At 64.7% G+C, this 56337-nt stretch carries 49 protein-coding genes and 1 tRNA gene (1 of these 50 only partly in view); 16 read left to right on the forward strand and 34 right to left on the reverse strand.

Annotation, left to right across the window (positions count from 1 at the left end; all coding sequences use genetic code 11):
• Positions 1 to 52: 52 nt before the first annotated feature.
• The 7 genes from DESPIG_RS09655 to DESPIG_RS09685 all read right to left on the reverse strand — a co-directional run bounded on the left by DESPIG_RS09655 (position 53) and on the right by DESPIG_RS09685 (position 8824).
• Positions 53 to 850: an NADH-quinone oxidoreductase subunit B family protein gene (locus tag DESPIG_RS09655; RefSeq protein WP_006008030.1), complete on the reverse strand. Its 798-nt coding sequence runs from the start codon at positions 848 to 850 to the stop codon at positions 53 to 55.
• A 14-nt stretch (positions 851 to 864) separates the two neighbouring features.
• Positions 865 to 2427, reverse strand: a complete 1563-nt coding sequence (locus DESPIG_RS09660; protein WP_006008032.1) for a hydrogenase large subunit — start codon at positions 2425 to 2427, stop codon at positions 865 to 867.
• Positions 2428 to 2430: 3 nt separating this feature from the next.
• Positions 2431 to 3966 (reverse strand): proton-conducting transporter transmembrane domain-containing protein, encoded by a 1536-nt coding sequence (locus DESPIG_RS09665; protein WP_006008034.1) that lies wholly within the window; start codon positions 3964 to 3966, stop codon positions 2431 to 2433.
• A gap of 9 nt (positions 3967 to 3975) precedes the next feature.
• A complete protein-coding gene (locus tag DESPIG_RS09670; RefSeq protein ID WP_006008036.1) occupies positions 3976 to 4596 on the reverse strand; it encodes a hypothetical protein in 621 nt (206 codons plus the stop codon).
• Between the two features lie 3 nt (positions 4597 to 4599).
• A complete protein-coding gene (locus DESPIG_RS09675) occupies positions 4600 to 5532 on the reverse strand; it encodes a respiratory chain complex I subunit 1 family protein (protein ID WP_006008038.1) in 933 nt (310 codons plus the stop codon).
• The gene (locus tag DESPIG_RS09680) at positions 5529 to 7541 is read right to left on the reverse strand and encodes a proton-conducting transporter transmembrane domain-containing protein (RefSeq protein ID WP_006008041.1); all 2013 of its coding nucleotides are present in this window, start codon (positions 7539 to 7541) and stop codon (positions 5529 to 5531) included. Before DESPIG_RS09680 ends, DESPIG_RS09675 begins: the two co-directional genes overlap by 4 nt.
• 326 nt (positions 7542 to 7867) lie before the next feature.
• Positions 7868 to 8824 carry a UDP-glucuronic acid decarboxylase family protein gene (locus DESPIG_RS09685; RefSeq protein WP_006008043.1) on the reverse strand — a complete coding sequence of 319 codons (957 nt, stop codon included), beginning with the start codon at positions 8822 to 8824 and terminating at the stop codon, positions 7868 to 7870.
• Between the two features lie 218 nt (positions 8825 to 9042).
• Here DESPIG_RS09685 and DESPIG_RS09690 point away from each other — a divergent pair, with 218 nt between their 5' ends.
• A complete protein-coding gene (locus DESPIG_RS09690) occupies positions 9043 to 9864 on the forward strand; it encodes a TatD family hydrolase (protein WP_006008045.1) in 822 nt (273 codons plus the stop codon).
• Positions 9865 to 10399: 535 nt separating this feature from the next.
• On the opposite strand, the gene DESPIG_RS09695 is transcribed toward DESPIG_RS09690, so the two are convergent.
• The 3 genes from DESPIG_RS09695 to rfbF all read right to left on the reverse strand — a co-directional run bounded on the left by DESPIG_RS09695 (position 10400) and on the right by rfbF (position 12935).
• On the reverse strand, positions 10400 to 10900 hold the full coding sequence (locus DESPIG_RS09695) for a dTDP-4-dehydrorhamnose 3,5-epimerase family protein (RefSeq protein WP_246118347.1): 501 nt from the start codon (positions 10898 to 10900) through the stop codon (positions 10400 to 10402).
• A 52-nt stretch (positions 10901 to 10952) separates the two neighbouring features.
• Positions 10953 to 12062: a CDP-glucose 4,6-dehydratase gene (gene rfbG, locus DESPIG_RS09700; RefSeq protein ID WP_006008051.1), complete on the reverse strand. Its 1110-nt coding sequence runs from the start codon at positions 12060 to 12062 to the stop codon at positions 10953 to 10955.
• A gap of 108 nt (positions 12063 to 12170) precedes the next feature.
• Complete coding sequence (gene rfbF / locus DESPIG_RS09705) at positions 12171 to 12935, reverse strand: glucose-1-phosphate cytidylyltransferase (RefSeq protein WP_006008053.1); 765 nt, start codon at positions 12933 to 12935, stop codon at positions 12171 to 12173.
• 226 nt (positions 12936 to 13161) lie between these two features.
• Here rfbF and DESPIG_RS09710 point away from each other — a divergent pair, with 226 nt between their 5' ends.
• Positions 13162 to 13824, forward strand: coding sequence for a hypothetical protein (locus DESPIG_RS09710; RefSeq protein WP_147589014.1), 663 nt, complete (start codon positions 13162 to 13164; stop codon positions 13822 to 13824).
• A gap of 258 nt (positions 13825 to 14082) precedes the next feature.
• Here DESPIG_RS09710 and hflX read toward each other — a convergent pair whose 3' ends face one another.
• Positions 14083 to 15717 (reverse strand): GTPase HflX, encoded by a 1635-nt coding sequence (gene hflX / locus DESPIG_RS09715; protein ID WP_006008058.1) that lies wholly within the window; start codon positions 15715 to 15717, stop codon positions 14083 to 14085.
• A gap of 47 nt (positions 15718 to 15764) precedes the next feature.
• Positions 15765 to 16361, reverse strand: coding sequence for an IMP cyclohydrolase (locus DESPIG_RS09720; RefSeq protein WP_006008060.1), 597 nt, complete (start codon positions 16359 to 16361; stop codon positions 15765 to 15767).
• A gap of 123 nt (positions 16362 to 16484) precedes the next feature.
• Here DESPIG_RS09720 and DESPIG_RS09725 point away from each other — a divergent pair, with 123 nt between their 5' ends.
• The 4 genes from DESPIG_RS09725 (at position 16485) to DESPIG_RS13845 (ending at position 20065) form a co-directional block, all read left to right on the forward strand.
• On the forward strand, positions 16485 to 17294 hold the full coding sequence (locus DESPIG_RS09725) for an exodeoxyribonuclease III (protein ID WP_006008062.1): 810 nt from the start codon (positions 16485 to 16487) through the stop codon (positions 17292 to 17294).
• 152 nt (positions 17295 to 17446) lie between these two features.
• A complete protein-coding gene (locus tag DESPIG_RS09730) occupies positions 17447 to 18175 on the forward strand; it encodes an aspartate/glutamate racemase family protein (RefSeq protein WP_006008064.1) in 729 nt (242 codons plus the stop codon).
• A 14-nt stretch (positions 18176 to 18189) separates the two neighbouring features.
• Positions 18190 to 19221 carry a hypothetical protein gene (locus tag DESPIG_RS14115; RefSeq protein WP_169304823.1) on the forward strand — a complete coding sequence of 344 codons (1032 nt, stop codon included), beginning with the start codon at positions 18190 to 18192 and terminating at the stop codon, positions 19219 to 19221.
• A gap of 1 nt (position 19222) precedes the next feature.
• Positions 19223 to 20065 carry a hypothetical protein gene (locus DESPIG_RS13845; protein ID WP_006008066.1) on the forward strand — a complete coding sequence of 281 codons (843 nt, stop codon included), beginning with the start codon at positions 19223 to 19225 and terminating at the stop codon, positions 20063 to 20065.
• Between the two features lie 60 nt (positions 20066 to 20125).
• Here DESPIG_RS13845 and DESPIG_RS09735 read toward each other — a convergent pair whose 3' ends face one another.
• The 4 genes from DESPIG_RS09735 to DESPIG_RS09750 form a co-directional block, all read right to left on the reverse strand.
• Positions 20126 to 20626, reverse strand: a complete 501-nt coding sequence (locus tag DESPIG_RS09735) for a metal-dependent hydrolase (RefSeq protein WP_006008068.1) — start codon at positions 20624 to 20626, stop codon at positions 20126 to 20128.
• A 257-nt stretch (positions 20627 to 20883) separates the two neighbouring features.
• Positions 20884 to 23142, reverse strand: coding sequence for a vitamin B12-dependent ribonucleotide reductase (locus DESPIG_RS09740; protein WP_187119495.1), 2259 nt, complete (start codon positions 23140 to 23142; stop codon positions 20884 to 20886).
• Positions 23143 to 23753: 611 nt separating this feature from the next.
• Positions 23754 to 25781 carry a small ribosomal subunit Rsm22 family protein gene (locus DESPIG_RS09745; protein ID WP_006008076.1) on the reverse strand — a complete coding sequence of 676 codons (2028 nt, stop codon included), beginning with the start codon at positions 25779 to 25781 and terminating at the stop codon, positions 23754 to 23756.
• Complete coding sequence (locus tag DESPIG_RS09750; RefSeq protein WP_081446866.1) at positions 25782 to 27452, reverse strand: ASKHA domain-containing protein; 1671 nt, start codon at positions 27450 to 27452, stop codon at positions 25782 to 25784.
• 104 nt (positions 27453 to 27556) lie between these two features.
• Here DESPIG_RS09750 and DESPIG_RS09755 point away from each other — a divergent pair, with 104 nt between their 5' ends.
• Positions 27557 to 28261 carry a hypothetical protein gene (locus DESPIG_RS09755; protein ID WP_006008080.1) on the forward strand — a complete coding sequence of 235 codons (705 nt, stop codon included), beginning with the start codon at positions 27557 to 27559 and terminating at the stop codon, positions 28259 to 28261.
• A 20-nt stretch (positions 28262 to 28281) separates the two neighbouring features.
• Here the strand turns inward: DESPIG_RS09755 and DESPIG_RS09760 are convergent, their stop codons facing one another.
• The 14 genes from DESPIG_RS09760 to trmFO form a co-directional block, all read right to left on the reverse strand.
• Entirely contained in the window at positions 28282 to 29055 is a 774-nt protein-coding gene (locus DESPIG_RS09760; protein ID WP_040369798.1) for a class I SAM-dependent methyltransferase, read from the reverse strand.
• A 367-nt stretch (positions 29056 to 29422) separates the two neighbouring features.
• Complete coding sequence (locus tag DESPIG_RS09765) at positions 29423 to 30595, reverse strand: phosphoglycerate kinase (protein WP_006008084.1); 1173 nt, start codon at positions 30593 to 30595, stop codon at positions 29423 to 29425.
• Between the two features lie 477 nt (positions 30596 to 31072).
• Positions 31073 to 33067: a transketolase gene (tkt, locus tag DESPIG_RS09770; RefSeq protein ID WP_006008087.1), complete on the reverse strand. Its 1995-nt coding sequence runs from the start codon at positions 33065 to 33067 to the stop codon at positions 31073 to 31075.
• A 19-nt stretch (positions 33068 to 33086) separates the two neighbouring features.
• Positions 33087 to 33818, reverse strand: coding sequence for a ribulose-phosphate 3-epimerase (gene rpe / locus DESPIG_RS09775; protein ID WP_006008088.1), 732 nt, complete (start codon positions 33816 to 33818; stop codon positions 33087 to 33089).
• A 71-nt stretch (positions 33819 to 33889) separates the two neighbouring features.
• The gene (locus DESPIG_RS09780; RefSeq protein WP_006008090.1) at positions 33890 to 34231 is read right to left on the reverse strand and encodes a MerR family transcriptional regulator; all 342 of its coding nucleotides are present in this window, start codon (positions 34229 to 34231) and stop codon (positions 33890 to 33892) included.
• A gap of 156 nt (positions 34232 to 34387) precedes the next feature.
• Positions 34388 to 36790 (reverse strand): phenylalanine--tRNA ligase subunit beta, encoded by a 2403-nt coding sequence (pheT, locus tag DESPIG_RS09785; protein ID WP_006008093.1) that lies wholly within the window; start codon positions 36788 to 36790, stop codon positions 34388 to 34390.
• 41 nt (positions 36791 to 36831) lie between these two features.
• Positions 36832 to 37215 carry a translation initiation factor IF-2 gene (locus tag DESPIG_RS09790; RefSeq protein ID WP_187119496.1) on the reverse strand — a complete coding sequence of 128 codons (384 nt, stop codon included), beginning with the start codon at positions 37213 to 37215 and terminating at the stop codon, positions 36832 to 36834.
• Between the two features lie 10 nt (positions 37216 to 37225).
• Positions 37226 to 38269, reverse strand: a complete 1044-nt coding sequence (gene pheS, locus DESPIG_RS09795; RefSeq protein WP_006008097.1) for a phenylalanine--tRNA ligase subunit alpha — start codon at positions 38267 to 38269, stop codon at positions 37226 to 37228.
• Positions 38270 to 38531: 262 nt separating this feature from the next.
• Positions 38532 to 38882, reverse strand: coding sequence for a 50S ribosomal protein L20 (gene rplT, locus DESPIG_RS09800; protein ID WP_006008100.1), 351 nt, complete (start codon positions 38880 to 38882; stop codon positions 38532 to 38534).
• Positions 38883 to 39155: 273 nt separating this feature from the next.
• On the reverse strand, positions 39156 to 39353 hold the full coding sequence (gene rpmI / locus DESPIG_RS09805; RefSeq protein ID WP_006008104.1) for a 50S ribosomal protein L35: 198 nt from the start codon (positions 39351 to 39353) through the stop codon (positions 39156 to 39158).
• 160 nt (positions 39354 to 39513) lie between these two features.
• Complete coding sequence (gene infC, locus DESPIG_RS09810) at positions 39514 to 40044, reverse strand: translation initiation factor IF-3 (RefSeq protein WP_006008106.1); 531 nt, start codon at positions 40042 to 40044, stop codon at positions 39514 to 39516.
• A gap of 1 nt (position 40045) precedes the next feature.
• Positions 40046 to 41992, reverse strand: coding sequence for a threonine--tRNA ligase (gene thrS / locus DESPIG_RS09815; RefSeq protein WP_006008108.1), 1947 nt, complete (start codon positions 41990 to 41992; stop codon positions 40046 to 40048).
• Between the two features lie 159 nt (positions 41993 to 42151).
• A tRNA-Val gene (locus tag DESPIG_RS09820) sits at positions 42152 to 42228 on the reverse strand.
• A gap of 238 nt (positions 42229 to 42466) precedes the next feature.
• Positions 42467 to 43828, reverse strand: a complete 1362-nt coding sequence (trmFO, locus tag DESPIG_RS09825; protein WP_006008110.1) for a methylenetetrahydrofolate--tRNA-(uracil(54)-C(5))-methyltransferase (FADH(2)-oxidizing) TrmFO — start codon at positions 43826 to 43828, stop codon at positions 42467 to 42469.
• 817 nt (positions 43829 to 44645) lie between these two features.
• Between trmFO and dut the strand changes: the two genes are divergently transcribed.
• The 3 genes from dut to DESPIG_RS09845 all read left to right on the forward strand — a co-directional run bounded on the left by dut (position 44646) and on the right by DESPIG_RS09845 (position 47009).
• Positions 44646 to 45146, forward strand: a complete 501-nt coding sequence (dut, locus tag DESPIG_RS09835) for a dUTP diphosphatase (protein ID WP_246118348.1) — start codon at positions 44646 to 44648, stop codon at positions 45144 to 45146.
• A gap of 198 nt (positions 45147 to 45344) precedes the next feature.
• Positions 45345 to 46547 carry an aspartate aminotransferase family protein gene (locus DESPIG_RS09840; RefSeq protein WP_040369801.1) on the forward strand — a complete coding sequence of 401 codons (1203 nt, stop codon included), beginning with the start codon at positions 45345 to 45347 and terminating at the stop codon, positions 46545 to 46547.
• Between the two features lie 243 nt (positions 46548 to 46790).
• A complete protein-coding gene (locus DESPIG_RS09845) occupies positions 46791 to 47009 on the forward strand; it encodes a TraR/DksA family transcriptional regulator (RefSeq protein ID WP_040369802.1) in 219 nt (72 codons plus the stop codon).
• A gap of 438 nt (positions 47010 to 47447) precedes the next feature.
• On the opposite strand, the gene DESPIG_RS09850 is transcribed toward DESPIG_RS09845, so the two are convergent.
• The 4 genes from DESPIG_RS09850 to DESPIG_RS09865 all read right to left on the reverse strand — a co-directional run bounded on the left by DESPIG_RS09850 (position 47448) and on the right by DESPIG_RS09865 (position 50692).
• On the reverse strand, positions 47448 to 48653 hold the full coding sequence (locus DESPIG_RS09850; protein WP_006008121.1) for an FprA family A-type flavoprotein: 1206 nt from the start codon (positions 48651 to 48653) through the stop codon (positions 47448 to 47450).
• Between the two features lie 113 nt (positions 48654 to 48766).
• Positions 48767 to 48901, reverse strand: coding sequence for a rubredoxin (locus DESPIG_RS09855; protein ID WP_006008124.1), 135 nt, complete (start codon positions 48899 to 48901; stop codon positions 48767 to 48769).
• Positions 48902 to 48920: 19 nt separating this feature from the next.
• Positions 48921 to 49301: a desulfoferrodoxin gene (locus DESPIG_RS09860; protein WP_006008126.1), complete on the reverse strand. Its 381-nt coding sequence runs from the start codon at positions 49299 to 49301 to the stop codon at positions 48921 to 48923.
• Positions 49302 to 49528: 227 nt separating this feature from the next.
• Positions 49529 to 50692, reverse strand: a complete 1164-nt coding sequence (locus DESPIG_RS09865; RefSeq protein WP_081446867.1) for a phosphodiester glycosidase family protein — start codon at positions 50690 to 50692, stop codon at positions 49529 to 49531.
• Between the two features lie 152 nt (positions 50693 to 50844).
• Between DESPIG_RS09865 and DESPIG_RS09870 the strand changes: the two genes are divergently transcribed.
• From DESPIG_RS09870 to DESPIG_RS09895, 6 genes are all read left to right on the forward strand, one after another.
• Positions 50845 to 51717, forward strand: a complete 873-nt coding sequence (locus tag DESPIG_RS09870; RefSeq protein ID WP_006008132.1) for a methylenetetrahydrofolate reductase — start codon at positions 50845 to 50847, stop codon at positions 51715 to 51717.
• 310 nt (positions 51718 to 52027) lie between these two features.
• Positions 52028 to 53416, forward strand: coding sequence for an MFS transporter (locus tag DESPIG_RS09875; protein WP_006008135.1), 1389 nt, complete (start codon positions 52028 to 52030; stop codon positions 53414 to 53416).
• A 17-nt stretch (positions 53417 to 53433) separates the two neighbouring features.
• Positions 53434 to 54096 carry a flavodoxin family protein gene (locus DESPIG_RS09880; protein ID WP_006008136.1) on the forward strand — a complete coding sequence of 221 codons (663 nt, stop codon included), beginning with the start codon at positions 53434 to 53436 and terminating at the stop codon, positions 54094 to 54096.
• 80 nt (positions 54097 to 54176) lie between these two features.
• Positions 54177 to 54572: a hypothetical protein gene (locus DESPIG_RS09885; protein WP_147589015.1), complete on the forward strand. Its 396-nt coding sequence runs from the start codon at positions 54177 to 54179 to the stop codon at positions 54570 to 54572.
• A 398-nt stretch (positions 54573 to 54970) separates the two neighbouring features.
• A complete protein-coding gene (locus DESPIG_RS09890) occupies positions 54971 to 55306 on the forward strand; it encodes an ArsR/SmtB family transcription factor (protein ID WP_040369939.1) in 336 nt (111 codons plus the stop codon).
• Between the two features lie 68 nt (positions 55307 to 55374).
• Positions 55375 to 56337, forward strand: the start of a protein-coding gene (locus DESPIG_RS09895) for an MFS transporter (RefSeq protein WP_006008144.1). The gene runs 3084 nt beyond the window's last position; only the first 963 of its 4047 coding nucleotides appear in the window; it begins with the start codon at positions 55375 to 55377; the stop codon falls past the right edge of the window.

The following is a 56337-nucleotide window of genomic DNA, read 5'->3' on the forward strand; positions in this document are numbered from 1 at the left end:
GAAACCCCTCCTCGCGTCAGCAGAGGGGTTCCCCCTCCCCTCAATATCATTCTTACAGCACGTCTTTTTCCGACTTCAGGCGCAGCAGGCCGTCGAGGATGCTCCAGGGGCTGGGCGGGCAGCCGGGCACGAAGAGCTGCACGTCGCACAGGGGCGGCAGACCGCCGCAGCATTCGTCGCTGTCGGCGAAAAGGCCGCCGGAGATGGCACAGGAGCCCACGGCGATGGCGATGCGCGGCTCGGGCACGGCTGCCCAGGTGGCCAGCACGGCTTCGCGCATGTTGCGGCTCACGGGGCCGGTGACCAGGATGCCGTCGGCATGGCGGGGCGAGGCCACGAAGTTGATGCCGAACTTGCCCAGGTCATAGACCAGGGTCCCCAGCACGTTGGTATCGGCCTCACAGGCGTTGCAGCCGGCGGCGCTGATCTCGCGCAGCTTGAGCGAGCGGGAGAACAGGCCGTTGCAGGCCTTGGGCTTGTGCAGGGGCCGGGGCCGGGCCGTGACGATGAGGTCCTCACGGGCAAAGGCGGCCACGCGGTAGTCCCTGGTGAAACGGATCAGGCCCTCACCGCGTGCCGCGGTACAGGCACGGGCGCAGGCTCCGCAGAACAGGCAGCGTCCCATGTCCAGGGCGATGCCGTCGGTCTCGCCGGCGGGGCCGGGCTCGGCGGGCGAGAGCTTGCGCAGGGCCCCGGTGGGGCAGACGTCGAGGCAGGCGCGGCAGGAGCCGCAGTCCCCGGCCGCGATCTCGGGGCGTCCCATGTAGCGGGGCGAAAGGCCCGGCGCCTTGTGGGGGAAATCCAGCGTCCTGTATTTCTGGTGCAGGCGTTCCTTGAAGATGTCCAGCATGTCAGTCCTCCTGCCTACAGGTCGTGGCCGCAATAGGAAAGGTTGAAGCTCTTGTTGCAGAGCGGGAAGTCGGAGATCTGTTCGCCGCGCAGGGCCATTTCCAGACCGCTCCAGTTGTGCCACGAAGGATCATAGATCTTGTAGACGCCGAAGCGGCCTTCCGCATCCGTGACGGCCACATGACACAGCTCGCCGCGCCAGCCTTCCACCTGGGCCACGGCCAGCATGCCGCCGGGCAGGGCCTCGGGCATGGGCGCACGCCAGAGGGCGGCATCGCTCTCGCCTTCGCGGAGCTTCTCCTCTTCGCCCAGACGGGCCAGATGCTGGAGGTCGGCTTCCACCAGGCGCACGGAGTCGGCCACTTCCAGGCGGCGCACCGTGGCGCGGCCCAGCACGTCGCCGCCCTGGGCGGTGCGGATGTCGGTATCTTCCAGCGGCAGGCGGGAAAGGGGCGCATGGCGCCGGGCATCACGCGGCAGGCCGCAGGCACGCGCGGCCACGCCCACCATGCCGAAGTCCTCGGCGGTACGCAGGCTGACGCAGCCCGTGCCGGTCAGACGGTCCAGCACGCTGGGCGAGGCGAACATCACGTCCACGGCGCCCTTGACGTCACGCCAGCCCGCACGCAGGCGGTCCAGCAGGCCGCGGCAGGCAGCGGGATCCAGATCCCAGTTGACGCCGCCGGGGCAGACCAGGCCGCGCCCGAAGCGGTTGCCGCAGATCTCGGCGGTCATGTTGAGGAAGTCGCCGCGGATGCGGCCGTTCCAGGACGAGGTGGGCAAAAAGCCCGTATCGCCCGCGATGGCGCCCAGGTCGCCGGTATGGTTGGCCAGGCGTTCGAACTCCAGGCCCATGCGCCGCAGCAGCTGGGCACGCAGCGGCACGCTGACGCCCGCCAGACGTTCCAGCACCACGCTGTAGGCCGTGCAGTGGCCCACGCTGGTATCCCCCGCCACGCATTCCATGAGCGCGGCATCACGCAGGTGGGGGCCGCCGGCCAGCATCTTTTCCACGCCGCGGTGCTGGAAGCCCAGGCTGATCTCCAGATTGAGCACGTTCTCGCCGTAGCACTGGAAGCGGAAGTGGCCGGGCTCGATGATGCCCGCATGCACGGGGCCCACGGCCACTTCATGGACCTGGCCGCCTTCCACGCGGTAGTGGTCGCACTGGGCCGGGCCGGGACGTTCCGCGCCCGAGGCGGGCGTGGTGTAGCGCACGGGCTTGAGCCAGGGGTGCCCCTCGGGGACGATGCCCCAGGCCTCGTAGACCTCACGCTCGAAGCGCTGGAGCTGCGGGCATTCCTGGCTCATGGACGCATAGCGTTCCAGCGGCAGGCAGCGGGAGGCCCACAGTTCCTGCTGCTGGTCATGGGCCATGACGCAGCACAGGCCGGCTGCGGCCGTATTGCCCGCCACCAGCGCCAGTTCGCCCTGGGCGTACAGGGCCCGGGGCAGGCCGAAGAAGGCCAGCACGCGCCAGCCGTGTGCCACCTGCGTCAGGATGGCGGCCCGCAGGGAGGCCGCGTCAAGACAGGGGATGTCGGCCAGTCTGGCCGGGGAAGCATAGGAAAAACGCATGGTCTAGCCTCCAATGAGGGCCGCGCTGGCGCGCAGCAGCTTTTCGACGCCGTCGGGCATCCAGAAACCCAGCAGCAGCACGCACAGGCCCAGGGCCATGGGCGGCAGCACGCTCAGGGCGGACTCACGCGGGCATTCGGGCATGTCGGTGGGGCGGGTGCCCTGGAACATGCGCAGCACGGCCACGGACATGCCCACGAAGATGATGGCCAGGGCCAGCATGTACAGGGCGGCCACCAGCCACTGGCCCTGCTGCAGGATGCCCTTGAGGATCAGGAACTCGCTGACGAACAGGCCGAACGGCGGCGAGCCCACGATGGCCAGGAAACCGCCCATCCACAGGGCGCCGGTGACGGGCATGGTCCAGCGCAGGCCGTGCACGTCGTAGCTGGAATAGGTGTGGTAGCGGGCCAGGATGTTGCCGGCCAGCAGGAAGAGCATGCACTTGGTCAGCGAATGGCACATGGCGTGCAGCATGCCGCCGAAGGCCGCAGCGCCGCCCAGGCCCACGGCCAGGGCCAGGATGCCCATGTGCTCCACGCTGGAGTAGGCCAGCATGCGCTTGTAGTGGCCCTGTCCCACGATGAAGATGGCGGCCACGAACATGGAGACCAGGCCGAAGAAGACCAGCAGCGTGCCGCTGAAGCCGCCCAGGCCCGCGCCCAGCATGATCTGGTGCCCGCGCAGGATGCCCAGGAAGGCACAGTTGAGCAGGGCGCCGGACAGCAGGGCCGAGACCAGCGAGGGGGCCTGGCTGTGGGCGTCGGGCAGCCAGTTGTGCAGGGGTGCCAGGCCCATCTTGGTGCCGTAGCCCACCAGCAGGAAGATGAAGGCCGCCTTGAGCCAGGGCAGATAGGTGGCCGCGCTCTGGGGCGCATCCAGCACGGCCAGGGCTTCGGCGCGCTGCTGGGCCAGATGGCGGAAGGCCTCCACCTGGTCCATGCTCTCCACCGGCGGCACGCCGGGCTCGTAGAAAGCCACGGAAAGCAGGATGTTGCCCAGCAGGGCCAGGGCGATACCCACGGAACAGATGATGAGGTACTTCCAGGTGGCTTCCAGCGACTGCTTGTGGCGGTGGAAGTAGATCAGGGGCGCGCTGGACAGGGTGGTGATCTCGATGCCCACCCACAGGGCGCCCAGATGGCGCGTGGTGGTGACCAGCGTCATGGCCGAGAGGAAGAAGCACAGGCAGGCCGTGAAGCGGCGTTCCGGGGCATTAGTGAAGGCCCGGCCGTCCAGGATGCTGGTGCGTTCGGTGATCAGGGCCTCGTCGCGCAGGTAGCCCACGCCGTAGACCGAGGCCACCAGAAAGAGCACGCTGGCCAGCACGAGGAAGAGCGTGCCCAGCGCGTCAGGCGCCAGCAGACCGGCCAGGGCCTGCGGATGCAGGCCGCCGCTCACATCGGCGGCCAGTTTGACGGAAAGGGCCGTGTGCAGCACGGCCGTGAGCAAGAGCAGGCCGCGGCAGACGGTGGTATTGCCCAGCAGCAGCATGAGCAGTCCGGCGCACAGGGGCGCAAACAGCAGACATTCCAGCATGGTCGCCCCCTAGTCGCGCAGGTCGTGGAAGCCCACGTCGATGGATTCGAACGTGTGGCTGATGTGGTTGATGGCGATGCCCATGACGAAGACCGCCACGAAGATATCCAGCAGCAGGGTCAGCTCGAACCAGACGGCACCGGCCGTCATGAGCGGGATGCCCAGCAGGAAGATGCCGTTTTCGGCCACCAGATAGCCCATGACCTGCGAGAGCGCCGTGGCGCGGCCCACCACCAGCAGGAGGCCGCAGAACAGCGTGGTCAGGCCGGCGGGCAGGAGCAGGGGCGGGAAGAGGCCGGGCGTCATGGGCAGGCGGCCTTCCAGCCAGAGCGAGAAGACCAGGCAGGCCAGGCCGGTGAGCACGGCCAGGCCAAAGCCCAGACGGGGCTTGATGTGCGGGTCGGCACCGATCTGGCGGCGGGTGCGGTGCAGCAGCCAGGGCAGCAGGCCGCCCTTGATGAGCAGCACGGCCACGGCCAGCAGGGCATGGTCATGCATGAGCAGCAGGCCGCCCAGCAGGATGCCCTGCGCGGTCACCAGATTGATGAGCGTGCGCAGGCGGCCCATGCCCAGCAGGGCCAGGTTGTTGAGCGTCAGCAGGAAGAGGAAGAACTGGAAAAGAGCGCTCATGATTTACCTCACCTGGGTCAGGATCAGGGCCAGGGCCGAAAGCACGGCCGCGCCGCCCAGCAGCACGGGCACCTTCTGCATGCGCAGACGGGCCATGACGGATTCCACGATGCCCACCAGCACGGCCACGGCAAAGATGCAGGCCAGCCAGCACAGGCTCTGCTGCCACAGGGGCAGGTCGGGCACCAGGATGCCCGCGGGCAGGGCCGCGAAGAACCACAGCTTGAGGGCCGCGCCGTACTCGATGAAGGAGAGGCTGGGGCCGGAGTGGTCCAGGATCATGACCTCGTGGATCATGGTCAGCTCCAGATGGGTGGTGGGGTCATCCACGGGGATGCGGCTGTTCTCCACCAGCAGCAGTACGAAGAAGACCACCGGCACCAGCAGCAGTTCGGCGCGTCCCAGCAGCCATTCGTGGGCCGGGCGGCCGCCCAGCATGCCGGAAAGGGAAAGCGCATCGTGCATGCCCAGGGTGGAACCCACGCCCACCAGGGTCAGCAGGCAGAGGAAGAGCACCGGCTCGGACAGGGCCGAGAAGGCGGCCTCGCGGCTGGCGCCCATGCCTTCAAAGGACGAACCGGTATCCAGGGCGGCCAGCATGGTCAAAAAGCGGCCCAGGCCCAGCAGGTAGGCGGCCAGCAAAAAGTCGCCGGAAAAACGCAGCGGCGAGGCCATGCCCCCCAGGGGCAGCAGGGCCAGGGCGCAGAGCACCGTGGCCAGGCCCACCACCGGGCCCAGCGTGAAGACGGGCGTGGTCACCTGGCTGATGACCTCGCCCTTGCGCAGGCCCTTGAAGATGTCGAAGTACAATTGCAGCACAGGCTTGCCGTGCCTGCCTGCCACCTTGGCCTTGATACGGGCTATGATGCCCGGCAGCAGCGGCGCCAGCAGCAGGGCCAGCGCATACTGGAAACAGTAGAAGGCGAGATCGCTCATGCGTGCAGCCCCCAGGCCAGCAACGCCACCAGCGTGGCGAGGATGTAAAGGATATAGAGATGGATCTTGCCGTGTTGCAGGATCTTGCACATGTTGCAGAGCTTTTCCACGCCTTCGAACAGCGGCGTGAACAGGCCCGTACGCAGACGGTCAGGGGCGGAGATGGCCACCGAAGCCTTGCCGGGGAAGTAGCGGCCGTCCAGCTCCTGATGCACCTTCAGGCCCATGGCGCCGCCGAAGATGCGGCCCAGCGGCTCGGAGAAGGAGGCGTCCGTGTACTGCACGCGCGGGGTCCCGTACTGGTAGCCGCAGCCCCAGGTCTCTTCACGGCGCAGGCGGCCGGCGATGCAGGCCTTACGCAGCAGCCACAGGGCGGCCACCAGGGCCAGCAGCACCATGCCCACCAGCGAGACCGTGCCCAGCATGTCGGCCACGCGCAGCATGACCTGCTGTCCGGCCACCGGATCGGGCAGGGGCGCGTTGACCGTGCTGATGAGCCAGCGGAAGCAGTGGCCGGAAGCCAGGCCGCCGGCCACGCAGAGGAAGGCCGGGATGGCCAGGGGCCAGAGATCGCGGGGACGGGGGCGGTGGGCCTCTTCCACACAGCGGCTGCGCGGCGCGCCCAGGAAGGTGATGCCGTAGGCCTTGGCATAGGTGGCGGCGGCCAGACCGGAGACCAGGCCCAGCACCACCAGCGCCATGAGCAGGCCCAGCTGCTGTTCCACGCCGGGCAGGCTGGAACCGTCCAGCAGGGAAAGGGCCAGCACGAACTCGCCGGCAAAACCGTTGAAGGGCGGGAAGCAGGCGATGGAGACCGCGCCGATGCCGAAGGCGGCGCCCACCAGGGGCATGCGCTGTTGCAGGCCGCCCAGCAGCTCCATGCGCACGGTGCCGGTGGCGTGCAGCACCTCACCGGCGGTGAGGAAGAGCAGGCCCTTGAAGGCCGAGTGGTTGAGCATGTGGAACATGGCGCCGGCCAGGCCCAGGGTGCCGATCCAGCTGTTGCCGCTGTGGCTGCCGATGAGCCAGGCGCCCACGCCCATGAGCATGAGGCCCATGTTCTCCACGCTGGAGTAGGCCAGCAGGCGCTTGAGGTTGCTTTGGGCCAGGGCCTTGAGGATGCCCATCAGCGCCGTGCCCAGCCCCAGGAACAGGGTCAGCCAGCCCCACCAGGCCGGGGCGGCGCTGAGGGGGGCCACGAATTCGCAGCTGCGGATGATGCCGTACAGACCGGCGTTGATCATGGCGCCGGAGAGCAGGGCCGAGATGTGGCTGGGCGCGGCCGGGTGGGCCTCGGGCAGCCAGACGTGCATGGGCGCGATACCGGCCTTGGCGCCAAAGCCCAGCAGGGACAGCACGAACAGGACCGAGGCCAGCGGCACCACGGGGCCTTCCTTGAGGGCCAGGACGGCAAAGGCCGTGTCGCCCGCGTTCTGCCAGAGCAGGCCGAAGAAGGCCAGCAGCAGGACGGCGCCCAGGTGGGCGGCCACCAGATAGACCCACGAGGCGTCACGCACGTTGCGGTCGCTGTCGTTGAAGTCGATGAGGAAGAAGGGCGACAGGGACATGACTTCCCAGGCCAGCAGGAAGAGCACGGCGTCGCGGGCCATCATGACCACGGCCATGCCCAGCACCAGCAGCAGATAGAAGAGCCAGTGGGCGGCCAGGTTATGCTCGCTGGCGCGGGTGTGGCGCAGCGAGATGCCCCCGGCACAGGCACAGACGAAGCCCAGACCGAAGACCGGCAGCAGGAAGACGCGGGAAAGGGCGTCCAGCCCCAGACTCAGACTGCCCACGGGCAGGCCCCAGGCCTGGGTCCACAGCAGGCTGCCCGTCCAGCTGTCCGTGAACAGGCCCGCCATGCCCAGGGCGCAGCCGCAGGCGGCCCCCAGAGGACCGAACAAATCGGCCAGCCGGGTCGTGGCGGGCGTGGGGCGGGCAAAAGCCAGCAGCCCCAGACCGGCGGCACTGACCGCCAGTACACACAGAGCCAGTAAAATCAAAAACATGAGCACACTCCGACATTCAGACCGTCAAAGTACACGATGCGGCCCTGCCATGGGCAGGACCGCATCTGTGGAAACTTTTCTGGCGGCATGGTCCGAGCGCTCCTTCCCCGGAGACTTGCAGCGCCCATGCCGGACGGACAGACGGACTCCCTGTCCGTCAAGGGTTGTGGTTGCGCGTCCGTACCGGCCGGTACGGATCCCCCCTGCGTCGCCTTCCCCGGGCGGCGCATCCATATATGAGTTCGACCGGAGCGGGGGCGGCGGCGCACTGCCCGCCCAAAGGCGGCTTTGCGCTCGTCGGCATCCCCTGCTCCGGACACGGACATCTAGGCCAGACCTTTGCGGATCTGTTCGTCGAAATAGGCGATGGTCTTTTTCAGACCTTCTTCCAGCTGGACCTTGGGCTCCCAGCCCAGGACCTCGCGGGCCAGACTGATGTCGGGACGGCGCTGTTTGGGGTCGTCGCCGGGCAGGGGCTCGCAGATCAGCTTGGAGCTGCTGTTGGTGAGCGCGATGACCTTTTCGGCCAGTTCGCGGATGGTGAACTCGCCGGGGTTGCCCATGTTCACGGGGCCGGTGAAGTCGTCGGGCGTGGCCATGAGGCGGCACATGCATTCCACCAGGTCATCCACATAGCAGAAGGAGCGGGTCTGACTGCCGTCGCCGTAGATGGTGATGGGCTCGCCCTTCAGGGCCTGCACGATGAAGTTGGAGACCACGCGGCCGTCGTTGGGATGCATCTTGGGGCCGTAGGTATTGAAGATGCGGCCCACCTTGATGTTCACGTTGTTCTGGCGGCGGTAGGAGAAGAACAGGGCCTCGGCGCAGCGCTTGCCTTCGTCATAGCAGGAGCGGATGCCGTTGGGGTTCACATGGCCCCAGTAGCTCTCGGGCTGCGGATGCACATCGGGGTCGCCGTAGACCTCGCTGGTGGAGGCCTGGAAGATGCGCGCCTTCAGGCGCTTGGCCAGGCCCAGCATGTTGATGGCGCCGTGGACGCAGGTCTTGATGGTCTGCACGGGGTCGTGCTGGTAGTGGACGGGCGAGGCCGGACAGGCCAGGTTGTAGATCTCGTCCACTTCCACGAACAGGGGGAAGGTCACGTCATGGCGCAGCAGCTCGAAGCGCTTGTTGTCCATGAGCTCTTCCACATTGGAGCGGGCACTGGAAAAGAAATTGTCCACGCACAGGACTTCGTGCCCCTCGTCCAGCAGACGCGCGCACAGATGCGAGCCCAGAAAACCCGAACCACCAGTGACAAGAACCCGTTTTCGCAAATGCATGATAGCCTCTCAACGTAAAATGACAATAGGCGCAGAGAGTGTACGCCCTTGTCCCGGGACTGGCAATGCCTGAAACGGGGCTTTTTCGCGGCAGGGCAGGGGCTTGCGTCCCGCGGCCGCCCCTGCTAGAAGCCATGCCAGACGGGCGCCCGGCCGGGGATGGGCGGTGTCCGTCCCCGGGGCAGCGTTGCCCGCATCCTCTCCATCCCGGATCCGTCATGAGCCATAAGAAAGTTGAACGTATCGACCCCCTGACCCAGGCCCTGCCCTGCGTGGGCTGCGACAGCCACGCCCATCTGGACGGCGAGGAATTCGACGCCGACCGCGAGGAGGTGCTGGCCCGCGCCCGTGCCGCCGGTGTGGCCACCATCGGCAACATCTTCCTGCATCCCGATACCTGGCGGCAGAAGCGTGCGTATTTCGACGCGCACCCCGAGGTCTTTTTCGTACTGGGCATCCATCCCTGTGACGGCCAGCAGTGCACGCCCGAGGTCATGGCCGCCATCCGGGACGCCTTTGCCGAGGATGGGCGCCTGCGTGCCGTGGGCGAGATCGGGCTCGATTTCTACTGGGACGACTGCCCCAAGGAGATCCAGTACCAGGCCCTGCACGACCAGCTGCAACTGGCCCGCGAGCTGGAAAAGCCCGTGGTCATCCACTGCCGCAACGCCGAGGCCGAGACCCTTACGACCCTCGAAGCGCGCGGTTTTGCCGGCTATCCGCTGCTGTGGCACTGCTTTGGCGGCGATACCGACATGGCCCGGCGCATCATCCGCAACGGCTGGCACATCTCCATCCCCGGCCCGGTCAGCTATCCGGCCAACAAGGCCGTGCGCGAGGCCCTGGCCGTCATCCCTGACGACCGCCTGCTGCTGGAGACCGACAGCCCCTATCTTTCGCCCGTGCCCTGGCGTGGCAAGCGCAACGAACCGGCCTTCACGGTCTTCACCGTGCGCCATATGGCCGCCGCCCGCGGCATGGAGCCCGAAGAGCTCTGGCAGCTCTGCGGCGACAACGCCCGCCGTTTCTTCGGGGTGTAGCCTCGTGCGCTTTGGCGGCGGGCTCCGGGGGGAAGAGGCCCTTGGCGTTGCTGTCGATGCCCGTAGGGCTCCTCTGTCGCCAACGGGCACAGCCCTCCGGGCTGCCTTCGGTCGCGCGTTGCTGTCGATGCCCGTAAGGCTCCTCCGTCGCCAACGGGCACAGCCCTTCGGGCTGCCTTCGGTCGCGCGTTGCTGTCGATGCCCGTAAGGCTCCTCCGTCGCCAACGGGCACAGCCCTTCGGGCTGCCTTCGGTCGCGCGCTGCCGTCGATCCTGCACAGCTTTCCGCTCGCAACGGACACGTCCGAGGGGGCCACCCGCTCGCCGGGCGGTGAGTGATGGTGGCGGGGCTTCTTCCCAGTGCGTTTTGCCAGGAAGGGCGACGGACATCATGTCGTGGAGGAGCTCACGATGCAGCTCTCCCGGTCTTGGGGGAAAACCATATTTGCAGAAAAAGGACGGGCGGTCGCTCAACCGGCGGCCGCCCGTCCTTTTATATTGGGAGATGGGAAAAGGCCCCTTCTAAAAATACGCCATTAGCCCCAGGTATAGGGGATGTCCTTCGTATCGGCGGGCAGGCGCTCGCCTTCTTCGGGATCGTGGGGCAGATCGGCACAGTTGCAGATCAGGGCCGGTTCGTCATTGGCGGCGGTGAAGCCGTACCAGACCCCCGTGGGGATGCGCAAAAGGCCGTAGTGGTCGGGGCGGCCCAGATATACTTCCCGCAACACGCCGCGGGTGGGCGAGTCGGGGCGGGCGTCATAGAGCACGAGCTTCAGCAGGCCGTGGGGCACGGTGTAGTACTGGGTCTGCCGGCGGTGGCGCTTCCAGGCCTTGATGGCCCCGGGCAGGACCTCGGAGAAATAGACTTCTCCCAGATGCAGTTCTCCGTCCGCCGTCTCGGCGTGGGGACGCAGGGGAGAGTCGGGGCGCAGCATGTGCATCACCGGACCGCCGGGGGTAGGGATGACCTTCAGGGGCTGGAAGCGGACACCGTCGATGCCCATGTCCGGGCACGAAGTTTCGGAACGTTCCATGGGGATGTCCTTTCTGGATAGCGGACCCGCCCGGAAGACCGGGCGGGCGGTCCTATTTCGTCCAGAGCTGTTCGCGCTGCTCGGCGGCGTTCACATAGGCCGCGATCTGGCCCAGGCTGAAGTCCAGCATGGACCCCTGTTTGGCGCCGTCGCCGCGATAGAAACGATGGTACCATTCGGCGGTGAAGCGGATGGTCTCCTCAAAGGTCAGGGTGGCTTTCCAGCCCAGATGGGCCAGGGCCTTGTCGCAGCAGAGCTTGAGCAGGGTGCATTCCTTCATGCCCGCCTGTCCGGCCTTGTCCATCTCGCTGCGGAAGCCGGGCCAGTGCAGGGCCAGGGCCTCCACCACTTCCGCCACGGTATTGTTGACGTTGGCGGCAGGGCCGAAGTTGTAGGCCTCGCCGCGGGTCTCGAAGGGGCCCTTGCGCGCGCCCAGCAGATGGGCGCCCAGCCACAGATAGCCGGACAGGGGCTCCAGCACCAGCTGCCAGGGGCGGGTGGCCCAGGGGCTGCGGATCTGCACGGCCTGACCGGCGGCCCAGGCGCGGGCGCAGTCGGGCACGATGCGGTCGGCGGCCCAGTCACCGCCGCCGATGACGTTGCCGGCGCGCACGGTGGCGCAGGCCGGACCATCCTTGAAAAAGCTCTTGAAATAGGAATGGGCGATGATCTCGGCGCAGCCCTTGGAGGCGGAATAGGGATCGTCGCCGCCCAGGTGGTCGGTCTCGCGGTAGCCCCAGACCCACTCGTCGTTGCGGTAGCACTTGTCCGAGGTGATGAAGACCGCGGCTTCCACGCTGGGGCACTGGCGCACGGCCTCCAGCATGTTGAGGGTGCCCAGCATGTTGGCCTCGAAGGTCAGGGGCGCGTCTTCGTACGATTTGCGCACCAGGGCCTGGGCGGCCAGATGGAAGACCACATCGGGGCGGAATTCCTTCATGGCGCGGATCACGGCGTCACGGTCGCGGATGTCGCCGCGCACGTCCTGCACGTGCTGTTCCAGATGCATGGCCTCGAAGTGGGAGGGGCTGGTGGGCACGCAGTCGGCAAAGCCGCAGACGGTGGCGCCCATCTGGCTCAGCCACGCGGCCAGCCAGGAGCCCTTGAAACCGGTATGGCCGGTGATGAACACACGGCGGCCTTTATAGCAGTTGGCAAACATGGTCTTCTCCTGCCGGTCGCGCTCGCGCCGGCGTCATGACGGAAGAATGGGAAGGGCCGCCGGGACGGCGCCCCGAGGAAGGCGGGGCCGCGGCCCCGCCGGAAGGATCTATTTCCAGAAGGCCTTGCCGCTGTCCCACAGCTCGTTGAGCTTGATGGAGTCGCGCAGGGTATCCATGCACTGCCACTGTCCGGGGTGCTGGTACATGGAAAGCTGGCCTTCGGCGGCCAGGCGCTGCAGGGGCTCTTTTTCCAGATCGCAGGATTCGTCTTCGTCCAGATAGTCCAGGAACTCGCGTTTGAAGACGAAGAAGCCGCAGTTGATGTACTCGTTGAGCACGGGCTTCTCTTCCCAGGACAGGATCTTGCCGTTCTCGTCGGTGCGCACGGTGCCGAAGCGCGAGGGCATGCGCACGCCGGTGAAGGTCCCGATGGTGCCGGACTTCATGTGGAAGTCGATGAGCTTGTTGATGTCGATGTCGGCCACGCCGTCACCATAGGTGACCATGAAGCGGTCGGTATCGATGTAGCGGGCCACGCGTTTCAGGCGGCCGCCCTTGAGGGTCTCCTGCCCGGTGTCGCACAGGGTCACGCGCCAGTCCTCGATCTCGCGGGGATGGGGGGTGATGGCGCCGCTGCGCAGGTCCACGGTGAAATCCGTGTTGCGGATGTTGTAGTCGTGGAAATACTGCTTGATGTATTCGCCCTTGTAGCCCAGGGGCAGGATGAAGTCCTTGAAGCCGAACCGGGCATAGATGTTCATGATGTGCCAGAGTACGGGCCGCCCGCCGATCTCGACCATGGGCTTGGGTTTGATGACGGTCTCTTCCCGCAGCCGGGTGCCCTTGCCGCCGCACATGATGATAACTTTCATACAGCCTCCGCCTGTCCCCCACAGGTGCGGGACAGCAGTTGCCAAAGGTTTTTTATCCCGACCGGCCGGGATGGCACGGTCAGCCGGCGGCGATGCTAGCAAAAGGCGTGACGGAAAAAAAGCCCTTGTTTCCCGGCCATTGGCGGCAGGGAGAACGCTTGGCAACCACCGGCGTCTGCGCTATCTTATATGTCGCCCAAAAGTCATTTCCTGCATGGAGGCTCCTATGCACAAGCATTGCAGATCCCTGTTGCTGGCGTCGCTCGCCCTGTCGTGCGGCCTGCTGGCGTCCTGCCTTTCGTCCGGCCCGGAAAAACCGCTCGGTGCCATGGCCGATGCCATGGAAAAGAACGATAGCGCCACCTTCCTGGCCCAGATCGACATGCCCCGGTTCGCCGCCAACGAGGCGCGGAACATGACCAACGAGAACGAGGCCCTGAACATGCTGGATTCCCTGGGGCAGGATCTGGGGCTGGGCGGTATGGATCAGCTGCTGGGCAGCGCCCTGAACATGGAGGACAAACTCCGCAAAAGCCTGACCCGCGGTGTCTCCACCGGTGAGCTGATGGCCCATTGCCGCAAGGCCGAGCGCCCGGACTGCCCGTGGGTGCCGGAATCGCTCAGGAACGCCAAGGTGGTGGAGCTGGGCCCCGAGGCGGCCGTGGCTTCCGTCACCACGCCCGCCGGCATGACCTCCTGGCTGGCCCTGTGGAAGCAGGGCGAGAACTGGCGCGTGGTGGGCCGTGCCGTCATGGAGAACATGGCCCGTGCCTTTGCCCAGGCCGGACAGGCCAAGGCCGCTCCCGCCGCGCCGGCCAAGACGCAGCAGCCCGCCGCCAAGCCCGCTCCCAAGCCGGCGCCCAAGAGCGACGGCGCTGTCACCTTGTAGACAACGGCAAGATCACCGTCGTGTGACGGCAGGATGTCGTCAGGATGCCAAAAGGGCCGCTGGGAAGCGGCCCTTTTTTTATGGCACCGGCACGTTGCGCGCCATCTGCATGCAACACCAAAACGCTATGCGGCGGCTTCCATGATCTTTCGTCAAAAGAGATCCGCCGCCTGTGGAGCGGGCAGGAAAAAAGGACAACAGGTTGGACGACGGCGCCCCGGACAAGGAGCGCGTCCGCGGTCTTGCCCCTGTGGCGTGCTATTGCAGGACGAGGCCGTCGTCTTCGAAGGGGATGAGCAGCTGGCTCTGCTGGGTGCTGAGCAGCATGTTCTCCAGCACTTCCAGCAGGCGCTTGAGGCCGTCGCCGGTACGGGCGGAGATGGGGATGGCGTGCGGGAAGGCGTCGGCCAGTTCGGCGCGGGCGGGCACGTCCAGCAGGTCCCATTTGTTGAGCAGCAGGATGCGCGGCATGTGCTGCAGCTCCAGCTCCTCGAGGATGGTCTCCACAGAGGTGATCTGCTGCAGCAGGTCGGGATGCGAGGCGTCGGCCACATGCACCAGCAGGTCGGCGGACTCCAGCTCTTCCAGCGTGGCGCGGAAGGCATCCATGAGCTCCTTGGGCAGGTTGCGGATGAAGCCCACGGTATCGGCCAGGATGATCTCGCGTTCGGCCGGGAAGCGCAGACGGCGGGTGGTGGGGTCGAGGGTGGCGAAAAGCTTGTTCTCGGCCAGTACCTCGGAGCGGGTCAGGTTGTTGAGCAGGGTGGACTTGCCCGCGTTGGTGTAGCCCACCAGCGCGGCCATGGGGATGCCGCGACGGGCGCGGCGGGAGCGGGTGAAGGCCCGCTGGCGGCGCAGCTGGTCCAGTTCCTTGCGCAGGCGGGCCATGCGTTCGCGGCTGCGGCGGCGGTCGGTCTCCAGCTTGGTCTCGCCGGGGCCGCGTCCGCCGATGCCGCCCATGAGGCGGTCCATGGCGCGGTTCTTGCCGGTAAGACGGGGCTGGGTGTAGCGCAGCTGGGCCAGTTCCACCTGGAGCTTGCCCGCGCGGGTCACGGCATGCTGGGCAAAGATGTCCAGAATGAGCTGGGTGCGGTCCAGCACCTTGCGCTCGGTGATGTCGGCCAGGTTGTGGAGCTGGGCCGGGGAAAGCTCGCCGTCGAAGACCAGGGTCCCGGCGCGGCCCTCCAGGGCCAGCACTTCCAGCTCGGCCATTTTGCCCTTGCCCAGGATGAACTTGGGGTTGACCTGGGCCACGCGCTGCACCATGCGCCCGGCCACGGCCAGGCCGGCGGTGCGGGCCAGTTCGGCCAGCTCGTCGAGGTTGCGTTCCTGGATGATGCGGGGCTGGGCCGCCACGGAGACCAGCAGGGCACGGGGCGCGTCCGAGGCCTCGCGCGTGTCGTCGCTCCTGCGGGCCAGCTCTTCTTCCAGAGCTTCGGCGGTGGCGGTGAAATGGGCGCTGGTCTGGTCCCAGGGGCGGAGCTGCTCCACACGGTAGGGCTGCCCGGCCACGGGCGTGGGCAGCAGGTGGGCCTCCTGCCACTGCACGGGGTCGCCGTCGGGATTGACGGTCAGCACGATGATGGCGTCCAGACGCAGGAAAAGCAGGTCCATGAGGTCTTCCTGGCTGAGGCCGTCGGGCGTGAGGTGGGTGTGGAGCAGACGAAGGCCGCGCAGACGGTCGGCACCGGAGCGGGCGCGGGGCAGTTCCGGGATCAGGATCCCGCCTGCCTCGCCCACCAGTACCATGTCCACGCGGCCTTTACGGTCGATGAGCATGCCCAGCTGACGCCCCAGGGCGCGCGACAACAGCGACAGTTCCCGGGCCTGGTCGATGGTATAGACATCGGTGGCCGGGAAACGTCGAGTGGTCAGCCGGTTGAGGGCCTTCAACTGGCTGGGCTTGAGCCCCTGCAGGTTGCCTTCGAGCCTGGAAATGGCTAGGCCCCCGGACGCAGGTAGGAGGTGATGAGGGCGTCGTAGCGCGAGGTGGCTTCGAACGCACGCGAGGCCATGGCCTGACGGAAGTCCAGGCTGACCTTCATGTCGTGTTCCTTCATCTCCTGCATGGCGGTGGCGTACCATTTGGTCCCGGGCAGCACCAGGATGCTGTGGAAGTTCTTGGCAGCGGCGCGGATCATGCAGGGACCGCCGATGTCGATTTCCTCCACGGCCTGTTCGAGCGAGAGCTTGCGCTCCACGGCACCGGCAAAGTCGTACAGGTTCACGCAGACCAGGTCGAAAGGTTTGATCTCCTTTTCTTCCAGCGTGGCCATGTGCTCGGGGATGTCCTTGTTGGCAAGGATGCCCCCGTGGATCTTGGGATGCAGCGTCTTCACGCGGCCGCCCAGGATCTCGGGGAAGCCGGTGACGTCACTGACGGCCGTCACGGGCAGACCGGCAGCCTGCAGGGCCTTCATGGTCCCGCCGGTGGAGACCAGCTCCACGCCGTTCTGCGACAGGAAGGTGGCGAATTCCACCAGTCCGGTTTTGTCCGTCACGCTCAGGATGGCGCGGCGGATAGGAAGCATATCCATACGGATTCTCCTTGGCTCATGTTGGCATTATTGCCGCAGGTGATTTTGCCAGAAAAACGGTCCGTCCGCAATGCCGCGCTTGCGGCCGGCAACGCCTGCCGCTATGCTGGCGGCGGAGGTCCTATGTCCATCAGACTCGTATCCTGGAACGTCAACGGCCTGCGTGCCGTGTCCGCCAAGCCCGAATGGCGCTGGTTCGCCGAGAACACCTGCGATGTCATCGGCCTGCAGGAGACCAAGGCCATGCCCGAACAGCTCAAGCCCGAGGTGGCCAGCCCCGAAGGCTGGGAGGCCCACTGGGCATCCAGCGTGGTGAAAAAAGGCTATTCCGGCGTGGCCGTGTTCAGCCGCATCAAGCCGCTGGCCGTGCGCTGCGAACTGCCCCAGCCGGAATGGCAGGGCGAAGGGCGCATCCTGCATCTGGAATTTGAAAAGTTCCACTTCTTCAACGGCTATTTCCCCAACGGCGGCGCCGAGGAACTGGACGAGAACGGCAAGCCCATCCCCGGTCGTTTCAAGCGCGTGCCCTACAAGATGGGCTTTTTCGACGCCTTCACGGCCTATGCGGAAGAATGCCGCAAAAGCAAGCCCATCGTGGTCTGCGGGGACTTCAACATCGCCCACAAGGCCATCGACCTGGCGCGGCCCAAGCAGAACGAGAAGAACACCGGCTTTTTGCCCGAAGAGCGCGCTTTCCTGGACCGCTTCACGGCCATGGGCTATGTGGATACCTTCCGCCATGTGCACGGCGATGTGGAAGGCCGCTATTCCTGGTGGTCGTATAAGATGCGCGCCCGCGAGAAGAACGTGGGCTGGCGCATCGATTATTTCTTCGTTTCGGAAGAGCTGAAACCGTACATCCGCGACGCCTGGATCGAGGACGACGTCTACGGTTCGGACCACTGCCCCGTGGGCCTGGAGCTGGACATCTAGCCCGGCGTCCCCGGACGGCATCCCTGCCGGGAGCACTGCGACCACAGAAGGCGCGGCCTTGCCCCACGGGCGGGCCCCGTCATTCCGGGGCATCGTGCCGGACATGATCGTCCCGGCATACGCGCATCATCGAAGCATCAGAGGTGAGCCACATGAAAACCATCGGTCTTCTGGGCGGCATGAGCTGGGAAAGCACGCTGACCTATTATCAGATCATCAACATGGTGACGGCCCAGACCCTGGGCGGTCTGCATTCGGCCCGCTGCCTGCTCTACAGCGTGGATTTTGACGAGATCGAGCGCTGCCAGCAGGCCGGGGACTGGGACAAGAGCGCCCGCATCCTGGCCGATGCCGCACAGGCCCTGGAGCGGGGCGGGGCGGATTTCCTGGTCATCTGCACCAACACCATGCACAAGGTGGCCCCGCAGATCGCCGCCGCCGTGGGCATCCCGCTGATGCACATCGCCGACGTGACGGCCCGGCAGCTGCACATGGCGGGGGTGCAGCGCGTGGGCCTGCTGGGCACCCGCTACACCATGGAAGAGGATTTCTACACCGGCCGTCTGGAAGCCAACGGCCTGCAGGTGCTGGTGCCCGAGGCGGAAGACCGGGCCGAGATCAACCGCGTCATCTTCGAGGAGCTTTGCCGGGGCGTGATCAAGGACAGCTCGCGCGAGACCTTTTTGCGGGCCATCCGGGATCTGGCCGCCCGGGGCGCGCAGGGCGTGATCCTGGGCTGCACCGAGATCGGCATGCTGGTGCAGCAGGAGAACATCGCCGTACCCCTGTTCGATACCACGCTCATCCATGCCCGCACGGCCGCGCTGGTGGCCATCAACGAGACGCCGGTGGATACCGAGCCGGTGAAGGTGAAGAAGTAAAAAAGGAGATGATTATGTTTGAGATATATTCGATTGATAAAGATAATGTAATTAATAGTATTTATCTGACGAGTAGGGTCACTTATGAATATGCCTTGATGAATATTGTTCCGCTGATGCAAAAACTTGAATTTCAAAGAAAAATTCAAAGTCCTAAATTTTATAATCGATTGGCAAATGATATAGCAAGGGGCTGTATTATGCCTCCTCTCACTTTGGCTTTTGTAGAACCTAATATGGATAGATTGGAAAAAGATAGATTATCATTGCAAGGGTATGTAAATGATAATATTCGTAATGGATTTATACTTGATGGTATTCAAAGATTGAATACCTTGCAGAGGAGTTCGAAGGAAGATGGATTTGATGATAACTTACCAATATTTTTTAACATATTGATATGTCCGTCAAATGATAAATTATTATATAGGATGATTACATTAAATAATGGCCAGAAACCTATGACTGCTCGACACCAAATCGAAGTTTTATTGAGCAATATTTATAAATTTGATGGTGAAAATATTAATGTTTTGACAGAGAAGGAAGCCCTTGGAGGCAGGGCAAGGGGAGCATTTAAGAAATCTAGCTTTATAAATGCTTATCTTGCATTTTTAAGTGGAACAACAACTATTGATAATAAAAAAATTATTGAGGATAAATTAGATGAATTGCTTGCAACTCGTATTATAGAACAAGGAGTCGGTAGTAACGATATTGAATATAGTGATGTTATATCTTTTATATCAAAGTGCTCAGTAGAGGAGGATGTGAGAAAATGGTTTCAAAATGAAAATAATTTAATAGGTTTTTCAGTTGCAATGAAAAAGAACTTTAATAATATAAGAATTTTTTCTCCAGATGAGTTACTAACTAAAATACAATTTATAGAAGATGTATTGTCGATGACAGAGGTGAGTAAAGTAAAAGTTAGTAGTCATCGGCGTAAGATGGTCAGTCAATATTTTAAGGATATCGTAAAAATTGATCAGCAGGGAATGGAAGCTGCTGAGGCTTTCATGTTTTTGTCAGATAAGGTTGACTAATATGGATGTAGGATCATTTTCTATTTCTGGAAGGACATCAATTGTAAATACCTTTTTGTTGGAAAGTTCATTTAAAAATAACTATTTATTTGTAGTGCTGCTTTTGATTAAAGGGGCTTTTTCTATTCAAAATAGAAATTTACAAGTCAATACAGTTCAAGCTAAAGATCTTACTGTTCTCGGAGTATTAGGTGCAAAAGAAGATGTTCTTAATGACTATATAGGTAGAATAAATGGAATAAAAACTATTTCTGAAGAAATATATAGAAATAATAATTTTTATAAATTTGTTCTTTTAGAGTTATGCTCATGCTTTATTTATCAGCGCACAAAACAAGGTGGCATGGCTTTTTTGCATGTATATCGAATACTAGAAAAAATTGCATATGCTATTCCGTTAATATATGTTCGAAAAACTACTGACTTTGATAAAACATTTGAACAATTAAAATCTTTTTTTAATTCTATGGATAAAAATAGTGGGGAGTTACTTTTTTTAAAAATAGCATTGAAAAAATTGTTAGATGATCAGGAGAAGGCCTATAAATTCCCCCTCAAGTTAGATAGTTCCGAAAAAAAATGGATATCGATTTGTTTGTCTGAGGAGCATAAACAAAATCTGTTAAGTGGTACTAGTATTGAATTGACCATTATTGAATATATTGATTTTGTAGTCAATATTCGGAATCGTTTTTTTCATGCTCTTTCAGGAAAGAATCATTTATCTTTAGATTGTTCCATTAATCCTGAACTTGTTCTGCTTAAATGCTCTCAAGATTTTGTAAATATATTATGTTTCCTAATTGGAAGATTTTCGGAACCTTCTACTTTACAAGATGAATAGCTATATTAATAAATGGCCTAAGACCAGCTTATGGTCTTAGGCCATTCTTATAATTATGGTTTAGAAATGCAGCACGGGCATGCCCAGCTGGCGGACGTGGCGGATGAGCTCCTTCATCTCCGGGCCCAGCAAAAAGCCCAGCAGGACGAGCATCACGCCCAGAAAGACATATTCGCCCACGCTGCCGGTGGAGCAGACCTTGAACGAGAGCTTGTTCTTGCGGGAGAAGGGATGCAGGGGGATGCCCGAAGGGGTCAGCATGTCCAGCACCACATGGCTGATGCCGCCCAGGCCGATGCCCAGCAGGGCGGGCTGCCAGTGCGGGGGCACCAGATGGCTGCACGCCACCAGCAGGATGGCGACCCACCAGCCGAACCAGTGGGTGGTGCCGCGGTGGATCTGGTTGAAGGTGCGCTGCGGGTTGCGGGAGCGCTTGGCGATGGCCTGGTCGAGCTTGTCGGGCAGGATGGCGCCGAGACAGGCGGCGACCACGCCTTCCAGCGGCAGGTGCAGGGCCAGGGCGGCGCCGACGCCCGCCGTCTGGTGGGTGATCCATTTCATGGGAGCTCCATAAGACTGGGGATGCCGTCCCGGAAGGCCGGGCGCGGGCTGCGGTCAAAGGGGCGGGCGGAGGCTTCTCCGCGTGTCCTGTTCCGGTAGCGGCGCATGCTGCCGGGCACGTAGGCAGAGGATGCGGGCTTTGTGGCGGCATCCGCTTTTGCGTGCGGCGGCAGGCGGCGAAAAAGAGGGGACCACCGGCAGAGCTCCCCGTCGTGCTGCGACAGAAGCGTCCGGCGGCCCCCTCCGTACGGATCGTTCTAACCGCAGCGGGAGAAGCCGCAGGCGGGGCAGATCAGGCAGCCTTCCTGGAAGACCAGGGGCTCGTCACATTCGGGGCAGCGGTGTTCCTCGATGTCGGCCACACCGGAACCCAGATGTTCGTCCTTGAGGTAACGGCGTTCCAGCACCCAGGCGATGGCGTCCGGGATGGAGAGCAGCAGGCCCTTGCCGCGGAACACGGGGTGTTCGCCGCCGATGCCCTTGATCTGGGCCACGATGTCGCGCACCTCCACGCCGGAGCGCAGAGCCAGGGACACCAGACGGCCGATGGCCTCGGCCTTGGCCGTGATGGAGCGGCCGGACTTGCCGATGGTGGCGAAGACCTCGAAGGGCTTGCCGTCGATCTCGTTGACGGTCAGGTACATGGCGCCCAGACCGGTCTGGATCTTCTGGGTGAAGCCCTGCACCACTTCGGGACGCTTGCGCACCACGCCCAGGCGGGGCTTTTCCGCAGGCGCGGGGGCTTCGCCGTCCATCTTCTTCTGGCCTTCGCCGGTGGCCAGCACCTGCAGGCTCTTGCAGCCGTCACGGTATACGGTGACGCCCTTGCAGCCTTCCTTGTAGGCCAGCCAGTAGATGTCGTGGATGTCCTGTTCGGTGGCGCTGTGGGGCAGGTTCACGGTCTTGGAAACGGCGTTGTCGGTATGGCGCTGGAAGGCGGCCTGCATGCGCAGGTGCCAGACCGGATCGATGTCCATGGCCGTGACGAAGACCTTGCGCATGGCGGCGGGCAGGGCATCCAGGGACTGGATGGAGCCTTTTTCCACCACCTGTTCCATGAGCTCGGGCGTGCCCAGACCGGCTTCCTTGAGGGCGGCCTCGAAATAGGGGTTCACTTCCACCAGGCGCTCGCCGTCCAGGATGTTGCGGGTGAAGCAGAGGGCGAACAGGGGTTCCACGCCCGAGGAGCAGCCGCCGATGATGGACAGGGTGCCCGTGGGCGCGATGGTGGTGACGGTGGCATTGCGGTAGGGGCCTTCGCCGCGCTGGGGGAAGACGGATTCCGCATAGGCCGGGAAGGGGCCGCGCTCTTCGGCCAGACGGGCCGAGGCGGCGTGGCCTTCGGCATTGATGAAGCCCATGATGCGTTCGGCCAGGGCGATGCCCGCCTCGGAATCATAGGGGATGCCCAGCTGGAAGAGCAGGTCGGCAAAGCCCATGACCCCCAGGCCGATCTTGCGGTTGCGGCGCACGGTCTCGTCGATGCGGTCCAGCGGGAAGCGCGAGGCGTCGATGACGTTGTCCAGGAAGCGCACGGCCAGGTGCACCACCTGCTTCAGGCCGTCCCAGTCGATACCGGCCGCGGCGGGGTCTTCATCACTCGCATGGCCGGGCACGAAGAAGCAGGCCAGATTGATGGAGCCCAGGTTGCAGGCCTCGTAGGGCAGCAGGGGCTGTTCGCCGCAGGGGTTGGTGGACTCGATCTCGCCCTGGGCGGGCGTGGGGTTGTCGCGGTTGATGCGGTCCAGGAAGACGATGCCGGGGTCGCCCGTCTGCCAGGCGCGGCAGACCAGCAGGTCGAAGATCTCGCGGGCGCGCAGGCTGCCGGTGACCTTGCCGGTGTGGGGATCGGTCAGCTCGTAGTTCTCGTCGCGCTCCACGGCCTGCATGAAGGCTTCGGTCAGGCCCACGGAAAGGTTGAAGTTGTTGAATTCCCCTTCCTTCTCCTTGGCCCGGATGAATTCCACGATGTCGGGATGGTCCACACGCAGGATGCCCATGTTGGCACCGCGCCGGGTACCGCCCTGCTTGATCTGCTCCGTGGCGGTATTGAAGATGCGCAGGAAGGAGACCGGGCCGGAAGCCACGCCGCCGGTGGAACCCACACGGCTGGCCTTGGGACGCAGGCGGGAGAAGGAGAAGCCCGTGCCGCCGCCGGACTTGTGGATCATGGCGGCGAACTTGACGGCATCGAAGATCTCTTCGATGGAGTCGCCCACCGGCAGGACGAAGCAGGCGGAGAGCTGGCCCAGCTCGCTGGCGGCGTTCATCAGGGTGGGGGAGTTGGGCAGGAATCGCCAGCTGGTCATCAGGTCGTAGAACTGGCGGGCCAGGTCTTCGGCGGTGAAGGGGGAACGCTCGTACTTGGCTTCTTCAGCGGCGATGGCACTGGCCACACGCCAGAAGAGGTCACGGGGCGTCTCGGTGCTGCCATCTGCTTTTTTGTGCAGATAGCGTTTCTGCAGCACCACTTCCGTGTTGGGCTTGAGCTGCGGCTCGGGCAGATCGTGAGGCATGGGAGGGATCATGGCAGACCTTTGGGTAAAAAGAAAAGCGGCTGGCCTCCCGCTGGGGGAAAGTCGGCACGCTGGATCGATCGGTTACGGGTCGGGCGGTCCTGGAACCGCACGGCGAAAGCCCTTTATACGCGTTCCCCGGGGGAAAATAAAGGCCCTCCTCCAGTGGAGAAGAAAAGCCCTCTTTTGTCTTATCCAATAAAATCAGGATGTTTTCGGGATAAATCGGCTGGAGGGACTGCCGGAGGGCCCACAGGGGGCAAATCCCCGCAGGGCCTTGCCCTGCAAAGGAAAAGGCGGCGAAAGAAAAATTTTTTCGGGCCCGGGAAAAAGATTTTTGTCACAGGGCGCCGGAAAAGCCGCTCCGGCAGAGCCTGCCGGGGCTGCTCCGCCTGGCCCGTGCCGCTGCCCGCCGCAGGGAAAGAGGCAGGAAAAACAAGGGGGAAGGGGTCGGGACCCCTTCCCCTCAGCTTTCGTTGCGTGGACGTCCGTCAGGCTCCGGACGGCCGGGCACGGCCGTTGCCGGTCAAGACGGGAGGCTTGTACGGCGGCCTACGGATATGCGCATGAAGGCGCTTTTGACCGTTGCGGGCACTCCGCAGGCAGGGGGCCTAGTCCTCCCCACGGCCACGGCCGCGTCCGGACGCATCGCCCTGGCGTCTGTCTCCGGAGCGCCGGTCCCCGGGGCGGCGGCCATCGGGCCTGCGGTCGTTCCGGGGGAAGGCGCGGGGATCGTCGCGCCGGTCAGGACGGCCATCCTCATAGCGTCCGGGACGGCGGTCCTGATGCCGGGCCGGTCTTTCCGGGGCCTCGCGCCGGTCGTCCCGGCGGGGCGGTCGGTCGCTGCCGTTGCGGCGGTCGCGGAAGGACCCGTCTTGGCCGTCACGTTCGCCGGGGCGTCTGCCGAAGGGCCTGTCCCCGTATCTGTCTTCCTGCCGGTCACGGACGTTCCGGCGCGGTTCTTCGGGGCTTGCGGAGCGCCCCGGTCCGCGGCTGCCGCCGGAGACGGCGGGCAGGGCCAGCAGCAGGGCGCCGCTTTTGCGGTCCCGGCGGGGCGTGCCGGGATGTTCGTCCGCCTGGGCCCGGGCCGTGAGCTGCGCCCCCGAGGGCAGGGCCGCGGCATCGGGCACCACGGCCAGACCGGCGGCACAACAGGCATAGCGGGCCTGACCGCGCAGACCGGGCACCACGAAGGGCGAGGAGAGCACACGCACGGGCCGGGGCTGGCGCAGCATGTCCACGGCTTCGCGGCTGTTGTCCGGGGCCTCGTCATCAAAATCGTCCATATCGTCGAACAGGCTCTCCCCGGCGGCCGGGTCGGCACGCAGCAACAGGGGGGCCAGGCTCAGGGCGCTCTTGGCCAGACCGGCGGCGGAGGACAGCTCCTGCAGCCATTGCGGCGCGCCCTCACAGTCGAAGGTGAAGTGGCACCAGCCGCGTCCGGCATGGGCATGGGCCAGCGGGCAGGGGGCCCGGTGCGTGCAGGGGGCCAGCGGCATCAGGTCGCGTTCCAGAGCGGCTTCACGCAGGCGGCTGATGGTCTTGCCGCCCAGACGGGTGCCGGGCTCCACGAAGAGGGCCGCGGGCAGCAGGGCCTCGTCGGCGCTGCCGGTCTCGTCTTCGTTCAGGGGCGCGGGCCAGCACAGGGGCTCCAGCTCGTCCAGGAGGCTTTCCAGACGGCGCACGCCGCCGGAGCCTTCCTCGTCCTCGTCGTCTTCGCGGTTCATCTGGCGGCTCTCGGCGCTCAGTTCGTTGAGCACGTTGGCCGCCGTGAGCAGCCAGGGGCGCAGGTGGCGTTCCTGACGCTCCAGCGTGTCGGCCAGTTTGCGTTCCAGGCGCGGCATGTGCTCCAGCGAGCCCCGTTCCACACGCACCTGCCAGACGGGCTGGCCCAGGATGTCGCCCCAGGCGGCCATGACGTCACGGCCCAGTTCCATGGGCTGCACGGCATTGTCCACGGCCAGCACCTGGATGGGCAGGGCGCGCCATTCGGGACGGGCCAGCCACAGGGCCAGCGGCACGCTCAGGGGGCCGGAACCGCCGTCCAGCAGCAGGGGCGTCTGGCCTTTTTCCAGCCAGAGGCGGGGATCGGGCAGGGGCAGGGAACGGAACAGGCGCGCCAGACGCAGCACGTTCCAGGGCAGGAAATAGTACAGATAGGCACTGGTGCTGGCCGGGGAGCTCCAGTAGGGACGGTAGAGGCCGGAACGCTCACAGGTCAGCAGGCGCGAAAGGGCCTCGATGTCCGCAGGCAGGTTGCGGTAATGGGCGCTGCGCAGCGGGCGCACCGTGCGCAGGGCCTGCCCCAGGGCGTCCAGTTCCCGCCGGACCACGTCAGGCAGGGCGGGCAGTAGCTCGGATCCCATCTGCCACGGGGACGGGCGGCCGTCACGGGGCGTGCGGGATTCCCGCTGGCCGGGACGGCTCCAGCCGGAGAACTCTTCCGGGCGCCGCCGCTCGGCCTGTTCGCCGGTAAAGGAGGAATACTGGCGGCGCGGCGCTTCGGGACGGCGGCGTCCGCGTTCGCGGTCGTTGCGGGACTCTTCATGGAAAGAACGGCGTTCCGTCGGGCGGGCCGCGGGACGGGGACCGCGAGGGGCCGGAGCTTCACCGTATTTTTTCTGTCGGATATCGGACATTCAGACTCCAAAGCGCATATGGCGCAGGTAATCGGCATGGAAGCCGGGATCTTCGGCAACAGGGACGAGCGTGGCCGTCGCGCACCAGCGCGCCAGCGCGGGCAGGCGCCAGGGCTCGGCGGCCAGCAGGGCGGCACCATCCAGCGAGCTGTTGCCCACGGCACGCACACGCCGCCCCATGCCGGAAGGCAAAAAGCCCAGCTCTTCCAGACAGGCAGGCGGGCAATGCTCGCCCAGGGCACCGGCCAGGGCCAGACAGGCCACATCGGACGCGGCCAGGCCGGCGGCCCGCAGCAGGGCCTCCAGTGCCTGGGAGAAGGCGGCCTTGACCTTGAGCAGTTCCTCCACGTCGGCGGCGGCCAGCCATTGCCCGTACGGCAGGGGCAGGCACAGCCCCGTCCGGGACTGCCGGGGCGGCGGGGCCACACGCCGGGCCAGCGGTGAGGTGGGCGTGCGGAAATGGCCGTCGGCATCCAGGCAGCCCAGCCGCAGCAACAGGGCCAGCAGGGAAAGATAGCCCGTGGCGCTGATGCCCTGCACATCGGCTCCGGCGGCCAGAGGGCCGTCCACACTGTGGCAGGACAGGCCCAGGGGCGAGACCTCGAAATGGGTGATGCTCCCCGGCCCGGCCATGCGGCCGCACTGGGGCCCGATGCCTTCCAGGGCCGGGCCCAGCGGGACGCTGGCGAGCCACAGGCGCCCCTGGGCATCCACGAGGGCCAGCTCACCGTTGGTGCCCAGGTCGGCCAGCAGCAGCGGACGCGGCAGGCCGTCGGCCAGCAGGCGGAGCAGCCCGGCGCTGATGTCGCCGCCCACGAAGGGCGCGGGCAGGGGCGGGATCAGCAGCGGCGGCAGTCCTTCCACGGACAGGCCGCAGCCGCCCGCATGGCTGCGCCGGTAGGGCGCGGCGCACAGGCCGCTGATGTCCCTGTCCAGAAAAATGTCGGTCATGGCCGTATTGGCCGCCAGTACCAGCCGTTCCACGGGGATGTCGGGCAGGGAGGCCGTCTGCTGCCGCAGCAGGGCGGCCAGATGGTCGCGCACCAGCTGCGCGAGCCGGGCCCGGCCTTCGGGCATGCTGGCCACGGCCAGCCGGGACATGATATCCGCTCCTGCTCCAGCCTGCGGGTTGAGGTCGTGCCCTTCGGCCGCCACGGACACCGGCAGGGGCGGACGGCAGAGCTGGGAAAGATCGTCAGGGGCCGGTTCTTCCCGGCCGTCGGGAACGGCCAGCAGGCGCCAGTACAGGGACGTGGTGCCCAGATCCACGGCCAGGGCCAGATGCTCCTGTGCCGGGAGGGAGGGCGCGGCCGTGGTCGTGACCGTCATTTTTTCCGGGGCGGGCACGTCAAGATGCAGTTCCGGGCCCATGGCGTCAGTTATCTGACGACGGCAGGCCAGACGCCAGCCCCGGGCCAGCAGGTCAGGGCCCAGGATCTCCTCTTCTTCCGGCAGGGGCTCGGGCGCCACGGACAGGTCATGGAAACGGACCCGGCAGCGGCCGCAACGGCCCAGGCCGGAACAAAGGGGCACGGGCGCCGCCAGCCCGCCCAGCCAGACGGCCCGGGCCAGATCGTCACCGGGGGCCGCATGGCCGCAGCGCGGGGGCGCGGCCGGGATCTCATCCTGCCCGGCGGTCGTGCGGGGCAGCTCATGGACACAAAGTTTCATGCCGCCACACTGCCTCAAGGCGCCGGGCAAGGCAAGCCTCGGAGCCTTGCCCGTTTGGCCTTGTTCTTGCATTCTTTTTCGCAAACTACGGGAAATCGACAGTCATGAGCAGCATACTTTCACAGGAAGAGATCGCCGCCCTGTTGCACGGCCTGCCCGCCGCCGGAGGAAAAGACGTTCCCCCGGCCGAAGCGGCCGCCCCTGCGGACGGAGAAGCACGGCTGGATGCCCTGGCCGCGCGCTGCGCCCGTCTGTGCGCCGCCAGCATGGAGGAGCAGCGGGGGCGCCTGCTGGAGCTGACGCCGCTGCCCGTGCGCCGCCGTCCTTTCGGCAGCGTGGCGGACGGCATACGCGAAGCTTCCTGTTGCTGTGCCGTGGACCTGGAAGGGCTGGAAGAGCCCGCGCTGCTCGTGCTGGACAGGGCTTTCGTGTTCAGCCTGCTGGAAGAGTTCTTCGGCGCAGGGGGCTTCGAACGCCCGGGCCGGCGCCCCCTGACAGCGCTGGAGACCATGCTGGCCCGCAAGTTCGCGGACCGCTTTCTGGCCGCCTTCGACCTGGCCGGAAAGCCTTCGTCCTGGCATCCCCGCTGCGGCCACAGCCTGTCCCTGCCGCGTCTGGCCGTGCTGGTTCCCGATGAGCAGCCGGTCTGGCATCTGGCCTTCCGCAGCCTGCTGGGCGGACGTCCCGGGGCCCTGCACCTGTGCCTGCCCGAGGATTTCAGCACCCACCTGGCCGTACGCTCGGCCCTGCCCGGTCCCGGCCGGAAAAAAAATATCCCGGACGCGGCAGACGCATCCGGGATCGTATAGCGGGCGTGTCTCCGGCCGGGCTAGCAGCCGCGTATCCAGTAGGTCTCGAAGCCGTCTTCCAGCCAGCCGTCTTCCAGATGGCGGAAATCCGCCTTGCGCAGCAACTCCCGGTATTCGTCGCGGGTACGGCGCCAGCCCCAGAACTGCTGGCGGCGGATGCCCAAAAAGTGCAGGAAACCGCGGATGACGATCTTGAGGGCGTTGACGAAGCTGCCGATGAAGCTGTCTTCCTGCAGCAGCGAGGCCGAAAGACAGATGAGCTGGCCACCGGGCACGAGCTGTGCCCGCAGTTCGCCCAGCAGGTGCTGGAGCTCGCGGGTGGGGATGCTGTAGTCCACGGCGGAAAGATAGATGACGTCATAAAAGACGTCCGGCGGCAGGCAGGCCGGGGGCATGCCGATATACATGCGCTCGTTGGGCACATGACGGCGCAGCCAGCGCATGCTGACGGTGCTGGGCTCGTTGACGTGCAGCTCCAGCTCGTCGGCCGACATCTCTTCCACGAGACAATGTTCCATATAGCCTACGCCGCTGCCGATGGAGAGCACACGCAGCGGGCCGGAACCTTCAGGGCGCAGGGCGGCCTGTTCGCGCAGGCGCGCGGCCAGCCACTGGGCATCCTTGCGCTTGTTCTGCCGCCAGATGGCGGGCAGATCGTCCCAGTCCTTGAAGCGCCGGAACAGCTCTTCATAGAAAGTGGCGTAAAACTTGGGCTCCGCCAGATGGAAAAAAGAAATGTGCGAGAATGACGTAAAAGGGATTCCCTGCCAGCTTTCCTGATAAAAACGCCGCACATTTTCCTCCATAAAAGACAAAAGAGGGGGCGGGCCGGGGCCCGCGGACGGTGGTACGGCAAAGGGGCTCCCCCTGCCGGACGCAGCGCGATGATACCCCAGCCGGGCCATCCGCGCAACGTGCCGGAGGCATTGACGGGGCCGGAAGACAAAAAAAACTCGTTCGGGGCAAAAAAAGAAAAGGCCGGGGGAAATCCCCGTCATCATTTCAGGGCAGGACGGCTTTTGGGGAGATGTCGCGGGAACGGCAGGGCCCAACAGACCTCTGTGGACCGCAGCGGGCCAGGGAGCGACGCGCGGGAGCGGCCTCCCGAAACGAAGACAAAAAGATCCCGGAGGGGCCAGGCCCCTCCGGGAAATGAGTCAGTTATTCGCCGCGATCCTGCAGGGCGGCCACGGAGGGCAGCAGTTTGCCTTCCAGCAGCTCCAGGGAGGCACCGCCGCCGGTGGAGATGTAGCCCATTTTGTCGGCCAGGCCGTAGCTTTCCACAGCGGCCACGGAGTCACCGCCGCCCACCACCACGAAGGCGGGGGAGGCCGCCAGGGCTTCGGCCAGGGCCTTGGTGCCCGCGCCGAAGGGATCGGTCTCAAAGGCGCCCACGGGGCCGTTCCAGACCACGGTGGCGGCCTTCTGCAGCAGGCCGGCGTACAGTTCCACGGTCTTGGGACCCACGTCCAGGATCATCTCGTCGGCGGGCACCTTGTCCACGTCGCAGACCGTGGCGGTCTGGCCGGGGGCCAGTTCCTTGGCCGTGACCACGTCCACGGGCAGGGGCAGGGTCTTGCCCAGTTCCTTGGCCTTGGCCATGACCTTTTTGGCGTCGTCCACCAGCTCGGGCTCATACAGGGACGTGCCCACGCTGTAACCGGCAGCGGCCAGGAAGGTGTTGGCGATGCCGCCGCCCACGATGAGGGTGTCCACCTTGCCCAGCAGGTTGTCCAGCAGGCCCAGCTTGGTGGAGACCTTGGAACCGCCGATGATGGCCATCAACGGACGGGCGGGAGCGTCCAGCACCTTGGCGAAGGCGTCCAGCTCGGCGGCCATGAGCGGCCCGGCGCAGGCCACCTTGGCGGCGCGCACGGCCCCTTCGGTGGAGGAGTGGGCGCGGTGGGCGGCCCCGAAGGCGTCCATGACGTAGATGTCGCCCAGAGCGGCCAGTTTGGCGGCCAGTTCGGGATCGTTCTTCTTTTCGCCCTTGAAGAAGCGGATGTTCTCCAGCAGCACCACTTCACCGGGAGCGGCCTTGGCGGCGTCGAAGTCGGCGGCCAGCTTCACGGGACGGCCCAGCAGGCCGGAAAGGTGGGCAGCCACCGGCGCCAGGGAGAATTTTTCTTCCACCACGCCTTCGGTGGGACGGCCCAGATGCGAGAGCAGGACCACGCCCGCGCCCTTGTCCAGCGCCATGCGGATGCCGGGCAGGGCCGCACGGATACGTTTGTCGTTGGTGATGCGGCCATCCTTCATGGGCACGTTGAGATCCTGGCGGATGACAACGGTCTTGCCGCTGCACTCCATGTCCTGCAACAGTCTGATGGGCATGTCTGCCTCCTTTTTGTCAGGGAAGGGATCACCGGGAAGGGCCGGGACACGGCGTCCGGTTTGTCAAAAAGATATGTTCCCCGAAGCGGAAAGTCCAGCCCGGCCCCGCAGGTCAAAGGGAATGCCGTCATCGGCAAGAGCCGCGGCCGCCGTTCCGCCTCCGAAGGGGGAGGACGGCATGGCGCGATGCCATCAAGAGAGCGTCCGTTTGTCCTGTGTGACGGCCCCCGGCAGGGGACACGGACCGGCATCTTCAGGGCTCACGGCACCATGTCCGTTATGCTGCCGGCTGACCGGTCTGCGGCGGCCCGGCACGTCCATGCGCCACCTGCGTGTCCGTCCGCTCCGGACAGGACGCAAAAAGGCCCGGGACCTTGTGGTCCCGGGCCATATTTTTATGCGCTGTTTTTGGGGAGGGGAGTGTGCCGCAAGCAGCGACCCCCAAGGCCCCCCTCAACGGATCATATCAGTCCCGCATTATCCCAGCAGCTGGCGGGCCATGTCGGCCAGGTGGGCGGCGGTGAAGCCGAAGTGTTCGGCCAGGGCCTTGCCCGGGCCGGAAGCGCCGAAAGTGGTCATGCCGAGCACGGCACCGTCCAGGCCCACATACTTGCGCCAGTAGTCGGCGGCAGCGGCTTCCACGGCCACGCGGGCACGCACGGCGGCGGGCAGCACGCTTTCGCGATAGACGGTATCCTGGGCGTCGAAGCGCTCGCAGCAGGGCATGGAGACCACGCGCACCTTGCGGCCTTCGGCGGTCAGGGCCTCGGCGGCCTCAAGGGTGATGCCCACTTCGGAGCCGGTGGCCATGAGGATGAGCTCGGGGGTACCGTCGCAGTCACGCAGCACATAGCCGCCGCGGGCGATGGCCTGCACCTGGGCCTCATCACGGCTGACGAAGGGCAGGTTCTGGCGCGAGAGCGAGAGGCAGGTGGGACGGTGGGCGTTCTCCAGGGCGCACTGCCAGGCAACGGCGGTCTCCACGGTATCGCAGGGACGCCAGACATCCAGGCCGGGCATGAGGCGCAGGCCGGGCACCTGTTCGATGGGCTGGTGGGTGGGGCCGTCCTCGCCCACGCCGATGGAGTCGTGGGTGAAGACCCAGACCGCACGGGTGCCCATGAGGGCCGCCAGACGCAGGGCGTTCTTGGCGTAGTCGGAGAAGACCATGAAGGTGCCGGCGTAGGGGATGAAGCCGCCGTGCAGGGCCAGGCCGTTCATGATGGCGCTCATGCCGAACTCGCGCACACCGTAGGCCAGATAGTTGCCGGTGCAGGTGGCGGGATCGAAGTTCACGGAATGGCTGGTCTTGGTGCCCACGGAGCCGGTCAGGTCGGCGGAGCCGCCCAGCATCTCGGGCAGGTTGCCCACCAGTTCTTCCAGGGCCTTCTTGGAGGCCACTCGGGTGGCGATGCTCTCACCGGCTTCCACGGCCTTCTTGACCATGGCGGCGGCGATGTCGGCCCAGTCGGCGGGCAGGTCGCCCTTCATGCGGCGTTCCAGTTCGGCGGCCATTTCGGGGCAGGCGGCGCGGTAGGCGTCGAAACGGGCCTGCCATTCGGCTTCGGCCTTCTTGCCGGCTTCACGGGCGTCCCAGGCGGCGGCGATGTCGTCCGGCACGGAGAAGGCGGGCTGATGCCATTCCAGAGCGGCACAGGTGGCGGCGGCCACGTCCACGCCCAGGGGCGAGCCGTGGCAGGAGGCGGAGTCGGCCTTGGAGGAACCGAAACCGATGTGGGTCTTGCAAATGATGAGGCTGGGGTGCTCGGCGTCGGCGCGGGCTTCGGCCAGGGCGGCATCCAGGGCCTCGGCATCATGGCCGTCCACGGGACCGATGACCTGCCAGCCGTAGGCTTTGTAGCGAGCGGCCACGTCTTCGGTGAACCAGCCGTCGATTTTGCCGTCGATGGAGATGCCGTTGGAGTCGTACAGGGCGATGAGCTTGCCCAGGCCCCACACGCCGGCCAGGGAGCAGGCTTCGTGGGACACGCCTTCCATGAGGCAGCCGTCACCGAGGAACACGTAGGTGTGGTGGTCGATGACCGTGTGTTCGGGGGTGTTGAAGCGGGTGGCCAGCATCTTTTCGGCCAGGGCCATGCCCACGGCAGACGAGATGCCCTGACCCAGGGGACCGGTGGTCATTTCCACGCCGGGGGTCACGTCGCATTCGGGATGGCCGGGGGTGCGGGAGCCCAGCTGGCGGAAGTTGCGGATGTCGTCCATGCTCAGGTCGTAGCCGGTGAGATGCAGCACGGCATAGAGCAGCATGGAGGCGTGACCGTTGGACAGCACGAAGCGGTCACGATCCATCCAGCCGGGATTGGCGGGATTGTGTTTGAAGCCGTGGCGCCAGAGGGCTTCGGCCATGTCGGCCATGCCCAGGGGGGCGCCGGGATGACCGGAACGGGACTTCTCGATGGCGTCGATGGCAAGGGCGCGGATGGCGTTGGCACACTGTCTGCGGGTAGGCATGATGCGGTCCTTTGTTGAGTTATTTTTTCAGGGCGCGGCCGGGCTGCCACAGGGCGGCCGCAGCGCAACGGGCATTGTGGGCATTGTCGGCCGCGGCCTGGGCAGCGGCCTGGAATTTCTGATGGCATTGGTCATAGGGCGGGTGGCCGAAGAAGGCCGAGCCCGAGACCAGCACGTCGGCACCGTCGGCCACCAGCTGCGCGGTGTTCTCGGGGCAGGCGCCGCCGTCCACCTGGATGAGCACGTCCCCGGCACCGGCGGCGTTGAGCATGGCGCGGGTGGCGCGGATCTTGTCGAAGCTCTGGGGGATGAACTTCTGGCCGGAGAAGCCGGGGTTCACGCTCATGACCAGCACCATGTCCAGATCGGGGGCCAGCCAGCGCAGGGAGGCGATGTCCGTACCGGGGTTGAAGGCCAGACCGGCCTTCATGCCCAGGCGGCGGATCTCGCTGAGGGTGCGCTGGGGGTGACGGTCGGCCTCGGCGTGGATGACCAGCATGTCGGCCCCGGCATCACGGAAGGATTCCAGATAGCGGGCGGGCTCCTCGATCATGAGGTGCACGTCGAAGAAAAGTTTGCTGCTGCGTTTGCGCAGGCTTTTGATGACGGGCTGGCCAAAGGTGATGTTGGGCACGAAGGCCCCATCCATGATGTCCAGGTGCAGCCAGGAGATGCCCGCGGCCTCAAGGGCGGCGAGCTCGTCGGCCAGACGGGAGAAATCGGCGGAGAGCAGGGAAGGAGAAAGGATCATGCGGCATCCTGTGTAGGCTGCCTGTCGTGCAGGACCGCCGCGGCGTACTGCCGGAGCGGCAGGACAGGGGATCACCGGCCGGCCAGAACGCGGCGCAGCTCGGTCAGCTCGTTTTTCAGCTTCAGCATCAGGGCCGGATCGCGCTTGCTGGCGGCGCGTTCCGGCAGGACCTCGTCCAGGGTGGCGCTGCCGTCCAGGATGCGGCGCGCGCCTTCTATGGTCATGCCCTTCTGGTGCAGCAGCTGCTGGATGCGGCGCAGCAGGGCCATGTCCTCTTCGGTGTAGAAACGCTGGCCCGAATCCGTACGCCGGGGAGCCAGCTGGGGGAACACCGTTTCCCAGAAACGCAGCACGGAAGTATTGAGGTTGAGCAGGGCGGCGGCTTGGCCGATCTTGTAGAGTTTTTCCGACATGCTCCCTCTCTTGCGGGTTTCACCGCGCGGGACGGGACCGCACGCAGTGCCACGGACCGCGGCCCCGCAAGGGGGCCGCAGCCCGTGGAAAACCGTATCAGCAGCACTTCCGTCACAGGGCAGGCAAGGCTTGCCCGGTACGGAAGGGACAGGCGGCTAGATGCGTACGCCCAGCGCCTGCACCAGGGATTGTGCCACCTTTTCCCGCACTTTGTCCACTTCCGCATCCTTGAGGGTGCGCTCGGCATGACGGAAGGTCAGGCGGAAGGTGAGGTTGCGTTCGTCGCTGCCTTCGGGGCTGAAGCTGTCCACCAGCACGGCACCTTCCAGCAGGGGCTGCTTCTGGCCCATGATCTGATCCAGGATGGCGCCCACGGTCACGCCCACGGGCGCGGCCACGGTGATGTCGCGGCGCACCGGCGGGAAGACGGCCAGGCTCTGGAAGCGCACCTGGGCGGCATCATGCAGGCGGCGCAGCACGTCGAGGTTGAGCTCGGCCAGCCAGACGTCCTTGCGGGCGTGGAAGCTGTCGGCCATCTCGGGACGCACGCGGCCCATGACGCCCACCTCGGTGCCGTCCACGCTCAGGCGCACGCAGGGCAGCAGGTAGGGATGGCCCTCGGCCAGTTCGCACACGGGGGCGGACAGGTTGAGGAAGTGCAGCAGGTGCTCCACGATGCCCTTGAGGTCGCTGTAATCCATGTCGGCTTCCACATGCGGCCAGGCGCTGTCGTGGCGCTGGCCGTAGAGGAGCACGCCCAGCATGCCGGTCTCGCTGGCGCCGGTGGCGTGGGGATCGTCGCTGGGAGCGGCCGTGAAGGTGTTGGCCAGCTCGAACAGGCGCACGCCCGCGGCACCCTGGGCCAGGTTGTTGCGCAGGTCATGCAGCAGGCCGGGAGCCAGTACGGTGCGCAGGGCATCCTGTTCGGCGGAGAGCGGGTTCATGATGGAGATGCGGCCTTCGGCGGGCAGGCCCAGCAGGTCCAGATCCTTGTGGCCCACGAAGCTGTAGTTGACGGCTTCGTTGAGGCCCAGACCGGCGCCCCAGTGGCGCAGGCGGGACCAGAACTGGAAGGTGGACATGGGTTCGCCGGCGTGGCCCAGATCCTGCAGGAAGGCGGGCAGCTCGGGGGCGATGGTGTCCAGACCGTGCACACGGCCCACTTCTTCGATGAGGTCGGCTTCGCGGGTCAGGTCGGGGCGCCAGCTGGGCTGGGTGACCTGCCAGCTGTCGTCGCTGGTCTTCTCGATGGCGCAGCCCATGCCGGAGAGCACCTTCTCGTCGAAGTCGCGGCTCAGTTCCACGCCCAGCAGGGCATTGGCGCGGGCGGGGCGGAACTCGATCTGCACGGGCACGAAGGGCTTGGGCTCGGCCAGGGTGTAACCGGGGCAGACCTTGCCGCCGGCGGCGGCCACCATCATGGCGCAGGCACGGTCCAGGGCCCAGATGGAGCGCTTGTGGTCGATGCCGCGCTCGAAGCGGTAGGAGGATTCGGACGACAGGCCCAGACGGCGCGAGGTCTTGCGGATGGTGCCGGGACGGAACACGGCGCTTTCCAGGAAGACGTTGGTGCTGGCATCGTCGATCTCGGTGGCCTGGCCACCCATGACACCGGCCAGGGCCACGGCGCGCTCGGCGTCGCGGATGCAGAGGTCACGGGGATCGAGGGTGCGCTCCTGACCGTCCAGGGTGACGATCTTTTCGCCCTGGGCGGCGGGGCTGACGATGATGCGGTTGCCGCGCAGCTTGTCCAGGTCGAAGGAATGCAGGGGCTGGCCGCATTCGAAGAGGATGTAGTTGGTCACGTCCACGATGTTGGAGATGGGACGCACGCCCACGGCATGCAGACGGTGACGGATGCGCATGGGCGAGGGAGCGATCTTGACGCCGGCGATGACGCGACCGGCGTAAAGGTTGCACAGCTCGGGATCGCTGACTTCCACGCTGGGCAGGTCGCGGGCCGGGCCGTCCTCGCACAGGGGCAGTTCGGGGATGGTCAGGGGCAGGTTGAAGGCCAGGGCGGTCTCGCGGGCCAGGCCCAGCACGGAGAGGCAGTCGGCGCGGTTGGGGGTGATGGAGATGTCCAGCACCTCGTGATCCAGCTCCAGGGTGTCCACCAGACGGGTGCCGGGCACGGCGCTGTCGGGCAGGACCATGATGCCGCTGTGGTCTTCGGTGAGGCCCAGCTCGCGTTCGGAGCAGATCATACCGAAGGAGGGAGCGCCGCGCAGCTTGGCCTTCTTGATGACCAGGCCGCCGGGCATGGTGGTGCCCACCAGGGCCACGGGGACTTTCTGGCCGGCGGCCACGTTGGGGGCGCCACAGACGATGTCCAGCAGTTCGCCCTGGCCGGCGTCCACCTTGCAGATGTGCAGGTGGTCGGATTCGGGATGGTCGACGCATTCCACCACATGGCCCACCACGATGGGGGCGATGGCGTCATAGGGGCGCACGATTTCTTCCAGTTCCAGGCCCAGCATGGTCAGCCGGTCGCCCAGCTCCTGTGCCGTGCCTTCATACGGGACGAATTCGCGCAGCCACGAAAGAGAAAGCAGCATATGTCATCTCACTGGCCCCGCAGGGCCGGTTAGCAGTTGATTCAGTTGAAGTCCCAAGCCGGTTTGCCCGGCGTGTCGGCGTCGGGATCCGGCAGGGGGCGGCTCTGTTTGCGTCCGTACGTGCCGTAGGCGCCGCCGCGGGGGCGCTTGCGGGGTTTCACTTCCTCGGGGCCGTAGTCCTTGAGCGGGCGGCCGTAGGCATCGGTATAGCCCATGCCGCGCTCGGTGGTGTTGCCGGCGTTGCCCATGGCGGGCAGGCCTTCGATGGGCTTGGGCCCGCCGGGCGGCTCAAGGCCGCTGTGGCGGGGGCTCAGGGCCGAGGCGGCCCAGGCATCACCGGCATCCAGCGAGGTACTGCCGGCGGCGCAGAGCAGGGCCAGCAGCACGGGGACACAGGCACGGCGGAGACGGACGGACAGAGGCACGGGACCCACCCTAGGCGTGCAGGCCGAACTGGCCGAGGAAGCGCACGTCGTTCTCGAAGAACATGCGCAGGTCGCCGATGCCGTACTTGAGCATGGCCACACGTTCCACGCCCAGGCCGAAGGCGAAGCCGCTCACATCGGCGGGGTAGCCCACGGAGGCGAACACGGCGGGGTCCACCATGCCGCAGCCCAGGATCTCCACCCAGCCGGTGGTCTTGCACACGCGGCAGGGCTCGCCGTTGATGTGGCCCTTGCCGCCGCACATGCAGCAGCTGATGTCCACTTCGGCGGAGGGTTCCGTGAAGGGGAAGAAGCTGGGGCGGAAGCGCACTTCGGTGTGGCCGCCGAACACGGAGCGCACGAAGGCGGTGAGGGTGCCGCGCAGATGGGCCATGCTGATGTTCTGGCCCACCACCAGGCCTTCCACCTGATGGAACATGGGGGTGTGGGTCAGGTCGGAGTCGCGGCGGTAGACCTTGCCGGGGGCCACGATGGCCAGGGGAGGCTTGCGGCCCAGCATGGTGCGCACCTGCACGGGAGAGGTGTGGGTGCGCATGAGCACGCGCTCGGTGATGTAGAGGGTGTCCTGCATGTCGCGGGCGGGATGCTCCGGCGGCATGTTGAGGGACTCGAAATTGTAGAAGTCGTTTTCCACTTCCGGGCCGGAAGCGATGTCGAAGCCCAGCTTGTTGAAGATGCCGCAGATCTCTTCCATCACCAGGGTGGTGGGGTGCAGCGAACCGCGCCAGGGGGCGCGACCGGGCAGGGAGGGGTCGAAGCGCTTGAGGGCCTCGGCTTCGCGGGCCGCTTCCAGGGCGGTCTTGCGGGCGTCGAACAGGGCGGTGAGGCGCTCCTTGACGCTGTTGGCCTTCTGACCCACGGCGGGGCGTTCCGCGGGGGGCAGCTTGGCCATGGAGCTCATGGCCTGGGCCAGTTTGCCCTTGCGGCCCAGAAAGTCCACCCGCAGTTCTTCCAGTTCATCCAACGAAGAAGCCCGGTCAAGACCTGCTTCGAGGTCTGTAACCAGGCTTTCCAGTACAGTCATCAAATCCATGCGAATTCCCGGAGCCGCCGCAGGCGGCGTTACGGTCAAAGGGACGGCCCTGACGGCCGCACACAACAGCGGCGGAGGGACACCATGTCCCGCCGCCACACGACAACAGGGCGCATGCCGCCGGGGCCGCATGCCGCGGCATCCGGGGCGCGCCCGATCTTACCGGAATCTCCGGCGGAAAAAAAGAGCGCGGCATATCCCGCACGAGGAAAAACCTCACGCCAAGACATGCCGCGCACTCAAAAAAGCTGTGGCGTGCCGACTACAGGGCAGCCTTGGCCATTTCCACCACCTTGGCGAAGTCGTCCTTGTGGTAGACGGCGAGGTCGGCCAGAACCTTGCGGTTCAGGGCGATGCCGGCCTTGTTCAGGCCGTGCATGAGGCGGCTGTAGGACAGGCCGTTCAGGCGCGCGCCGGCGTTGATACGCAGGATCCACAGGGTGCGGAAGTCGCGTTTGCGGTGCTTGCGGCCGATGAAGGAATACTGGAGCGAACGCTCCACAGCCTCACGGGCGGTACGATACAGACGGCTGCGGCCACCACGGAAACCCTTGGCCGCGCTCAGGTACTTTTTGTGCCGACGATGAGCGGCGAGACCTCTCTTCACACGCATGGGGGGTACCCTCCTTTCGCCCGGCCAAGGCGGAGGTTTTGTGCCTGCCGGGGAAAAAAATTGATCCCAGATGGGGCGCAAATTGCTTGAAAAGAACGGCTTTGCGCTGGCCGTCGCCCCTGTGGGGCGCTGCGCCTCGCGGCGGTGCTGCGGCGGTCATGCCGCCTCCCGCATGCGGGCGCGCAATCCAGACGGATCAGAATTCACGCCGTCACGCTCTCGCGTTCCGGCACGGACGCTCCGCGCACGGAGCTTCCGCAAGGCTCGGGATGACTAGCCGTTGGGCAGCATCCGGCGCACGGCCTTCTCGTTGGTGCGGTCAACGATGGCGGCCTGGCCCAGGCGCATCTTGCGGCCGGGAGCCTTCTTGGTGAGGATGTGGCGCAGATTCTGACGACGACGCTTGAACTTGCCGCTGCCGGTGAGCTCGAAACGCTTGGCCGCGGAACGCCGGGTTTTGATCTTGGGCATGATATACTCCTTAGCGAATAACCTGCCCGTACACTACGGGCAGGAACGGCATATTGCCTGAAAAAGCCGTGCGGCGCAAGTGCAAAAATGCAGGGGCGCGCAGGCAGTCCTGACGGCACAGGCCACCTGTGACGTCAGGAAAAAAGGCTCTGGCGAAGGACTACTTCTTGGGCACCAGCAGCATCTGCAGGGTGCGGCCTTCGGCACGGGGCTCCTGGTCCACCTTGGCCACATCGGCCAGGTCCTGCACGACGCGTTCGAGGATGCTGATGCCACGGTCCTTGTGGACGATCTCGCGGCCACGGAAGAACACCGTCACCTTGCAGCGGTCGCCGTCTTCCAGGAAGCGGCGGATGTGGCGCAGCTTGGTCTCGTAGTCATGGTCGTCGGTCTTGGGACGGACCTTGATTTCCTTGATCTGCACCACACTCTGGCGCTTTTTGGCTTCCTGCTTCTTTTTCTGCTGCTCGTACTTGAACTTGCCGTAGTCCATGATGCGGCAGACAGGCGGTTCGGAGGTGGAAGCGACTTCCACCAGGTCCATACCGGCTTCCTTGGCAAGGGCAATAGCCTCGTTGCGCTGCAAAATACCCAGTTGTTCCCCATCGGCGCCGATGACGCGCACTTCGCGGGCGCGGATCATCTCGTTGCGACGCACGCCGTCCTGCGGCACGTCGCGCCGGGGTCTCATGTTAGGAGAAGCTATAGCGCATCCCTCCATTCTTGAAAGGCTCTTCGCTGTCCGTGCGGATCAGGGCAGCCACTTCCGCCACGGACTTGAGCCCCAGGTTGTCCCCATTGCGCAGACGCACATTGACGCCGCCCGCCTGCGCTTCCTTTTCTCCAACCACCAGAATATACGGCACCTTGGCCAGCTGCGCCTCGCGCACCTTGAAGCCCAGCTTCTCGTTGCGCGTATCGGCCGTCACGCGGATCCCCAGAGCTTTCAGCTCCTCGCAGGCCTTGAGCGCGGCTTCGTTGTGGGCATCGGTGACCGTCAGGATCCGGGCCTGTTCGGGCGCCAGCCAGGTGGGCATGGCACCGGCGTACTGTTCGATGAGCACACCGATGAAGCGCTCCAGCGAGCCCATGATGGCCCGGTGCACCATGACAGGACGATGGCGTTCGCCGTCCTGGCCCACATAGGTCAGGTCGAAACGTTCGGGCAGGGTGAAGTCCACCTGGATGGTGGAGCACTGCCATTCGCGACCGATGCAGTCCAGCAGGCGCACGTCGATCTTGGGACCGTAGAAGGCGCCGTCGCCCTCGTTGATCTCGTAGGGCATGTCGGCCTTCTTCACGGCCTCGATCAGGGCATTGGTCGCCAGTTCCCAGGCTTCGTCGGTACCGATGCTGTCCTTGGGACGGGTGGAGATGCCCACCTTGTAGTCGAAGCCGAACAGGTGCATCAGGTCGCGGATCAGGTGGATGACACCGAGGATCTCGCCTTCCAGCTGTTCGGGCGTGCACAGGATGTGGGCATCGTCCTGGGTGAACTGACGCACACGCAGCAGGCCGTGCAGGGTGCCGCTCTTTTCGTGGCGGTGCACCACGCCCAGCTCGAAGTAGCGCTGGGGCAGGTCACGGTAGCTGCGCAGATCGTTGCGGTAGATCAGCATGTGCGAGATGCAGTTCATGGGCTTGATGCCGTACTGATCGTCCTCGATCTGGGTGAAATACATGTTCTGGCGGTAGTGGTCGTAGTGACCGGAACGCTGCCAGGTCTCCACGCGCAGCAGCTGCGGGCCCTGCACCAGGTCATAGTTGCGCTTGATGTGCTCGCGACGCCAGAAGTCTTCCAGGATGGTGCGCATCATCATGCCCTTGGGCAGCCAGAAGACCATGCCGGGGGCCACGTCTTCATGGAAGGTGAAGAAGCCCAGTTCACGGCCCAGCTTGCGATGGTCGCGGCGCTTGGCCTCTTCCAGCTGCTTCAGATAGGCGTTGAGGGCCTTCTCGTCGGCAAAGGCGGTGCCGTACAGACGGGAGAGCATGGGATTCTTTTCGTCGCCGCGCCAGTAGGCACCGGCAGCGGAAAGGATCTTGCTGGCCTTGGAGAAGCCGGTGTGCGGCACGTGGGGGCCGCGGCACAGGTCGGTGAAATCACCGCAGGTGTACAGGGAGACCGTGTCGCCCTCGATGCCTTCGATGATCTCCACCTTGAAGTTCTCGCCCATCTTGCTGAATTTTTCGATGGCATCGGCCTTGCTCATGGTGGTGCGCACGAAGGGCAGGCGTTCGTTGACGATGCGCTGCATCTCGGCTTCGATGGCCGGGAAGTCTTCGCTGGAGAAGGGCTTTTCCACGTCGAAGTCGTAGTAGAAGCCGTTTTCCACCGCAGGACCGATGGTCACCTTGGCCGAGGGATAAAGCTTTTTCACCGCGGCGGCCATGACATGGGCCGTGGAATGGCGGATCATGCTCAGGCCTTCGGGAGAATCAGCGTACACGGGAGTGATGTCGGTACACTGGGCGGGAACGGTGGCGGAAAGATCGCACAAAGTCTCCGTGCCCTCTGCGGTCACACGCGCAGCCACCACGGATTTGAATTTTTTGCCGCTCAGCGCTTTCTGCAGAACAGCGGCCACATCACCCTGTTCGGGGGCGTCCACCACCTGTCCTTCCACGCGGACATCCATGCTTATACTCCTTCAGGCGCCCTTGTCGGGCGTATGGTACAAAAAAAGGAATGGGGAGGCTGAAAAACCTCCCCATCTTCAAAAAACGTGCTGCTTTCGTGCAGCTATCTGGCGGGCACCGCCCCTGTCGCCACGGGCTCATGCCCTTATTATTTTATTTGGTAGGAACGAGCAGACTTGAACTGCTGACCCCTTCCGTGTCAAGGAAGTGCTCTAGCCACCTGAGCTACGCTCCTACTCCAAGAGGCGAAGTCTTATCTAGCGAAAACCACCCCCTGAGTCAACAACTTTTTTTAATTTTTTTTTCTTTTTTATTTTCAGAAGGTTGTAGGAGCATTTTTGCCCATCTTTTTGCCCGTTTTTTGCGGGAGTCGCCCAAAATGCGCAAAGGGGCCTGAACGTGAGGAACAAAAAAAGCGCATTTTTTTCGAAAAAAAAGCGCTTTTTTCTCAGCGGATCAGAAAGACGGTCCCGCTACAGCCCCTGTTCCGCACGCCAGGCAGCGAAACGTTCGCGTGCCCGGGCCGAGTAGAGGGCCTTGCGATCCTTCTTTTTGGCTTTTTCATCCAGTTCCGGCATGAGGCCGAAATGGGCATTGGACGGCTGGAAGTGCTTCACCGGGGTGCGCAGATGGTTGAGCAGGGCACCCAGCGCGCATTCCAGCGGCGGCAGGGCCAGCTCTCTGCCCTGGGCGCGGGCGGCCAGCAGCATGCCCAGCCACATGCCGCAGGCGGCGGATTCCAGATAGCCTTCCACACCGGTGATCTGCCCGGCCAGGAAGACGCGGGGCCGCGCCTTGAGCGACAGATCCTCGTTCAGGGCCACGGGCGCGTTCACGTAGGTGTTGCGGTGCATGCTGCCGAAGCGGGCGAACTCCGCCTTTTCCAGACCGGGCACCATGCGGAACACGCGCGCCTGTTCGCCATAGGTCAGCTTGGTCTGGCAGCCCACCAGATTGCAGGTCTCGCCGTTGAGGGTCTCGGCCCGCAGCTGCAGGATGGCCCAGGGACGGCGGCCGGTACGCGGGTCCACGAAGCCCACGGGCTTCAGCGGGCCGAAGGTCAGGGTGCGCGGGCCGCGCTCGGCCAGGGCCTCCACCGGCATGCAGCCTTCGAAATGTTTCTCTTTCTCGAATTCCCGGGCGCCCACCTTCTGCGCTTCCAGTAGGGCATTGTAGAAGGCTTCGTATTCTTCCTTGTTCATGGGGCAGTTGAGATAGTCGCCGCCCGTTTCGCCCTTTTCCTGCCCGTAGCGCGAGGCACGGAACACGATGTCCATATTCAGGGAGTGCGTCCAGACGATGGGCGCGATGGCATCATAAAAATAGCAGTGATCGCCGCCCACCACCTCGGCCAGCGAGGCGGAAAGGTTCTCCGAAGCCATGGGCCCGGCCGCCAGCACCACGGTCTCGAAGCCGTCCAGCGCGGGATCGTCCAGGGACGTGATCTGCCGGTGCACCAGCGTGATGCCGGGCGTGGACCGGATGCGCTGCGTCATGGCCGCCGAGAAGGCCTCGCGGTCCACGGCCAGCGCCTTGCCCGCAGGCACGCGGTGGGCGTCGGCCAGCTCCATGAAGTCGCTGCCCAGTTCGCGCATCTCGGCCTTGAGCAGGCCGATGCCGGACGTCAGTTCGTCCGAGCGCAGGGAATTGGAACAGACCAGCTCCGCCAGCCCGTCATTGACATGGGCCGGGGAACGGAATTCCGGCTTCTGTTCGAACAGGGTCACTTGCAGACCGGCCCGCGCCAGACGCAGGGCACATTCGCAACCGGCCAGGCCGCCACCAATAACCGCATAGCTGTGTTCAGTCACGCCATCTCCTTTTGTTGGCCGCATCTTTGCCCAATCTGGGCCCGGAAGGCAAGGGGGAGCAGGAGCGGAGGCGGCGGGGAGGAAGGGGGCTGGTCTGTCTGTTGGCAGAGCCAGGGTCGTTCGGGGGAAGGGCTGCCTTTTGGAAAAGGCTCCCCTTCCCCCGTGCCCCCATCCCCGCGAAAACTTTTGTTCCGGTCAGTGCGAGGGGAGCGTGCGGGCGGCGGATGCCCCGGGCGCGTGGGTCTCCCGGAGTTTCCCTTTTACTATCGACGACCGCAGCGGGCTCTCTGGGTGCGTGGGGCGCCCGTGTGCGGCGTGGGCGTCTGTTGGGAGCCGTGATGGGGGACTGGGTACTGGAGCTGCGGAGGAGACGTTGCGACAGGCCTGTCATCGGGAGATGTTTTTTGTGTGGGGGGAGGAGGGTTGCCTGGATGCGGTGCGGGCAGATCCATCCCTTTATAAGAGGAGGGAGAGCTGGGGACAGGACGGTGCGCAGGGGGATGTCGTCGCCGGGACCGGCATAGCGGGAAAGAGTGAAGACAACAGGGGACGGATGGATGGGCCGTCCTTGCGGGAAAGAAGACAGGGGAGAAGCGGGTCGCCACAGGGCATCCGGCAGAGCGGCTGAAAAAAAATTTTTTTGCACAGGCATCGATCGGAACTTGCCGACAATGGTTCCTGAAAATCCCCGCAGGCGGCGTGCTTTCTTGCTGACAGAGAAGCGGATGGAGCGGTCCATGGGGCCGGCTGCGGCCTGTCCGTGAGTGTGGGCACAAAACGGCTGTCCCGTGTCCGTATCCTGCGGGTCGGCAAGGCTTTGGGCCTCTTGCCCGCTGTCCGCATGTGCGCTACATCTCACGCCATGAGCAATTTTTCCGTACCCACCTGCCCCGTGCGCCTCGCTTTCGTGCGCGAAGGGGCCCGTTCCCTGTACGCCGGTCAGCTTGAACCGGCCACGGCCTTCTCGGCCGGTATCGACCTGCGCGCCTGTCTGGACGAGGATAGTGTGCGCATCCCTGCCGGAGGCCGTTTTTGCGTGCCTGCGGGCATCAGCGTGCAGCCCTGCGAGGCCGGTTTTGCGGGTTTCCTCTATTCCCGCAGCGGCCTTGGTGCGCGCGAAGGCCTGACCGTGGCCCAGGGAGTGGGGGTCATCGACCCCGATTATACGGGCGAGATCCTCGTCATGCTGCTCAACACCTCGGGCGAGGAGCGCATCCTCAAGCGTGGGGAGCGCATGGCCCAGCTTGTTTTCCAGCCCTTTGTCCGCCCTGTCTGGCAGGAGGTGGAGAGCCTTTCTGCTACGGAGCGCGGTGCGGGCGGCTTCGGACATACGGGACGCTAATCTCCGCCGGGGGATGCCGTCGGCCGGGGCCATGAGGCGAGTGTTGCGGCGTGTGCCGCGGGCCATGCCTGCCGCTGGGCCGGGGACGTTTGTTTTCCCGGCGGGCCTCCCGTTTTTTCCAAAGCCTTTTCTGTTTCACGATTGCCGGGGCACGTGCCCCGTGGGATGGCGCAAGGCCTCCCAGCAAAGGAGTTGACCATGTCCGACACATTTTCCGCCGTCAAAGCCCAGGAAGAAGCACTGCTTTGCCGTTCCTACAGCCGATATCCCGTGGCTGTGGTCCGAGGCAAGGGCTCGCGGTTGTGGGACGTGGACGGTAAGGAATATGTGGACCTGCTGGCCGGCATCGCGGTGACCGCCCTGGGCCACTGCAACGACGAGGTCTGCGCCGCCCTGGAAGCCCAGGCCCACAAGCTCTGGCACGTCAGCAACCTCTTCTATCAGGAAGAGCAGCTGGAGCTGGCCCGCCTGCTGCTGAGCACCAGCCATCATGGCAAGGCCTTCTTCTGCAATTCCGGCGCCGAGGCCAACGAGGCCTGCATCAAGCTGGCCCGTCGCTACATGCGCAAGGTCAAGCAGCGCGACGCCTACGAGATCATCACCCTGGGCGGCTGCTTCCACGGCCGTACCTTCGGTGCGCTGGCCGCTACGGGCCGCGAGAGCCTGAGCGACGGTTTCACGCCGCTGCCCGAAGGCTTCAAGCAGGTGCCCGCCAATGACCTGGCCGCGCTGGAAGCCGCCATCACGCCCGCCACGGCGGCGGTGCTGGTGGAAGTGGTGCAGGGCGAAGGCGGCATCGTGCCCCTGCCGGGCGATTACCTGCGCGGTGTGGAGGCCCTGTGCCGCAAGCACGACATCCTCTTCATCTGCGACGAAGTGCAGGCCGGTCTGTGCCGTACCGGTACCTTCTGGGCCTTCCAGCAGCACGGCCTGACCCCGGACGCCATCAGCATGGCCAAGTCCCTGGCCAACGGCCTGCCCATGGGCGCCATGCTGGCCACCGACGAGATGGCCAAGGGCTTCGAGGCCGGCAGCCATGCCACCACCTTTGGCGGCGGCGCGCTGGCCTCCGGTGTGGCGGCCAAGTGCGTGGAGATCATGCTCCGCGACAAGCTGGCCGACCGTGCCGCCGAGCTGGGCAAGCATGTGATGGACCGCGTCCGCGCCATCCAGGACAAGCTGCCCGGTACCGTGCGTGAAGTGCGCGGCCTGGGCCTGATGATCGGCATCGAGCTGGCGGTGGATGCCGCCGCCGTGTGGCGCGAACTCATCGCCCGCGGCTTCATCTGCAACCTGAGCCACGGCGTGACCCTGCGTCTGCTGCCCGCCCTGACCATCGACAAGGCCGACCTCGACGCCTTTATCGATACGCTGGAAGACATCCTGCGCACGGCAAAGTAGGCTGATTCCTTCAGACACATTCCTGGCTCCCGTGCCGCCGGCCGGTGCGGGAGCCTCTTTGTTGCATTTTTGAGAGGGCAGCCTCAGTACGGCCCCTGTGGGCCCGCCGGCCCTGATTTTTTCTTTGGGTCTGCGGGCGGACTCTTTACAGGATGGGGCGCCTGTGCTACACAGGCCCGCACCAATCCACTACGGCAATCCCGGCTCATGCGGGATTGCCGCTTGCTTTAAGGAGACAGATGCATGGATGTTTTTGACCAGGCCACTGAACTTGAACGTCTGGACCGTGAAGCTGCCCTCTCCCGCGCCCGCGCTGCCATGGACCAGGGCGGTCCCGACTGGATCGACGGCGTGGCCTGCTGCCGCGAATGCGGCGAGCCCATCCCCCAGAAGCGTCTGGAGGCCCTGCCCGGCGTCGGTCTGTGCCGCGCCTGTCAGGAAGAACGCGAAAGCGGACGCTAGCATTTTTTGATAACGGACAACCGGAGGCCGGAGCCCTTGAGACTCCGGCCTTTTTGCGTTGGGCTTCCCTGTTTGCAGCGCGGCCCTGCATAAGGGAGAGGCCTCCTGCAGGAGGCGTGGGGGCATGCTGGGGGGAAGACGTCCGGGATACGGGCAGGAGCCGTGTCTGCTTTTTTGCCGGGCCGGAGGACAGGCGGCGATGGTGATGCGCTGTCCTTTTGCCGCATTGCGGTGATGTTTGAGGAAGCCGACGTGACAGGCCGTCCCTCATGGCGTTGTACGCTCCCGCTTGCGGAGAGGCCGCAGGACAGACCGGTGGCGCTGCCGGGCGATACCCGTCGCCGGACGGGGCGCGGGCTCTTGGCCGCTTCACGCAGGGCATAAAAAAACGGCGTCCCCGTCTGGGGACGCCGCAGGACATTCGGAAAGATGCGGGGCTTATTCGCCCTGGCACTTCTTCTTCAGGGCCTCGCCCACGGTCTTGCCCAGTTCCACGCAGGCGCGCAGGGCTTCGTGGCGCGGGGTCCAGTTGCACTTCACGAAATCGGCGGGCATGTCCATGCCCATGGAAGCCAGCATCTCGTGCAGGACCTTGGCGGATTCGCCGGACCAGCCGAAGGAACCGAAGGCGCCGCCCACGCGGTTCTGGGGACGCAGGCCCTTCATGTAGGTCAGGGTGGAGGCCATCAGGGGCATGATGGTGTTGTTGTGGGTGGGGGAGCCCGCGATCACGGCGCCGCAGTTGGCCAGTTCGGTCATGATCTCGCTGTGATGGTTGCTCTTCACGGACATCAGGCGGGTGGGCACGCCCACTTCTTCCAGACCGCTGCACACGGCATAGGCCATCTTTTCGGTGGAATGCCACATGGTGTCGTAGATCACCATGGCGCGCTGCTGGGGCTTCTGTTCGGCCATCTGGCGGTACATGTCCACGATGAACTTCACGGACTTTTCTCCGCGGTGGATCAGGCCGTGGTCAGGGGCGATCATGTCGATGTCCAGGCTCTCCACGATGGGCAAGGTCTTCAGCACCTGGGGAGAGTAGGGCAGCACGATGTTGTAGTAGTATTCCTTGATGGCGCGCACGAAGTCGCCCTGATCGTGCTCATCGGCATAGCGGTAGCTGGTGGCGATGTTCTGGCCGAAGGCGTCGTTGCTGATGAGCAGCTTGTCTTCGGGGATGTAGGAGACCATGCTGTCGGGCCAGTGCAGCATGCGGGTCTCCTGGAAGATGATGTTGCGCTTGCCGATGTTCAGCTTGTCGCCGCTCTTGACCACTTCGATGGGCCAGTCCTTGCAGTCGAAGTAGCCCTGCATGGACTTGTAGCCCAGGGTGGAGACGAAGATCTTTTCGGGCTTCACGCGGGCCACCACTTCGGCCAGGCTGCCGGCGTGGTCGGGTTCCATATGGTTGCAGACGATGTAGTCGATCTTTTCGGGATCCATGATCTTGGCGATGCGGCACAGCATGTTGCCGGCCCAGCCGGGATACACGGTATCCATCAGGACGTTCTTTTCGTCGCGGATCAGGTAGGCGTTGTAGGTGGAACCTTCGGGGGAGCGGGAATAGCCGTGGAAGTCACGGTGGTCGTAGTCCACGCAACCGACCCAGAAAATATCTTTTTTGATTTCAACGGGCTGCATGAAAATTCTCCATTAGGGGATATTGTTCACGGTCAGGATGCCGCACAGGGCATAAACGAGCCTGCCCTGCCGCAGGGCGGCAGGGCAGGCGGAAAGGGCGGAAGAAACAGGGCTTAGGCCTGTTCGAACTGGTCCTTGCTCACGCCACAGACGGGGCAGGTCCAGTCATCAGGCAGCTGGTCGAAGGGCACGTTGTCGTTTTCGGCGGGATCGTATTCGTAACCGCACACGCTGCAAACGTATTTCATGGTGTCTCTCCTTATGAGCCTAGTTTTCGGCCTTCCAGTGGCCGTGAAGGTTGCAGTATTCGCGGGCGGTGACCTTTTCGGCGTCGGTCTTGAACACCGCTTCAGGCTTGTCGCCCGGCTTCAGGAAACAGGTCAGGCTCTGGTTGTCGGCCAGCAGCTCGATCCACTCGATGTAGTGGTTCTCGTCCATGGGATGGGCCACGCTGCCCACGGTCACCTTGTAACCGCCTTCGATCTTTTCGATCACGGGCACGTGCTTTTCCATGGCGCCGTCGGTGGAGCCTTCCTTCATGAGCTTCATGTTCTCGCCACAGCAGACCAGGCTGGCGCCGCCGCCGTGGATGACTTCAACGATGTTGCCGCAATGGGTGCACTTATAAACTTCAAGCTGGTTCGGCATGATATTTGTCTACCTTTGTCCGCAGCCGGACAGTTGGGATCGGTGTTTGCATGTTGCCGGAACTCCTTCCGACGGAGCTATTTTGAACCAAGACGGCCCCGCTGTAAAGAGGTTTTCCGACTATAATAGTAATTTTTCTTAATAAAGAACTTTTTCACAAAAGCCGTGTCCATACTGTCCCGGGGGATGCAGAGAAAAAAGTCTGTATATCTGGTGTGTTCCCCCCATCAGTCGGCGGCAGCGGCGGGGGCGGCCGTCTGCTGGAGCATGGTGGGGCAGTCCGGAAGGGCCGGGGCATGACGGCGCCGGATGCCCAGCACATTGGGCAGCTGGGCCCGCACATTGCCCGTGACCCAGAAATCGGCCAGGTGCCGGCCGCGCAATTCCTGGTGCAGCCCGGGGGAGCGGATCACCAGCCCGGCCTGCATGCCGCCCTCCACATACATGACGGTGCGCACATCCAGGGGCAGGTGGAGCAGGGCGTGGGCAAAGCTGTAGGCTTCCAGCGGTTCGCGGCAATGCAGGAAAAGGATCTTGCCCGTCCCGTCCTCGGCCACCGCCGAGATGGCGTACAGGGGACCGCCGGGAGACCAGAGGATGCGGCGCTCGTCATTGATCATGCGGTAGTTCTGGATGACCAGGCGGTACTGCTCCAGCAGCTCCTGCCACTGGGGATCCTCGCGGGTCAGGATGTCGGCGCGGGGCAGGCCCTCCTGACGGGGACCGGCCACGAAAAAGGCGCCGAAGCGACGGACCAGGCGCTTGTTGTTGATGTAGTCGTCCTGCCGCATGTAGCCCGTGCTGGTGACGCCGTCGGGAAGATACATGCTGGCGTTGATGGCGGCCACCAGGTCATGGCTGTCGGCCCACTGGCCCAGGGTCAGGGCCGGATGCTTGTGGGCCGCGCTGGCATAGAGGCGAAAATCGAACAGCTCCGGGTCGATGCGCAGGACGGTCAGGGAGGCCTGTTGCCCGGCTTCGGATTGCAGGGAGAACTCCGCATACTCGAGCCCTTCTTCCAGGGCATTCCAGCGGGGAGCTTCCGGCAGGGCCGCATCGGCCTCGGCATCGCCGGCGGCTGCCGGGGCCTCTTCCGTGAGCGGCAGGCTATGGGTGGCGGCCGCGGGCAGGACCTCGTCTTCGGCGGGCAGGGGCGGCAGGCCGGGCAGCCCGGAAAGGTCGAGCTGCTCCAGTTCCAGGCTCAGGGAAGGCGCAGGAGGAGCGGGCGGAATGTCTCCTTCCGCTCCGGCTTTGACAGGGCAGAAGATCAGAAGGCAGAGCAGCAGGCACAACGGGCGGAGACAGCAGGCAAGGAGGGCATGCTGTCTGTGGCGGAGCAGAGCGGCAAAGGATGCGGGATGACAAAAAGCGGGTGCGACCGAAGCGTCCATACCTGCTGACATAGAGCGCCCTTGTTTTTTTGGCAAGCATCAGGACGGTGGCGGGAGGGGGTAAACAAACTATATTGACTTATCAAGTTATATTGATATAGTTGGATGCATCGAAACCGTTTTTTTGATCCACAGTTCCCAGGAGTTTTGTCATGCAGATCGCCCAGGCTCTCCGCCAGACAACCAAGCCTTTTGTTTCTTTGGAATTTTTCCCCCCTGCCGCGGAAAGTCATCTGCCGGAGTTCTACGAGACCGTGGAGCGCCTGCGCTCGATCGATCCCCTTTTCCTGTCCGTCACCTACGGTGCGGGAGGCGGCAAACAGCAGAACACGTTGAACGTCACGGCGGAACTGGCCCGCCGGGGCTTCACCGTCATGGCGCATCTGACCTGTGTGGGCGCCGAGCCGCAGGCCATCAGTGATTTCGTGGGCAACCTGCGCGCTGCCGGGGTCCACAACGTGCTGGCCCTGCGCGGTGACGCGCCGCGCGGCGTGAGCGACTGGGACTGGAACAAGGGGCATTTCCACAATGCCCGCGACCTCGTGCATTTCTTGCGTTCGGAGCATCCTGATCTGGGCATCGGCGTGGCTGGCTATCCTGCGCCCCATCCCGATGCGGCCACCTTTGCGGCAGACCGGGCCTATCTGGCCGAAAAGCTGCGCGCCGGAGCGGATTTCGTCATCACCCAGCTTTTCTTCGATGTACGCGAGTATGAGTCCCTGGTCAGCTCGCTGCGGGCGGCCGGGCTGGAAACGCCGGTCATCCCGGGCATCCTGCCCATCCAGAGCTTCGACTCCCTGCGCCGCGTGCTGTCGCTGTGCGGGGCCAACATCCCGGGTAAGCTCTATCTGGAACTGGAGGCGGCCCACAACGAAGGCGGTGTGGAGGCCGTGCGCGAAGCGGGCCTGCGCTTTGCCGCCCGCCAGATCCGGCAGCTGCTGGATTGCGGTGCGCCCGGCATCCATCTGTACAGCCTCAACAAGTCCGAGATGTGCCTGCGCTTGGTGGAAGAAGCGGGCCTGTAGGCCATCCCCGCCGGGGAGGCCGTGATCAGTGCATACGAAGGGGCTGCCGGGATAGCCCGCGGTTCCCTGATAAAGAGCGGGAAGGGACATGCTCCCTTCCCGCTCTTTTTTTGTCCATGCCCGTGCGGGCAGCCGCGCGAGGAGGCAGTCTCCGTAACGGCAAGGTCTGTTCCAGGTCCTCCGGCTGTCCGTTCTGGCGTCACGGTAAGGCGTCGACCACGGAAGCCCCGGGCGCTTCGTCGTAACTGTTCTTTTTTTCACGATTTCGTATCCTGTTGACCACCCCCGCTCTCCGGTTTTAGGGTTGTCTATGAGTATCGCAAAAGAACATCGCTGGTTATTGCTGGCTGTCTGCGCGGCGCAATTCTTCATGCCGTTCATGGTGGCCGGGGTCAACGCCGTCCTGCCGCCCCTGGGGGAAAGCCTGGGGGCCAGTGCGCGTGAGCTCAGCCTGCTGGGGGCCGTCTATACGCTGGGACTGGTGGTGTTCCAGCTGGCCGGCGGCACCCTGGGCGACATCTACGGACGGCGCCGTGTCTTCCTTTTTGGCCTGAGCCTGTTCAGTGTGCTGGCTCTGGTGCTGGGCTTCATCCCTCACATCGACGTGTTCATCGGCCTGCGCCTGTTCCAGGGCATGGGGGCCGCCATGCTGAGTTCGTCCAGCCTGGCCCTGCTGGCCTCCGCCGCGCCCAAGGAGATGCGGGCCAGTTATCTGGGCCTCAGCAATGTGGCCGTTTATGCGGGCATCGCCTGCGGGCCGCCGGTGGGCGGTCTCGTGGCCGGCTGGCTGGGCTGGCGCTGGCTGTTCTGGGGCACGGGCCTGGCCGCGCTGGCCGCCATGTGCATCATGATCTTCCGGGTGCCGCTGGAGTGGCGCACCGCCGACAAGGAACCCTTCGACGTGCCGGGCTGTCTGCTCTATGGCGGGGCCATGGCGGCGCTGACCTTTGGGGCTTCCTGTATCGCGGACGATCATCTGGTGGGCGGGGGGCTCTTCCTGCTTTGTCTCGTGCTGCTGGCCTGTTTCGTCTGGCGTGAGCTGCGCAGCCCCTTCCCCATGGTGGACGTCCGTCTGCTGCGCAGGAACAGGGTCCTCAGCCTGTCGCTGGTGGCGGCCTTCGTCAACTACTGTTCCTTTTTCGGCATGGTCTTTTTCTTCAGCCTCTACCTGCAGGTGGGGCGGGGCTTCAGCGTGCAGGAAGCCGGTCTGATGCTGGCGCTCCAGGCCGCTGTGCAGTCCCTGTCCAGCCCGCTGGCCGCCCGCCTTTGCGACCGCTATGACCAGGGCCTCATCAGTACCGTCGGGACGGTGTTCTGCGGCCTGGGCCTGCTGAGTGCGGCCTTCCTGGACATGGATTCCTCGCTTTGGGTCATCGTGGGCGCGCAATGCCTTATCGGCGCGGGCGTCAGCCTGTTCGCCCTGCCCAATACCACCATCATCCTCGAAGCGGCCGGACCGCAGCGGGTGGGGCAGGCCTCCGGGCTGGTGGGCACGGTGCGCACGGCCGGCATGCTGGGCAACCTGACCATCATCACCCTGACCCTGAGCCTTTTCTTAGGCCATGAACCGGTGGGCACGGACAATATCGACGCCTTCCTGCATTGCATGCGGGTGGACATGGTGCTGTTCGGTATCCTGAGCCTGCTGGCCGTGGGTTGTACCCTGGCCCGTAACAGCAGCGGCGCGAAGGCCGCCTGAACCGGAGGCACGATGCCATGAAGATATTCGCCGTCAACGGCAGCCCGCGCAAAACGGGCAATACGGCCACGGTGCTGGAACATTTTCTGGAAGGGGCACGCAGCGCCGGGGCGGATACGGAGCTGATCCATCTGTACGATCTGCGGGCTTCGGGCTGTCGCAGCTGTTTTGCCTGCAAGCTCCGGGGCGGGGCCTCATACGGGCATTGTGCCCTGAAGGACGACCTCACGCCCGTGCTGGCCGCGCTGGAAAAGGCCGATGGCCTTGTCCTGGGCAGTCCTGTCTATTTCGGCAATGTGACGGGCGCCATGCGTTCCTTCCAGGAGCGCCTGTGCTTCCCCTATCTGGTCTATGACCGCCAGCGCAGCACCATCGCGCCCCGTCGTCTGGCAATGGCCTGCATCTACACCATGAACGTGGATGCGGACACCATGCGGCAGCACGGCTACCCCGAAGCCCTGGCTGTCATGGAAGGCTATCTGGGGCGCATCTTCAGCACGCCCTCCGTCCAGTATGTGACCGATACCTGGCAGTTCGACGACTACGCCAGATATGTGGCCGACCGTTTTTCCGAGGCGGACAAGCGGCGCCGGCGCGAGGAGCACTTCCCGCAGGACTGCCGCCAGGCCTTCGCCATGGGGCAGGAGATGGTCCGAAAGCCGGCAGGGGCGGGCGCGTGAGCCGTCACGCTGATATGCCGGAGGCGGAAGATGCCGTGCTGATGTTCCCGTCCCTGTCCCCGGCGGGGGAGGCGATCCCGGTGCGGTGGCATCTCCCGGCCGGTCTGGATGATTTTCCCGGAACGTCGGACTTCCATTTTTGGCGCCGGGCGCCGGAGAGCCCTGTGGGCGTGCTGCATCCGGCCGGGCATCCGGAAGAAGGCCTGCTGCTGGGCGAAGCCTGTGCTCTGGGCTGCGCCAGCCCCTTGCGACTGACAGCGGCCGAGCACGCGCTGCTGGGGAGCTGTCCGGCCGAAGGTCTGGCCTTTTTCTTGTGTCTGGGGGCCCTGACGGAGGAGCCGGGCCGGGCCGAAGTGCGCATCCGTGCCATACTGGCCGTGGCTCTGGACGGAGGAAGGGCCTTGCGCCTTTCCCTGCCGCAGGAGTTGCCGGAGCGGCTGCCCATGGAGCGGCTGTCGTCAGCGTCTCTGGCCTGATCCCTTGAGACCGTGGTGGCGGACGCGGCCCGGGGAAGCGCGCCGTAGCGGGATATGTCCGGTGCAGGCCGCGGGATGCCCCGGTATGGATGTGACAGACCTCCGGTTGCCGCTGCCCGTCCTTCCGGGGCCGTTGGCAAGGCGGCGGCTCAGGAGCGGGAACGGCAGGACCCTTTATCCTTATATGTCCACGAGGGCAGTGCGGCTCCGGTCCGCGCTGCCCTGTTTTTATGCGCTCTGCGCCGGAATCCCCTTTGGCTGCAAGGGCATACGCCGGGACGGGAAGCGCAGGCCGCTTGCTGATAAAACTATAAAACTAGTTTTTTAGTTGACACAATGAAACTACTTTTTTAGTTTGATGTTGACAGCATACTTTCCCAGCGTCTACACCAATGGGCATGAATTCCTCGTATATCACCGCCCTGCCGGACGACTGGGAACGCGTGGCGCGGGTCTTTTCCGCCATGGGGGACGCCACCCGGCAGAGGATCCTCCTGCTTTTCGAGCCCGGGGAGAGCATCAGCCTCAGCAGCCTTGTGGCCACCGTGGGCCTGAGCCGCACGGCCGTGAGCCATCATGTGAACGTCCTCGTACGGGCCGGGCTGCTGATCCCCCGGCGGCAGGGCAAGGAAGTGCTTTACCGGCGCGACCTGCCCTTTGCCCTGGAGATGCTCGACCGGGTGCGGGATTACGCACTGGCCGAGCTGGCCGCGGAGCAGGGCGAGCGTTCCTGAGCCCGCCCTGAGCGGGCAGAGGCTTGGGCAGGGATCGCCGCCATGCACGGGTGCTGCAAGGAGTGCGCATGAGCAGGCGATTTTTGCGACAGACCGTCTCGCTGGGGGTGAGCTACACCCTCGGCACCTTCAACGACAATTTCTTCAAGCAGGCCATCCTGCTGCTGGCCGTGAGTATGGGCCATACGGCCGTGCAGGCCTGGGGCACCGTGCTTTTTTCGCTGCCCTTCGTCCTGTTCTCCGCCTGGGCGGGCTGGCTGGCCGACCGCTACCCCAAGTGCCGCCTGGTTCTGGCGGCCAAGGCCCTGGAAGTGTGTGCCATGCTGGCCGGGGGCTGGGGGCTGCTCCAGCTGCACTGGAGCGGCATGCTGGCCATGCTCTTCTGCATGGGGGCCAGCGCCACCCTGTTCAGCCCGGCCCTCAACGGCTCCCTGCCGGAACTGTTCGCCCGCGAGGACGTGCCCCGCGTCAACACCCTGTTCAAGCTGGCCACCACGGCGTCCATCCTGCTGGGCATCACGCTGGCGGGCGGGGCCCTGGAACGGCAGTGGCTCGCCACGGAGATCCCCTTCGGACACTGGCTGGTGGCTGCCGTGGCCGTGGGCGTGGCGGTGCTGGGCCTGCTGTCCGTGTTCTTCATCCCTTACCGGCCCGCTGCCGCCCGCAAGGAAGATCTGCCGCCCTTCCCCTGGCTGGGGGCCCTGGATTCCGCCCGCGACCTGTGGCATCTGCGTGCCCGCCGGGGCATCTTCTGGTGCCTGTGCGCCGATGCCTTTTTCTATACCCTGTCCACCCTCGTCCTGCTGGAGATCAATGCCTACGGCGTGGCCCAGCTGGGCCTTGGCCCCACCATGGCCAGCCTGCTGCCCGGCGGGCTCATGCTGGGCATCTGCGCCGGGGCCGGTCTGGCGGCCCGCCGTGCCCGTGGGGACTGGCGGCGGAGCGTGCCCCGCGCCTGTGCCGGTATCGGTCTTTTGCTGGCGGTCGCCGGTTGCGTGCCCGTCGCGCCCGAGGCCTTCCGCTTCGGCCTG

It is taken from the genome of Desulfovibrio piger ATCC 29098, from assembly GCF_000156375.1.
GTDB classification, from domain to species: domain Bacteria; phylum Desulfobacterota; class Desulfovibrionia; order Desulfovibrionales; family Desulfovibrionaceae; genus Desulfovibrio; species Desulfovibrio piger.

What these genes read in the sequence shown, in the direction of transcription:
- DESPIG_RS09720 (WP_006008060.1), bottom strand. Translation starts at nt 16,361, where the DNA reads ATGGATATGCTTCCTATCCGCCGCGCCATCCTGAGCGTGACGGACAAA.
- DESPIG_RS13845 (WP_006008066.1), top strand. Translation starts at nt 19,223, where the DNA reads ATGGATGTAGGATCATTTTCTATTTCTGGAAGGACATCAATTGTAAAT.
- DESPIG_RS09845 (WP_040369802.1), top strand. Translation starts at nt 46,791, where the DNA reads ATGGATGTTTTTGACCAGGCCACTGAACTTGAACGTCTGGACCGTGAA.
- DESPIG_RS09745 (WP_006008076.1), bottom strand. Translation starts at nt 25,781, where the DNA reads ATGTCCGATATCCGACAGAAAAAATACGGTGAAGCTCCGGCCCCTCGC.
- DESPIG_RS09750 (WP_081446866.1), bottom strand. Translation starts at nt 27,452, where the DNA reads ATGAAACTTTGTGTCCATGAGCTGCCCCGCACGACCGCCGGGCAGGAT.
- infC (WP_006008106.1), bottom strand. Translation starts at nt 40,044, where the DNA reads ATGAGACCCCGGCGCGACGTGCCGCAGGACGGCGTGCGTCGCAACGAG.
- DESPIG_RS14115 (WP_169304823.1), top strand. Translation starts at nt 18,190, where the DNA reads ATGTTTGAGATATATTCGATTGATAAAGATAATGTAATTAATAGTATT.
- rfbG (WP_006008051.1), bottom strand. Translation starts at nt 12,062, where the DNA reads ATGTTTGCCAACTGCTATAAAGGCCGCCGTGTGTTCATCACCGGCCAT.
- DESPIG_RS09870 (WP_006008132.1), top strand. Translation starts at nt 50,845, where the DNA reads ATGCAGATCGCCCAGGCTCTCCGCCAGACAACCAAGCCTTTTGTTTCT.
- dut (WP_246118348.1), top strand. Translation starts at nt 44,646, where the DNA reads ATGTGCGCTACATCTCACGCCATGAGCAATTTTTCCGTACCCACCTGC.
- DESPIG_RS09685 (WP_006008043.1), bottom strand. Translation starts at nt 8,824, where the DNA reads ATGCATTTGCGAAAACGGGTTCTTGTCACTGGTGGTTCGGGTTTTCTG.
- DESPIG_RS09850 (WP_006008121.1), bottom strand. Translation starts at nt 48,653, where the DNA reads ATGCAGCCCGTTGAAATCAAAAAAGATATTTTCTGGGTCGGTTGCGTG.
- DESPIG_RS09695 (WP_246118347.1), bottom strand. Translation starts at nt 10,900, where the DNA reads ATGGAACGTTCCGAAACTTCGTGCCCGGACATGGGCATCGACGGTGTC.
- rpe (WP_006008088.1), bottom strand. Translation starts at nt 33,818, where the DNA reads ATGATCCTTTCTCCTTCCCTGCTCTCCGCCGATTTCTCCCGTCTGGCC.
- DESPIG_RS09865 (WP_081446867.1), bottom strand. Translation starts at nt 50,692, where the DNA reads ATGGACGCTTCGGTCGCACCCGCTTTTTGTCATCCCGCATCCTTTGCC.
- DESPIG_RS09670 (WP_006008036.1), bottom strand. Translation starts at nt 4,596, where the DNA reads ATGAGCGCTCTTTTCCAGTTCTTCCTCTTCCTGCTGACGCTCAACAAC.
- DESPIG_RS09890 (WP_040369939.1), top strand. Translation starts at nt 54,971, where the DNA reads ATGAATTCCTCGTATATCACCGCCCTGCCGGACGACTGGGAACGCGTG.
- DESPIG_RS09765 (WP_006008084.1), bottom strand. Translation starts at nt 30,595, where the DNA reads ATGCCCATCAGACTGTTGCAGGACATGGAGTGCAGCGGCAAGACCGTT.
- pheT (WP_006008093.1), bottom strand. Translation starts at nt 36,790, where the DNA reads ATGCTGCTTTCTCTTTCGTGGCTGCGCGAATTCGTCCCGTATGAAGGC.
- DESPIG_RS09855 (WP_006008124.1), bottom strand. Translation starts at nt 48,901, where the DNA reads ATGAAATACGTTTGCAGCGTGTGCGGTTACGAATACGATCCCGCCGAA.
- pheS (WP_006008097.1), bottom strand. Translation starts at nt 38,269, where the DNA reads ATGGATTTGATGACTGTACTGGAAAGCCTGGTTACAGACCTCGAAGCA.
- rplT (WP_006008100.1), bottom strand. Translation starts at nt 38,882, where the DNA reads ATGCGTGTGAAGAGAGGTCTCGCCGCTCATCGTCGGCACAAAAAGTAC.
- trmFO (WP_006008110.1), bottom strand. Translation starts at nt 43,828, where the DNA reads ATGCGGCCAACAAAAGGAGATGGCGTGACTGAACACAGCTATGCGGTT.
- rpmI (WP_006008104.1), bottom strand. Translation starts at nt 39,353, where the DNA reads ATGCCCAAGATCAAAACCCGGCGTTCCGCGGCCAAGCGTTTCGAGCTC.
- DESPIG_RS09680 (WP_006008041.1), bottom strand. Translation starts at nt 7,541, where the DNA reads ATGTTTTTGATTTTACTGGCTCTGTGTGTACTGGCGGTCAGTGCCGCC.
- DESPIG_RS09655 (WP_006008030.1), bottom strand. Translation starts at nt 850, where the DNA reads ATGCTGGACATCTTCAAGGAACGCCTGCACCAGAAATACAGGACGCTG.
- DESPIG_RS09875 (WP_006008135.1), top strand. Translation starts at nt 52,028, where the DNA reads ATGAGTATCGCAAAAGAACATCGCTGGTTATTGCTGGCTGTCTGCGCG.
- DESPIG_RS09880 (WP_006008136.1), top strand. Translation starts at nt 53,434, where the DNA reads ATGAAGATATTCGCCGTCAACGGCAGCCCGCGCAAAACGGGCAATACG.
- DESPIG_RS09710 (WP_147589014.1), top strand. Translation starts at nt 13,162, where the DNA reads ATGCACAAGCATTGCAGATCCCTGTTGCTGGCGTCGCTCGCCCTGTCG.
- thrS (WP_006008108.1), bottom strand. Translation starts at nt 41,992, where the DNA reads ATGGATGTCCGCGTGGAAGGACAGGTGGTGGACGCCCCCGAACAGGGT.
- DESPIG_RS09735 (WP_006008068.1), bottom strand. Translation starts at nt 20,626, where the DNA reads ATGAAATGGATCACCCACCAGACGGCGGGCGTCGGCGCCGCCCTGGCC.
- DESPIG_RS09725 (WP_006008062.1), top strand. Translation starts at nt 16,485, where the DNA reads ATGTCCATCAGACTCGTATCCTGGAACGTCAACGGCCTGCGTGCCGTG.
- rfbF (WP_006008053.1), bottom strand. Translation starts at nt 12,935, where the DNA reads ATGAAAGTTATCATCATGTGCGGCGGCAAGGGCACCCGGCTGCGGGAA.
- tkt (WP_006008087.1), bottom strand. Translation starts at nt 33,067, where the DNA reads ATGCCTACCCGCAGACAGTGTGCCAACGCCATCCGCGCCCTTGCCATC.
- DESPIG_RS09730 (WP_006008064.1), top strand. Translation starts at nt 17,447, where the DNA reads ATGAAAACCATCGGTCTTCTGGGCGGCATGAGCTGGGAAAGCACGCTG.
- DESPIG_RS09675 (WP_006008038.1), bottom strand. Translation starts at nt 5,532, where the DNA reads ATGAGCGATCTCGCCTTCTACTGTTTCCAGTATGCGCTGGCCCTGCTG.
- DESPIG_RS09740 (WP_187119495.1), bottom strand. Translation starts at nt 23,142, where the DNA reads ATGCCTCACGATCTGCCCGAGCCGCAGCTCAAGCCCAACACGGAAGTG.
- DESPIG_RS09690 (WP_006008045.1), top strand. Translation starts at nt 9,043, where the DNA reads ATGAGCCATAAGAAAGTTGAACGTATCGACCCCCTGACCCAGGCCCTG.
- DESPIG_RS09840 (WP_040369801.1), top strand. Translation starts at nt 45,345, where the DNA reads ATGTCCGACACATTTTCCGCCGTCAAAGCCCAGGAAGAAGCACTGCTT.
- DESPIG_RS09755 (WP_006008080.1), top strand. Translation starts at nt 27,557, where the DNA reads ATGAGCAGCATACTTTCACAGGAAGAGATCGCCGCCCTGTTGCACGGC.
- DESPIG_RS09660 (WP_006008032.1), bottom strand. Translation starts at nt 2,427, where the DNA reads ATGCGTTTTTCCTATGCTTCCCCGGCCAGACTGGCCGACATCCCCTGT.
- DESPIG_RS09860 (WP_006008126.1), bottom strand. Translation starts at nt 49,301, where the DNA reads ATGCCGAACCAGCTTGAAGTTTATAAGTGCACCCATTGCGGCAACATC.
- DESPIG_RS09780 (WP_006008090.1), bottom strand. Translation starts at nt 34,231, where the DNA reads ATGTCGGAAAAACTCTACAAGATCGGCCAAGCCGCCGCCCTGCTCAAC.
- DESPIG_RS09665 (WP_006008034.1), bottom strand. Translation starts at nt 3,966, where the DNA reads ATGCTGGAATGTCTGCTGTTTGCGCCCCTGTGCGCCGGACTGCTCATG.